Source organism: Bacillus sp. L_1B0_5 (assembly GCF_000836715.1).
In the GTDB taxonomy this organism is placed as follows: domain Bacteria; phylum Bacillota; class Bacilli; order Bacillales; family Bacillaceae_G; genus Bacillus_A; species Bacillus_A thuringiensis_S.
The window spans coordinates 173,014-230,684 of the sequence record NZ_JXIS01000025.1 but is presented as its reverse complement, the minus strand read 5'-3'; the positions used below and the strand labels follow the sequence as shown (position 1 = coordinate 230,684).

Here is a 57,671-nt window from a genome sequence, read left to right as displayed (position 1 = left end):
ATCATTCCTTGGAGCATTAGGTGCGCTTGTACCAATGTTAGCATGGATGGGATTCAGTGTATTCGTTGGATCAATCCAAGCATTTATTTTCGTTATGTTAACGATGGTTTATATGGCTCATAAAGTAAGTCATGACCATTAATATAATTTAAGTAAGAAAAAATTTATTTTTTTATAATACAAAGGAGGACAAATTAAATGAGTTTAGGTGTAATCGCAGCTGCAATTGCAATTGGTTTATCAGCATTAGGTGCAGGTATTGGTAACGGTCTTATCGTATCACGTACAATCGAAGGTGTTGCTCGTCAACCAGAATTAAAAGGCGCACTTCAAACAATTATGTTCATCGGGGTTGCTTTAGTTGAGGCACTTCCAATCATCGGTGTAGTTATTGCATTCATCGTAATGAACAAATAAGGGAGACTCCCCTTACATAGATGGCGAAGAGTGTTTTTCCGAACTTTCTTCGCCATTGCTTTATGAACGAAACGTATGTCTTTTTTTTTCATATGATCAATTTAGATATTTTGAAGGGAGTGAATCCTTGTGCCAACTTTATTATTAGGAGCTGCCATTCCATTTGGAACGATTGCTTATACATTGTTCATTTTCTTAATTCTATTAGTAATGCTACGCAAATTTGCGTGGGGTCCTTTAATGGGAATTATGAAAGAACGTGAAGAGCATGTTACTAATGAAATCGACGCTGCAGAAAGAAGTAACGCTGAAGCGAAGAAGTTAGTAGAAGAACAACGTGAAATGTTAAAACAATCACGTGTTGAAGCACAAGAGTTAATCGAAAGAGCGAAAAAACAAGCTGTAGATCAAAAGGATGTTATTGTTGCTGCTGCGAAAGAAGAAGCAGAATCAATTAAAGCATCTGCTGTACAAGAAATTCAACGCGAAAAAGAGCAAGCGATTGCTGCTTTACAAGAACAAGTCGCTTCTTTATCTGTTCAAATTGCTTCTAAAGTAATTGAAAAAGAATTAAAAGAAGAAGATCAAGTTAAGTTAATTCGCGATTATATTAAAGAAGTAGGAGAAGCGCGATGAGCAATGGGATTGTAGCAAAACGTTATGCTGTCGCTCTTTTTAAAATTGCAAAAGAAAAACACGTATTAGAAATGTTTGAAGAAGAATTACGCCTTGTACAAAACGTTTATGTAAAGAACGGAGAACTACATAGCTTTTTAACGCAACCAAACATTTCAAAAGAGCAGAAGAAAACGTTTCTTGCAAACGTATTCGGATCTGTTTCTGAATCAATTTTAAATACGTTATATATTTTAATTGATAACAAGCGTATTGATATCTTACCTGAAATTGCAGATGAATATGTTGTTCTTGCTAATGAAGAACGTAACGTAGCGGATGCAACTGTATATTCTATTCGTCTTCTATCTGAAGAAGAGAAGCTTAACATTGCAGAAGCATTTGCAAAGAGAACGGGAAAAGATGCAATTCGCGTGAAAAATGTTGTAGATGAAGATTTACTAGGCGGAATTAAAGTACGCATTGGAAATCGCATTTATGATGGAAGTTTACAAGGAAAATTAGCACGTATTCAGCGTGAATTAATGAAGAATAGATAGGGGTGAAGCACATGAGCATCAGAGCTGAAGAAATTAGCGCACTGATAAAGCAACAAATCGAGAACTATCAGTCTGAAATCGAAGTTAGTGATGTTGGTACAGTTATCCAAGTTGGTGACGGTATTGCGCGTGCTCATGGTCTTGATAACGTTATGGCTGGTGAGCTTGTAGAGTTCTCTAACGGCGTTATGGGACTAGCACAAAACTTAGAGGAAAACAACGTAGGTATTATCATTTTAGGACCTTACACAGAAATCCGTGAAGGTGACGAAGTTCGTCGTACTGGTCGCATCATGCAAGTACCAGTAGGAAAAGAACTAATTGGTCGTGTTGTAAACCCATTAGGTCAACCAGTTGATGGTTTAGGCCCAATCAATACAACAAACACTCGTCCAATCGAAAGTCCAGCACCAGGTGTAATGGATCGTAAATCTGTTCATGAGCCACTTCAAACAGGTATTAAAGCGATCGACGCTCTTGTACCAATTGGCCGTGGTCAACGTGAGTTAATCATCGGTGACCGTCAAACTGGTAAAACAGCAGTTGCACTTGATACAATCATTAACCAAAAAGATGAAGATATGATTTGTATCTATGTAGCTATCGGACAAAAAGAATCAACTGTACGTAACGTAGTAGAAACACTACGTAAGCACGGTGCATTAGAGTACACAATCGTTGTAACTGCATCTGCTTCTCAACCAGCTCCATTATTATACTTAGCTCCTTATGCTGGTGTAACAATGGGTGAAGAGTTCATGTACAATGGTAAACACGTATTAGTAGTATATGATGACTTATCAAAACAAGCAGCGGCTTACCGTGAGCTGTCATTACTATTACGTCGTCCTCCAGGTCGTGAAGCTTATCCAGGGGATGTATTCTACTTACATTCTCGCTTATTAGAGCGTGCAGCAAAATTAAGTGATGCAAGAGGCGGCGGTTCTTTAACTGCACTACCTTTCATCGAAACACAAGCAGGGGACGTATCAGCATACATCCCAACAAACGTAATTTCTATTACGGATGGACAAATCTTCTTACAATCTGACCTATTCTTCTCTGGCGTACGTCCAGCGATCGATGCGGGTACTTCTGTATCTCGTGTAGGTGGATCTGCTCAGATTAAAGCAATGAGTAAAGTATCAGGTACACTTCGTCTTGACCTTGCATCTTACCGTGAGTTAGAAGCGTTCGCTCAGTTCGGTTCTGACCTTGATAAAGCAACTCAAGCGAAATTAAACCGTGGTGCTCGTACTGTTGAGGTATTAAAACAAGGATTACACAAACCGTTACGTGTAGAGAAACAAGTTATCATTCTTTACGCTTTAACACGTGGATTCCTAGATGATATCCCAGTAGTAGATATCACTCGTTTCGAAGAAGAATTCCATGCTTGGTTAGATTCTAATGCAACTGACTTATTAGAAGAAATCCGCACAACTAAGAAACTTGCGGATGACGACAAATTTGCAGCAGCAATTAATGGATTTAAAAAAGTATTCGTAGCTTCTGAATAATAATAAAAGTGAAGCCGACTGTTTAGCCTCATCGGCTAAGAGGCAGAACTAGATTAATAAAAGCGGAAGCGGCTCGTACAAGCCGCCGACGCTAGATAATATATAAGGCATCTCAGACTCTGAGATTGCTGACGGTTATGTAAAGGAAAAGAGTAGGTGCACCTATTCTTTTCCTTCAATCATGAGCAAGAATATCTTGCAACGTAGATTAGGAAGAGGATTCTTACTAATCGTGCCAACTTCCGGAAAAAAGGTGGTGAAAACCTGTGGCATCTTTACGCGATATAAAAGCGAAGATTACCTCGACAAAGAAAACGAGTCAAATTACGAAGGCGATGGAGATGGTATCTGCATCTAAGTTAAACCGTGCAGAGCAAAATGCTAAATCTTTCGTTCCGTATATGGAAAAGATTCAAGAAGTAGTAGCGAGCATTGCGCAAGGAAGTAAAGGAATTAATCATCCAATGCTAAATGCGCGTCCTGTAAAGCGTACAGGATACATCGTTATTACATCTGATCGCGGACTAGCAGGTGGTTATAACAGTAACGTATTACGTACAGTAAGTAACGTAATTCGTGAACGTCATAATATGGATTCAAATCAATATTCAATTATTGTACTTGGACGACTAGGACGTGATTATTTAAAACGTCGCGGCTTTAACATCATTGATGAAGTAGTTGGATTATCTGACCACCCATCATTTACTGACATTAAAGATCTTGCTTCTCGAGCAATTGCGATGTTCGCAGATGGTGCTTATGATGAGCTGTATATTTACTACAACCATTACGTAAGTAAAATTTCACAAGAAGTAACGGAAAATAAAATTTTACCGCTTACTGATGTGGCGTCTGACAAACCGACGACAGCTTATGAATTCGAACCTTCTGAAGAAGAAATTTTAAAAGTATTATTGCCACAATACGCAGAAAGCTTAGTGTACGGTGCATTACTAGATGGTAAAGCAAGTGAGCACGCAGCGCGTATGACAGCAATGAAGAGTGCTACAGACAACGCAATGGAAGTTATCGATTCACTTACACTTTCATTCAACCGTGCGCGTCAGGCAGCGATTACGCAAGAAATTACGGAAATCGTTGGTGGAGCAGCAGCGTTAGAATAGTATTAAAAAGCGTAAGCGGTTCGTTCAGAATGAGAGGGGGATGGAGCTTTTGACGTAGAGGCGATTTGTGCCTCATAGGAAAAAGCGAAGCCACCGAACATTCTAGCCGCTGGAACTAGATTCAATAAAAAGTGGAAGCGGCTCTTTCAAAAGAGTCGCGTAAGCTAAACTAATAAAAAATTAAAAGCCGACTTCTCTTAGAAAGCTGGCTAATTAAAAGAAAGCTAGGAGGGAACCCGATGAATAAAGGGCGCGTTACGCAAATCATGGGTCCGGTTGTAGACGTTAAGTTTGATGGCGGAAAGCTACCAGAAATCTACAACGCCCTTACGGTAAAACAAAGCAACGAAAACGGAGCAAGCATTAACTTAACATTTGAAGTTGCACTTCATTTAGGTGATGATACAGTTCGTACAGTTGCGATGTCTTCCACAGATGGACTTGTTCGTGGCACAGAAGTAGAAGATACTGGTAAAGCAATCTCTGTACCAGTTGGTGATGCAACACTTGGTCGTGTATTCAACGTATTAGGTGATGCAATTGACTTAGATGGTGAACTTCCTGCGGATGTACACCGTGATCCAATTCACCGTCAAGCACCTGCATTCGAAGAATTATCTACTAAAGTAGAAATTCTTGAAACTGGTATTAAAGTAGTAGATTTACTTGCTCCTTACATTAAGGGTGGTAAAATCGGTCTATTCGGTGGTGCCGGCGTAGGTAAAACAGTATTAATTCAGGAATTAATTAACAACATCGCACAAGAGCACGGTGGTATCTCAGTATTCGCTGGTGTAGGTGAGCGTACTCGTGAGGGTAATGACTTATACCACGAAATGAGCGATTCGGGCGTAATCAAGAAAACTGCGATGGTATTCGGACAAATGAATGAGCCACCTGGAGCACGTCAACGTGTTGCATTAACAGGTTTAACAATGGCTGAGCATTTCCGTGATGAGCAAGGACAAGACGTACTTCTGTTCATCGATAACATCTTCCGTTTCACGCAAGCGGGTTCTGAAGTATCTGCCCTTCTTGGTCGTATGCCATCTGCGGTAGGTTACCAACCAACACTTGCAACAGAAATGGGTCAATTACAAGAGCGTATTACATCTACAAATAAAGGGTCTATCACGTCTATCCAAGCGGTATATGTACCAGCCGATGACTATACTGACCCAGCACCAGCTACAACGTTCGCTCACTTAGATGCAACAACAAACTTAGAGCGTCGTTTAACGCAAATGGGTATTTACCCAGCCGTAGATCCATTAGCATCTACATCTCGTGCACTTTCTCCAGAAATCGTAGGAGAAGAACATTATGAAGTAGCTCGTCAAGTACAGCAAACTTTACAACGTTATAAAGAGCTTCAAGATATCATCGCTATCTTAGGTATGGATGAGTTATCTGAAGAAGATAAGTTAGTTGTACATCGTGCTCGTCGTATTCAATTCTTCTTATCTCAAAACTTCCACGTAGCTGAGCAGTTTACAGGTCAAAAAGGTTCTTACGTACCTGTAAAAAATACAGTTAGTGGTTTCAAAGAAATTCTAGAAGGAAAATATGATGACCTTCCAGAAGATGCATTCCGCCTTGTTGGTAGCATTGAAGAAGTTATTGAAAACGCGAAGAAAATGATGGCGTAAGGCCTTAGGAGGGACGAAGTATGAAGACATTTCCAGTCAGTATTGTAACTCCTGATGGACCGGTTTACGAAAAAGAAGTAGAAATGGTAAGTGTAAAAGCAGAGAGTGGGGAAATGGGGATCTTACCAGGTCACATTCCAACTGTTGCACCATTAAAAATTAGTGCAGTTCGTCTGAAAAATGGTGGACACACTGATTATGTAGCAGTAAGTGGTGGCTTTATCGAAGTTCGTCCAGATAAAGTAACTGTATTATCATCATCTGCTGAAGAAGCAAACCATATCGATATCCATCGTGCAAATGAAGCGAAGCGTCGCGCTGAGCAACGTATGCAAGATAAACAAGCACATGTTGACTTTAGACGTGCAGAAATGGCATTACAACGTGCTGTGAACCGTTTAAATGTTTCTGATATGAAGTAAAAAAATCCGTAAGGGCCTTGCCTTTACGGATTTTTTTTGTGTATTTTATGGATAATTTTACAAAACTGGTATAATTATATTGATGCTTGTATAAGTAGAAGTGTACAACAATTTATATTTTATGAAGGGGATGAATCAATGATCGGTGAAATGAAACGAGAAGCATTGTACTCTTTAAAGGGAAAATGGGGACTAGGTGTTGGATCAACGATTTTATATTTTATTTTAAGCTATGTCGTTTCGATGGCTGCAATGCTTATACTTTTAATTCCAGGAATTATTATATTTTTCTTAGTTGTTAGCTTAGCTGGGTCAGTTGAGGCGGAAACGATGTCAATTGGAGCAGCTATTACATTTGGGATTTTCTATTGCATAATGATTATTTTGAGTAATGCATCTTATGGTATTACCTCATACGGTTACACGAATGTGTTTCTACAAATTAGTAAACGAGAAGATGCTAAAGTAGATTACTTGTTTGAAGGATTCCGTGGTTTTAAAAGAATGATGAAAACAATGTGGGCAATGCTTGCGATTTTATTATATACAGGTACATGGATTCCGATGTTGTTAACAGGTTTATTCATATTCTTAGGTGAAGAAGGAAATTTGTCGTTTACAATTGCTTTCTTCGTACTATTAGCAATTTCAATTGTTGGTATGATTGTGATGTATTTTTCTTATGCACTGACGTACTATGTGATGATTGAAAATCCAGAATATAGTGTTTCGCAGGCGATGAAGGAAAGTAAGAATCTTATGAAGGGTCATAAGTTAGATTTGTTTCTTTTATGGCTGAGCTTCATAGGATGGGCTGTTTTAGCGCTTCTTACTTTTGGAATAGGATTTCTTTGGCTTAGTCCGTATATGAGTACAACGACCGCACACTTTTATCGCTACATTTCAAAAGGTGAATTTCAATAGGAACATGCTATACTAATAGAATTATTGTGTATAGGAGGCGAGGCTACGCATGATTAGTGATTTAAAAGGAGAAGCACTAGATTCATTAGAAGGGAAATGGGGATTAGCTGTTGGAGCTACACTGCTCATTTCAATTCTTATCACAGCTTTTGATTTTAGTGTTGATTGGGGATTTTCTTTAATTTTTGGTTGGCAAAAAACAAATGGTTCAATTTCAATGAATATTCTTACATTTTTTGTTACTGGACCGTTAACTTTAGGTGGATATTACCTTGGTTTAAATATCCTTCGTGAAAATCAAGCTAGTATCGGTAATGTATTCATTTGGTTTTCAGAGGGAAAGAGATTTCTAAAATCATTTTTATTATATTTATTAGTAAATCTTTATCTTTTCTTATGGACGTTATTGTTCATTATTCCAGGTATTATTAAATCATTTTCTTATGCGATGACATACTTTATTATAAACGATCATCCTGAGTATTCACTGAACCAAGCTATTACAGAAAGTCGTCGTATGATGGATGGACATAAGATGGAGTATTTCATTTTATGTTTAAGTTTTATCGGTTGGTTTATATTAAGTTGTATTACGTTAGGGATTGGATTCTTATGGTTAATTCCATATTTCTATACGACATCTGCAGCTTTTTACGAAGAGATCGCAGAAGAATATTATGAGAAAAATATTTAGCGCTATAAAACCCCCAGTATGAATTATTTGTTCATACTGGGGTTTTTTTGTAGAAACTTTATAAATTGATTGCTAGTAAGTGGTTTACTGAAATAGTAACCTTGCATATATTTACAGTTATGTTTTTGCAGAAACTTAAGTTGTTTTTCGGTTTCAATCCCTTCGGCAACGACTGAAAGATTTAAAGTATTTGCGAGGGAAAGGATTGTAGAAACGATGGCTCGTTCTTCAGGACGATGATCGGCTAATTGTGTGAATTCTCTCGGTACTTTTAATGTGTCGATTGGAAAAATTGATAAATAAGCAAGAGAAGAATACCCAGTACCGAAGTCGTCAATGGAAGTTTGGATACCGTATTCTTTTAATTGCTTCAGTCTTAATAACGTTTCTTTCTCGTCAATCATTGCAATTCTTTCTGTTAATTCAAGGGTTACATATTTTGGATCGACTTGCATGTCGTTTAATATTTGTGAAATGTTTTCGATTAATTGATCTTGCCGGAACTCTTTTGCGGATAAATTAACACTTATTTTTAAATTTTGGTATCCAAAAGTATGCCATATTTTTAATTGGAGACAAGCTTCTTGTAATACCCAATGTCCAAGTGGGACTACTTGTGGCGTCTCTTCTACAATTGGAATAAACTCACATGGTGAAATGTCACCTAATAGCGGGTGTTTCCAACGTATTAAAGCTTCAGCACCGATAATTTTATTTGTTGTCGTATCAATTTGTGGTTGATAGACGAGATAAAATTCTTTGTTTACTAAAGCGATTGGTAAATCTTTTTCAATTCGAGCTTTTCGTTCTATTTTTTTATATAGTTCTTTCGTGTAAAGAGAGCTACCGTTTTTCCCTTTATTCTTTGCTTCGTACATGGCCATATCAGCATGCTGCAAAATGGATAGTGGATCTTCACCTGCTTCAGGATATATTGCAATTCCGATACTCGGTGAGATTTGTAAATGTTGATTTTCGATTTCAAATGGCTCATTCATGGCCGCTACAATCATATCAGCTATTTTTTGGACATCTGGCTTTTTTTTGTAATTCTCGATAAGGATTGTGAACTCATCTCCAGCTAGCCGCGCGAGTTTCATATTTGATGTTGATATTCTTTCGAGCCTTTTTGCTACTGCGATAAGCAATAGGTCTCCTACTCGATGACCGAGGGTATCATTAATAACTTTAAAACGGTCTAGGTCGAGAAACATAACAGCGAAAGGCTTTTTCGATATTTTTGCTCGTGCAATTGCCTGTTCTAAATGTTGATGAAATGCACGACGATTTGCAAGCTCTGTTAAAGTATCATGGTATGCTAGGAAATTAATTTGTTCTTGTTGTTGTTTGCTTTCCGTAATATCTTTAATCATTAAATAAACCCCAGAAATTTTCTCCTTTAAAAAGATCGGTACGGCGGTAACGTGCAAGTAGTAAATATCTCTGTTTTTATGGTACGCCCTTATTTCTAAAGAGATAGAATATCCCTTTTTTACACGATGAAAGGCGTTAATCATTTCTTCTAAATCTTCTTCGTATATGAGTGAATAGTAAGGCTGGTTTAATAATTCATTCGTTTGATAACCAAGTAAAGTAGTACCAGCGTTATTTACTTTGAGAAAATTACCGTACAAATCTAATGTGAAGATTGGATCTGGATGATGCTCGTATAAAGATTTAAACATTTGTTGATTATGATAGAGTTCATTTTTCTGTTCTACTAAATCTTCTGTACGTAGTTTAATTTGTTTCTCGAGTTCTGAGTTGAATTGCATTTGAGCTAGCAATAATATTTTATTTTGTTTTCGAACTAAACTATGACGTATGAGAACGAAAGAGAAAGTTATTATAAGTCCGATTACTATAATAGGTGCAAAAACGTATTCAACTAATATAAAAACAATAAGCATTACTACCGAAATATACGGTAATGATAATCGGATTGATTCACCAATTTTAGGCGTTAGTAGTACTTGTTCTTGTTTTTCAGGCTCTTTTGTATGGAGAATACAGGCGATTGCTACTAGCACTAAGGTTACTTGATAGAAAGGGGTAACTGTAAACATAGAATACTCTGGTGTGAAGTATTTTATATAAGCATAAATTGCATCTGTAGTAGCATATAAAATTAAAGCACTGCCAAGAAGTGCACCGACCTTTTTAGGTAATAAGGATAGTGGTTTGAATAAAAGATTGATTCCTATTAAGAGAAAGAGTAAATCAGCCATTGGATAGGTAAGTTGAACAAATATGTCGATATAGGATGTTGTAAAGATGTGAATGGTTCGTTCAATAAGTAAGTAGTAACTTAAAGTAAATTGGGCTGTAACGATAATACAAATATCACATAGCATAAAAAGTTTTTCTAATAAATCTCGGTTATAAATGATTTCGTATAGAAAGGCAAATGCAAAACTAACTAAAAAAAGTAAGTAAAAAAAATCAGACGGATCAACGAACGTATAGAAGTCCTTTACAATTAAACGCTGATAGGCAACGACTATATCACCGATAAAATAAGAGAGAGCTCCAACAGATAATATGATCCAAAATAAACGAGGTAGCCCTTCTTTCATGTTTGAAAAGTAAAGTATATAACTACAAGCGATAATATCAATTAATAAGGTACTCATTCCGATTAATAGCTGAAAAGGAAATGAGTATTCATATAGAAAAGGCATCGCTACGTAGTGAATCGTTATAGACAGCAATACAATGCTTATAAGAATACTTACATGTGTTTGTTTTTTCATTTATATCACCTACGGTTTCTTGAAAAGCATATATAAGTTTTATATTTATTTTGCACAGTTATAGCGAGTTGTAAAAATAGATTTTAATAATTCTTGTTTCTGTCTCCCAACATATCGACATAGGAATTTGAAGTTTGCTATAATGATTAGAATAGTTGTATTATTTAGAAAAATTTAAAAATAATAATTACTGCAACTAGGACATATTGTTTACTATGTGAACTTGTTCTTAATTTAGGGGGGAGGGTTTCACAATGGCAAGTGTATATGAAAATAGTTATATGATCGTTTTGATTTTCTTGCTATTAGGTATATTGCTGCCGGTAGTGGCTCTTACATTAGGAAGGATGCTGCGCCCAAATAAACCAAGTGCAGCAAAGGCGACGACGTATGAGAGTGGAATTGAGCCTTTTCACGATGCAAATATTAGGTTTCATGCTCGTTATTATATTTTCGCTTTATTGTTTGTGATCTTTGATGTAGAAACTTTATTTTTATATCCTTGGGCTGTTGCGTATGACAAGCTAGGTTTATTTGCATTAATCGAAATGCTCATCTTTGTTGTAATGTTGCTAGTTGGATTAGCGTATGCTTGGAAAAAGAAGGTGTTACAATGGTTATAAATTTTGAGGAATTACATCCAAATGAGCGAGCAGAATTAGAACGAAATATCTTTTTTTCTACATTGGAACAGTTGAAAGGATGGGCGAGGAGCAATTCTTTATGGCCGATGACATTCGGACTGGCGTGCTGTGCAATTGAAATGATGGGAGTAGGCTCATCACATTATGATTTAGATCGATTTGGGTCATTTTTTCGAACTTCACCAAGGCAATCGGACGTCATGATTGTATCGGGAACAGTAACGAAGAAGATGGCTCCTATTGTTCGGCGTTTATATGATCAAATGCCCGAACCGAAATGGGTTATTGCGATGGGATCTTGTGCGACAGCAGGTGGTCCGTATGTAAATTCATACGCTGTTGTGAAAGGTGTAGACCAAATCGTACCAGTTGATGTGTATATTCCTGGTTGTCCCCCAAATCCGGCTGCTTTAATTTATGGAATTAATAAATTAAAAGAAAAAATTCGTTACGAAGCAAAGACCGGGAAGCAGGTGACGAATAAATGAGTAATCCAAACAAAGATTTAGAGGATCTGAAAAAAGAAGCAGCTAGGCGTGCAAAAGAAGAAGCGAGAAAACGCCTTTTAGCGAAACATGAGGCGGAAATAAGTGAGCTTGAGGCAGAAGATCAAGAAAAAGAGAAAGCGCTACCAAAAAATAATGATACTACTATAGAAGAAGCAAAACGACGTGCAGCAGCGTTAGCGAAGCAGAAAAGAGAAGGAACAGAAGAAGTAACGGAAGAAGAAAAAGCGAAAGCCAAGGCGAAGGCGGCAGCAGCTGCAAAAGCAAAAGCGGCAGCGTTAGCAAAGCAGAAAAGAGAAGGAACAGAAGAAGTAACGGAAGAAGAAAAAGCGAAAGCGAAGGCGAAGGCAGCAGCAGCTGCAAAAGCAAAAGCGGCGGCGTTAGCGAAGCAGAAAAGAGAAGGAACAGAAGAAGTAACGGAAGAAGAAAAAGCGAAAGCGAAGGCGAAGGCAGCAGCGGCAGCAAAAGCAAAAGCGGCGGCGTTAGCAAAGCAAAAAAGAGAAGGAACAGAAGAAGTAACGGAAGAAGAAAAAGCGAAGGCGAAGGCGGTGGCAGCAGCAAAGGCAAAAGCGGCAGCATTAGCGAAGCAGAAAGCCTCGCAAGGTGATGGGGATTCGGGAGATGAAAAGGCAAAGGCAATTGCAGCGGCAAAAGCGAAAGCAGCAGCTGCTGCAAGAGCGAAGACAAAGGGAGCTGAAGGTAAGGAAGAGGATGAGCCGAAGCAGGAAGAACCGTCAGTAAATCAGCCGTATTTAAATCAGTATGTTGAGGCTATTAGGGAGAAGGTAGGAGAAGGGGCATTAGTAGATTCCTACATTAATAAACTGTCAAAGGATGTGCCAACTCTTGTGGTGGATCCTGCAAAATATTATGAAGTGATGGAGTCACTGCGATTCCATGAGGGACTTGCTTTTGATTATATGTCAGAGCTACATGCGACGGATTTTGTGACACATATGGAAGTGTATGTTCATTTGTTTTCATATGGTAAGAAACAATCGGTAGCGGTGAAGGTAAAGCTAGACCGGGAAGCGCCGCAAGTCGAATCTGTGACAGCGCTTTGGAAAGGGGCTGACTGGCCGGAGCGAGAAGCGTACGATTTGCTCGGTATTGTATTTAAAGGGCATCCGAATTTAACGCGTATTTTAATGCCAGATGATTGGGTAGGATATCCACTTAGAAAAGACTATGAACCGTATGATGTGGAGGTGTAGCTATGATCCGCACGGAAGAGATGCTTTTGAATGTAGGACCTCAGCATCCGAGTACACATGGTGTGTTCAGGCTCGTAATTAAGATTGACGGGGAAATTATTAAAGAAGCTACACCGGTTATTGGGTATTTGCATCGCGGGACGGAAAAGATCGCTGAGAGCTTACAGTATACGCAAATTATCCCTTATACAGATCGAATGGACTATTTATCAGCCATGACGAATAATTACGTCATTTGCCATGCTGTAGAGACGATGATGGGGCTTGAAATTCCGGAGCGTGCCGAATACTTGCGAGTACTTGCGATGGAGCTAGGAAGAATTGCGAGCCATCTCGTTTGGTGGGGGACGAATCTTCTTGATATAGGAGCGGTAAGCCCGTTTTTGTACGCGTTTCGTGAACGAGAGATGATTATAAATTTATTAAATGAATTATGCGGGGCACGGCTTACTTTTAACTATATGAGAGTTGGCGGTGTGAAGTGGGATGCACCAGATGGTTGGATTGAAAAGGTGGAAGAGTTTGTTCCGTATATGAGAGAGCAATTGGCAGGTTATCATGATCTTGTTAGCGGTAATGAGATTTTCTTAAATCGTGTGAAAGGCGTTGGTATATATAGCCCGGAAGAAGCGATTTCGTATTCTTTAAGCGGAGCAAATTTGCGGTGCACCGGGGTAAACTGGGATCTTCGCAAAGATGAGCCGTATTCGATTTATGATCGTTTTGATTTTGATATTCCTGTTGGAAACGTGGGAGATGCTTGGGATCGCTACGTTTGCCGAATGCAAGAAATCGAGGAGTCTTTAAAGATTGTTGAGCAAGCGGTTCAGCAGTTCCCGAAAGAGGGAGCTGTGCTGGCAAAAGTACCGAAAATTATTAAGGCACCTAAGGGAGAAGCGTTCGTACGTATCGAATCGCCGCGCGGAGAGATTGGTTGTTATATCGCTAGTGACGGAAAGAAAGAGCCGTACCGTTTGAAGTTTCGTAGGCCATCTTTTTATAACTTGCAAATTTTACCGAAGTTATTAAAAGGTGAAAATATCGCTAATTTAATTACGATTTTAGGTGGAGTTGATATTGTACTTGGGGAGGTTGATGGCTAATGATTGAGACGCTCTTACAATCACCTTCAGGCTGGACGAATTTCTTCATTTTTTTCGGATTAGCGGTACTTCTACTATTTGCAGTCCTTGGCTTCGTTACATATGGAATTTTGGCAGAACGGAAAGTGATGGGGTTTATGCAAGGGCGGATTGGACCAAATCAGGTTGGAGGCCGATTCGGTTTACTGCAAACGGTAGCTGATGTTTTAAAACTATTATTGAAAGAAGATAGTATTCCGAAAGCAGCAGATAAACCGCTGTTTATATTAGCGCCTGTCATTGCATTTGCACCAGCATTTATGGTGCTTGCAGTTATCCCGTTCACTGATAAATTTCAATTTGCAGATATTGGAGTCGGGCTACTTTATTATATTGCTGTTTCCGGTATTACGACGATAGGTGTCGTAACTGGGGGATGGGCATCGAATAATAAGTACTCCCTTTTAGGAGGGATGCGTGCGGCGGCGCAAATGATTTCTTATGAAATTCCGCTCGTAATGAGCGTAATTGGTATCGTTTTGCTAGCTGGTAGCCTGAATTTAAATGAGATTGTAGCGGCGCAGGAGAAGGTTTGGTACATTTTCGTACAGCCAATTGGCTTCGTCGTTTTCTTAATCGCAGCAGTTGCAGAGTTAAATAGGACGCCATTTGATTTGCCGGAAGCGGAGTCAGAACTTGTTTCTGGATATCATACGGAATACTCAGGTTTTCGCTGGGCGTTTTTCATGCTTTCAGAGTACGTATATTTCTTCGGGATGGCATCGTTAATTACAGTGCTCTTTTTAGGCGGATGGAATCCAGTCATGTTTCTTGGATTTATCCCAGGTGCCGTATGGTTTGCTTTGAAATTTAGTAGTGTAGTCTTTCTATTAATTTGGTTCCGCGTTACGTTCCCGCGTATAAGAGGTGACCAGTTAATGGAGTTTGGATGGAAAGTATTATTGCCGATTGCACTTGCAAATATTTTCTTAACGGCATTGATTAAGGAGTTATTCTTCTAATCTATGAGGGGGGTGCCAGTAAGAGATGAAAGGACTATTTAAAGGATTAAAATATACATTAAGTAATTTGAGCAAGAAGAAGGTAACGTATGATTATCCAAATCAACCGTTGCCGTTGCCAGACCGTTTTCGGGGGATTCAAAAATTTTATCCGGAGAAATGTATTGTTTGTAATCAATGCTCTAACATTTGTCCGACAGACTGTATTCAGTTAACAGGAAAGAAACATCCGGATCCTACGAAAAAAGGGAAAATTATCGACACGTATGATATTAATTTTGAAATTTGTATTCTTTGTGATTTATGTACAGAAGTTTGCCCGACAGAGGCAATTGTCATGACAAATAACTTTGAACTCGCGGAATATTCACGTGATGACTTATTTAAAAATTTGCAGTGGCTTGACGAAAACGACGAAAACGTCAGGAAGGAGAATAAGGCATGAATGGCGAGTTTGTAGCATTCTTTATACTATCCTTGTCTGCAATTATCGGCGGTGTTCTTATGTTGAACTTAACGAAAGTTATGCACATGATGCTAGCTCTCGTTCTGACATTTCTCAGCATTTCAGGTTTGTATTTTCTTTTATCAGCCGAATTTATAGGCGTTGCACAAATTTTACTTTACTCTGGTGCAATCACAATTATTATGATTTTCGGCATTATGTTAACGAAACATAACGCGGAAAGTGAATCGCGTCTTACTCTTCGAAAATGGATTATCTTCTTTGCGGTTGTAGCATTTGGAGCGGTTATGTATTTCGCTGTTAATAATGTTGATTTTGCAAATGAAAGCACACAAGGAAGTTTACCTCTCCATGAAAACAACACACTTCAAATCGGTACGCTTCTCTATTCAAAATATATTATTCCATTTGAACTAACGTCAGTTATTTTACTTGTAGCACTCGTTGGCGCGATTATACTTGCGAAAAAGGACGAGAAAGAGGAGGATTCCAATGAGTAGCGTTCCGGCTTCTGCATATTTAACACTTGCGATTATTTTGTTTTGCATCGGTCTATTTGGAGCTTTAACAAAGCGGAATACAGTAATCGTATTAGTTTGTATCGAATTAATGCTGAATGCTGCCAATTTAAACTTAGTGGCGTTTAGTAAATTAGGCCTATTTCCGAATTTAACAGGTCAAATTTTCTCACTGTTTACGATGGCTGTAGCGGCAGCGGAAGCGGCGGTAGGACTCGCTATTTTAATTGCTTTATATCGCAATCGTACGACAGTTCAGGTGGATGAAATGGATACGCTCAAAGGATAGCATTGTGACCGAAAAAGGGGGAAGGAAACAATGATCGATTATGCATGGCTCATACCGCTTTTCCCACTCGTTTCGTTTTTGTTACTTATTATATTCGGGAAGAAAATTAGAGAAGGAAGCAGCGTACTTAGTATTTTTTTCGTCTTTCTCTCCTTTATACTTGCGGTACTTGTGTTAATAGAAAGGTTTTCAGAAGCAAGCGTGAAGCATAAGTGGGTGTGGCTTAGAGCTGGAGATGTGGATATATCATTCGGCTTTGAAGTGACTGCATTAGGAGCTTTAATGTTATTTATCGTTACGCTTGTGAGTCTACTTGTACATGTGTATTCGAAAGGTTATATGAAAGGTGATGAACGATTACCAACCTTTTACGCATATTTAGGACTCTTTACATTTGCGATGTTAGGGCTTGTTATATCAACGAATTTATTACAGCTTTATATATTTTGGGAATTAGTTGGCCTTGGCTCATTTTTACTTATCGGTTTTTATTTCTTTAAAGAAGAAGCGAAGGCTGCTGCAAAAAAGGCTTTTATTATGACCCGTATTGGGGATGTTGGTTTATTTATCGGGATGATTTTAATTTTTTGGTACGCAGGTAGTTTTGAATATGACGCAATATTTAGGGCGATTTATACAGGGGATTTACCTCCTTACATGATTACGATAACGGCGATATTAATTTTTATCGGGGCGATGGGGAAATCAGGTCAGTTCCCGCTTCATACGTGGTTGCCAGATGCAATGGAGGGGCCAACGCCCGTTTCGGCACTTATTCACGCGGCGACGATGGTCGCAGCTGGCGTATATTTAGTAGCGACGATGTTCCCTCTATTTTCAGCAAGTACAGTGGCGATGCAGACCGTGGCAATCGTTGGAGCTTTCACTGCAATCTTTGCGGCCTCTATCGGTCTCGTGCAAACAGATATAAAGAGAGTACTTGCTTATTCTACAGTTAGCCAGCTCGGGTATATGATGCTCGCGTTAGGTTCTGCCGGTTATGTAGCTGGTGTCTTTCATTTAACGACACACGCCTTTTTTAAAGCACTACTATTCTTGGCAGCAGGAAGTGTAATTCATGCAGTGCATACGCAAAACATTAATAAAATGGGCGGTTTACAGAAGAAGATGAAAGTAACAGGTACGCTATTTTTGATAGGTACACTTGCAATTAGTGGGGTTCCACTCCTTTCTGGGTTCTTTAGTAAAGATGAAATTTTGGCTGCGACTTGGATGAATGGTAATTATTTTTTATTCGTATTAGCAGTAATTGCGGCATTCTTAACGGCATTTTACATGTTTCGTCTATACTTCCTTGTCTTTACTGGGGAAGCGAAGACGAAGGAAGATGTGCATGAGTCGCCCCGCGTTATGACGTATCCAATGATTGTTCTCGGTGTTCTTGCGGTAGTGGCAGGATATATAAATACACCATGGTTTGGTACGTTTCTCGGAGATTGGTTGACGAAAGATGTAGGGTTTAAGGTTGAAGAAGCGCATGGGCCAGTTTGGATTATGATTGTTGCGACGCTCGTTTCATTTGCGGGAATCGCTCTTGCATATTTCATATATGGCAAGAAATCAATTTCTAGAGATTGGGCTGGGGGTACGGGAACCTCGCTTTATAATCTTTTGAAAGAAAAATATTATGTGGATGAACTATACAATATGACGGTGATCCCTATTACGAAAGGAATCGCTCATGTGCTTCGCTTATTTGAAGTGTATGTAGTCGAGGGAATTGCAGTTTTAATTGGAAACGTAGTTAAAGGCACAAGTAATCTTGGATCGAAACTTCAAAACGGGAATGTACAAGTGTACGGTACCGTAACGGCGGTTTCGCTCGCTGTACTCGTTATTATTTTGCTCTATACAGGAGGGGATTTACGATGAATGATTTGTTGTTAACGTTCTTCATTTTTTCCCCGCTTTTAGGAATTTTATTGCTTGTATTAACACCTAAAAAGGAATTGCGTACAGTGCGGGCGCTTGGCTTATTTGGGACGGCACTTCCATTTGGAATCGCTATCGTCCTCGCTTGTACATATGCTTCTGGAAAGAGTTTGTCACTATTTGATGAAAAGGTGAAATGGATTAAGTTCGGAGATTTTACAGCGGTGGATAAAAGGTGGTTTTCTATTTATTACGAGCTCGGTATTGATGGTTTGTCGCTTGTTATGATGGTGCTGACGGCTCTTCTAGCGATGCTCGCAGCAATTGCAGCCTTTTCTATTAAAAGAAATTTAAAAGCATTTTATATGCTGTTACTCATGCTAGAAATAGGGATGCTCGGCGTCTTTGCTGCTCAAAATCTAATGTTGTTTTTTATCTTCTTTGAAATTACGTTGCCACCAATGTTCTTATTGATTGGGAAGTGGGGAAAATTGTCGAGCGAAAAGGCTGCGTATAGTTATTTAATATATAACGGTATTGGCTCAGCTATTTTGCTCATTGTTTTCTCAATTTTGTTCGCGAAAACAGGTACAACAAATATTGTGGAGCTGAAAGAGATATTAAGAAGCGTAAGTGCAGGGGGAGAACTCGTCATCCCAAGTAGCTTGCAACTTGGTGTATTTATTTCCATAATGATTGCCTTTGCAATTAAACTACCTGTTTTTCCGTTGCACCGCTGGATGGTCAATGTACACATAGAAGCGCATCCAGCTGTAGTTATGCTTCATGCGGGTGTTTTGCTAAAGGTTGGAGCGTACGGTATTATTCGCTTCGGAAAAGGGCTATTCCCGGAATATTTTCACGATGTTGCAACGTTAATTGCGATATTAGGTGTAATTAATTTATTATATGGTGCCTTTTTAGCACTCATCCAAACGGACTTTAGGAAAGTACTGGCTTACTCTAGTATTTCGCATATGGGAATTGTGTTAATGGGACTTGCGTCACTTAATGCACCGGGTACACAAGGGGCGTTATTCCAGGTTGTATCGCACGGTTTAATTGCAGCCTTGCTGTTTTTCTTACTCGGTGTTATAGAACAACGTTTCGGAACATCAGACATTACAGCGCTTGGTGGACTCGCAAAAAGTGTCCCAGTACTTAGCGGCTTCTTCTTAGCAGGAGGAATGGCATCGCTTGGATTACCAGGGATGTCCGGGTTTGTTAGCGAATTTCTTGCCTTTCTCGGTTTATTTCAAGGGGAGCCCGTCATTGCTGCCATCGGTGTGATTGGCATCATTTTAACCGCTGTATACGTATTAAGAGCGACACTTCAAGTGACATTTGGAAAGAAAGAGTGGGAAGCAAAATCTGATATACATGGATGGGAGTATGTCCCTGTCTTACTACTTATCTTTTGTATTATTGCAATTGGAGTTATGCCAGAGATACTAGGGGATCCGCTTCAAAATACATTGAAAACATTGGGGGTGAAGTAGGATGGATATGAATACGTTACTTAGCTTATCGTGGCATCTAATGGTGCCAGAATTTATTATTCTCGGCGCCGCCATCCTTCTTTCCATATGTGATTTGTTTTTTAAGCTGAATCATAGATATGTAGCTCTTGGTGCGATCGCTGCCATCGTATTAGCACTTGTGTCATTAATTACGCTATATAGCGAACCAGCTGGAGATATTTTAAACGGATCGTTTGTGTTAGATGGATTTTCAAAAGGGTTTAAAACGTTGTTATTAGGCGCCTCAGCTCTCATTTTATGCATCGCAATGAGCGATGATAAGAAGAATCCGATTGAAGATAAGGGCGAATATTATTACTTATTTTTAATGGCACTTCTTGGTGCGATGTTCATGGCTTCTAGTGTTGACTTTATCACCCTTTTCGTTGGTTTAGAGTTACTTTCACTTTCTTCTTATATTTTAGTAGGAATACGAAAAAAGAGCCGTGCATCAAATGAAGCGGCAATGAAATATGTCATTAGCGGAGGAATTGGAACGGCGATCACGCTCTTCGGAATGAGTTATTTATACGGTATTACAGGTTCAACTAACATTGTAGATATGCAAAAGGTACTCACCGGGGAGCTCGCTAGTGGTATTCAGTTATTGCTAGCTCTCGCATTTCTTTTATTGCTAGTCGGTCTCTCATTTAAAATTGCCACAGTGCCGTTTCATATGTGGGCACCTGATGTGTATGAAGGAGCGACTACACCTGTTACTGCCTTTCTTGGAACGATTTCTAAAATTGCGGGGTTCCTACTCATTATTCGTTTGTTCCTTATGGTTTTTGCAAGTGTATTAATACAAGGAGATATGCAATCTTTATATGGGCATATGAGTATATATATTGCGGTGCTAGCAAGTATTACGATGATTGTTGGGAATGTAGTCGCGTTAAAACAATACAACATAAAACGTTTATTTGCTTATTCAGGTATTGCGCATGCTGGGTATTTGCTCGTTCCACTTGTGGCATTATCACCATTTACGCTGGATGGCATGTGGTTTTATATGCTGGCATACATGCTTATGAATATAGGCGCGTTTGCCATTATCCACGGCTTAATCTTACAAAACGATAAGGAAAATATAACGATTTTCACCGGATTATATAAGAGATCACCATTTGCAGCGATCATGATGACAATCTTTATTTTATCGCTGGCTGGGATACCAGGGACGGCTGGCTTCATTGGAAAGATTAACATCTTTTTAGGCGCGCTTCATGTAGAGCCAGCACATTACGTACTAGCTTCGATTATGATGGGTACGACAGTTGTTTCATTCGTATATTATTTCCGTATTTTACAACAAATGTTTTTCCGCACCGGAGAGACAGAAGAGAGGATACGGTTACCGTTAAATATAAAGGTTGTTATGAGTCTTTGTGCAATTTCGATTGTAATACTAGGGATTATGCCGATGATTGGGTACAATTTCTTTTATGAATATTTTCCATTAATGAAAGATTTCTTCTTCTTAGGGAACGTGGTACAATAGTGAAAATAAAAGGTGTGGAGTCAGTACTCTGCGCTTTTTATTTTGTGTTAACTTGTAATGTAGATATACGTTTTTTGAAAGAAAATCACGATGTAAAATGTAAGATGTCTATGTGCATTTGAAAAAGTGTGGCTCCTACTTATTATGGTATCGTTTTTATATTCTTTCATAAGTAGTAGCTGAGTAAAAAGGGGTCGATTTTTTGGCACAACTTTTAGGGCAACAAGCACTGATTGCCATTGTTTCGCATTTATTGTTTATTACCATTACGTGGTGGGCTTTGCAAGGCATTCACATTGAGCGTTTAATGAAGTCCGGAAAAGTGTTGCAGACGCGAGTATTACTCATCTTAATTACAATTGCAATTGGGACATCTGTAAGTAACTTTTTCCTTGATTATTTAGGCTATTCGAAGAGTTTAACGTATTTAGTAAAGTAAGTGTATAGAACCTCAAATCTCCGTTAACAATGGGGATAGGAGGGGATGAAATTGAAGCTTAAAGCCATTCTTATTGTTGCACTTAGTGTTGTTTTATTTTTGGTTGGATATAGAGAGATGAAACCGATAAGCGATGAACAGAAAATGGAGAGCATGATCAAGGCTTTAGAGAAAAATGATGCTAAAGTAGAAAAATGGTCATGGTTAGCTAGAGAAACAAAAACAATTTCTAATATACATACGTTTCAAAAGTTGTTAAACGATGTGAAGGACAAGGCAAATATTCAAAAGTGGGAAGTAGAGCAATCTCCAGATGGATATAAAGCTACATCCTATAAAAAGTTTGCTTCTCATGAAGAACGAGTAGTAGTAACTTGGAGTAAAGAAAATACTAAAGAAAACACTTTCATTATCTTTGAAGTAAGTGGGGCGAAATGGGACCCGAAGTATGTTCAAAAAGTGAATAAAATTTTTAGTGAAAAACCTATAATTTACACTTGTGTTCAAGGTGTACTGAATGATAAGATTGAAGGTGTTTTGCAAAATAAAACCAATCAGGTTTTGAAAGATCTTTCAGCAAGAGCGATCGAACAAGTAGAAGAAAGAGCATTTGTGTCAGTCTCCGCATACAATAAAAAGTGGGATGACGCTCTTTCAACAAATAGAGAGAAAATAAATGTGCAAATAGCAATACGTTCTACAGACAACAAAGATACAATTGTGGTTGGCACACCGATCATAACTTCTGAGTATTGAGTGAATAGATACTGAAAAAAGGACACGGAGGGGAATAATTTGGAAAAGATCATCGTCCGTGGCGGAAAGCGGTTAAACGGCACAGTGCGTGTTGAGGGCGCAAAAAATGCTGTATTACCTATAATCGCTGCAGCCCTATTAGCGAGTGATGGAAAGAATGTACTATCTGAAGTACCAGTTTTGTCTGATGTATACACAATTAATGAGGTATTACGTCATTTAAATGCTGAAGTCGTATTTGAAAATAATCAAGTAACAATCGATTCTTCTAAAGAACTAAACATTGAAGCACCATTTGAATATGTACGTAAAATGCGTGCATCTGTTCAAGTAATGGGACCATTATTAGCACGTAACGGTCGTGCTCGTATTGCACTTCCTGGTGGATGTGCAATCGGTTCACGTCCAATTGACCAACATTTAAAAGGCTTCGAAGCAATGGGAGCAAAAGTACAGGTTGGTAACGGTTTTGTTGAGGCATATGTTGAGGGAGAACTAAAAGGAGCTAAAATCTACTTAGACTTCCCAAGCGTAGGCGCGACAGAAAACATTATGTCTGCAGCTACATTAGCAAAAGGGACAACAATTCTTGAAAACGCAGCGAAAGAACCAGAAATCGTTGACTTAGCTAACTTCTTAAATGCGATGGGAGCGAAAGTACGCGGAGCTGGAACTGGAACGATTCGTATCGAAGGCGTTGATAAATTATATGGTGCAAACCACTCTATTATTCCTGACCGTATTGAAGCGGGAACATTCATGGTTGCAGCAGCAATTACTGGTGGAGACATCTTAATTGAAAATGCTGTACCTGAACATTTACGCTCAATTACAGCGAAAATGGAAGAAATGGGTGTTAAAATTATTGAGGAAAACGAAGGTGTACGTGTTATCGGCCCAGATAAGTTAAAAGCGGTTGATATTAAAACTATGCCTCACCCAGGTTTCCCAACAGACATGCAATCACAAATGATGGCATTATTACTACAAGCTGATGGAACAAGCATGATTACAGAAACGGTATTCGAAAACCGCTTTATGCACGTTGAAGAATTCCGTCGTATGAATGCTGATATTAAAATTGAAGGTCGTTCTGTTATTATGAACGGTCCAAACAGCTTACAAGGTGCTGAAGTAGGCGCAACTGATTTACGTGCTGCAGCTGCATTAATCTTAGCTGGTTTAGTATCAGAAGGTTATACTCGTGTAACTGAGTTAAAACATCTTGACCGTGGTTATGTAGATTTCCATAAGAAATTAGCTGCATTAGGTGCAACTATTGAACGTGTAAACGAAAAAGTAGAAGAAGTGAAAGAACAAGAAGTTTCTGATCTTCACGCTTAATTGAAATAGTCTCTATGTCTTTTGACATAGGGGCTCTTTTTTTGGGTTATTACTGTTATAGTCAATAAATTCTATACTTATGCACGTACCAGTAAAAATATTTAGAAAATTTCCGTTTTATGCTCTTCCCTTTAAGTATGTTCTAAAAGAAAGAGTTGTTCCATAAGAATGAATGGAGTAAAGCTTTTATATTGGGGGAAAATAGGATGAAATTTTCAAAGCCACTTTTTATTACAGTAGCGCTCTTAATAGCGCTCGTTATCATTGTACCTGCAGCCCTTGTTATCCCATTTGAGAAAGCAAAAGTAGGGGAAGAAACGGCCTCTAAAACTCCTCCAGCGATAGAAAGTATACCAGCTCCAGGAAAAGTAGATACAGCTGTTCAAGTTGCTGTATATCGTGAGAAACAAAAGAAGGTAGAATCATTACCTATGGAGGAGTATGTGACCGGTGTAGTAGCTTCTGAGATGAATGCCAGTTTTGAAATAGAGGCGCTAAAGGCGCAGGCATTAGCAGCGAGAACATTCGTGGTGCAACGTATGCTGAGCGGAGGAAAGAAAAACAATGCGGACGTGACAGATACGGTGAAAGATCAAGTGTACAAAAGTAAAGAAGAATTGAAGAAACAATGGGGTAATAACTACGAAAATAATTTAAAGAAAATCGAAGAAGCCGTTTCGAAAACCGCAGGACAAGTTTTAACGTATGATGGAAAACCAATCTCAGCATCCTTTTTTTCAACGAGTAATGGCCGAACAGAAAATGCAGCTGACTATTGGGGAAATGATTATCCGTACTTGAAAAGTGTAGATAGTCCGTGGGATCAAGCCTCTCCAAAGTTTACGAGCGAGCAAACATTTACAGTAGCTGATTTTCAAAAACGTCTCGGTGTGAAAGTGCTAGCAGACGGGAAGGTTGGAAACATTAAAGACCTTACGGAAGGAAAGCGCGTAAAGGATGTAGCTTTTCAAGGAAAAACATTAACAGGAAAAGAAGTTCGTGAAAAGTTAGATTTACGTTCTTCTGATTTCACGTGGAAACAACAAGGAGATAAAATCATCATTACAACGAAAGGATTCGGTCACGGCGTTGGTATGAGTCAATACGGGGCGAACGGCATGGCAGCAGAAGGCAAGAAATATACAGATATCGTCGCCCATTACTATAAAGGCGTTGAAATAAAGACGATGAATGATTATGAAGGAAAATTGATGGTGAAGAAATAGATGTCAGGACTCCCTGGCATCTATTTTTTTGCTTGAAATATCATAATTTTCCATTAATTGTTTGGTATAATAGGATAAAAAGTATTTGGGGGAGACGGAATGGCGCTACTGGAGTTGAAACAATTAGGGAAGACGAACCAGTTACCGGCAATTGAGCTAAAGGTTGAAAAAGGACAATGTATTGTTTTGCAATGTAATAACCATACAGCCAAAGTGTTGCACCGTATTATGATTGGTGAGGAAGAAGCTTCAACTGGCAATGTGCTATTTGAAGGTAAAGCGATTGGAAAGAAAAATTATTCTCGCATCGGCTTTTGTTTTTTGAAAGATGAGGCATATGATCGTTTGAAGGTGAAGGAATACTTTAAGTTTTTACTAGGTCTTTATGAATCGAATATGAGTACGGAAGAAATTGTACAATATGTCGGTCTTTTAGATAAGTTAAACGTTAAGATAGAAAAACTATCATTTTCAGAGAAGCGTCGTCTTCATATTGGACGAATTATGATTCATAATCCGGATTTAGTCATTTTGGAAGAGCCAGAGCAAAATGTAGATACAGAGAGTACGGTTATTATTCGAAAAGCAATCATGAAAATGAAAGAACAAGGAAAGGCAATCTTTATTACGTCATCATTTCTATCGGATGCCCTTTCGTTAACAGAGGATGTATACATATTAAACAACGATGGTGTGAAAAAGATAGAAATTGAGCAAGAGGAAGTGGAAGAAGTCGATGAAGAAAAAGTCATTCAAATGATTCCGCAAATGAAGTTAGAAAGAATACCAGCGAAAGTGAACGATAAAATCATTTTACTTGATCCGATGGAAATCCATTTCATTGAAACGCAAAACGGAGTAACACATATTCACGTTCGTGAAGGGGATTTCGTATGCGCCTTAACATTAAGTGAACTAGAAGCAAGATTAACAGGTTTTGGTTTCTTTAGATGTCATCGCTCGTACCTTGTAAATTTACAAAGAGTACGAGAAGTGATTACTTGGACTCGTAACAGTTTTAGTTTAATTTTAGACGACGAAAGAAAAAGTTCAATTCCACTTTCAAAAGGACGAATGGATGAATTAAAAGGCGTGATTGGGCTATAAAAAGTGCTCCAATAAGCTCAACATGCGATTCATTCACCGGTAAAAATACTCCTTTTACCGGTATTTTACTGCGTAATCCCTTTGTTTTTCATATGATTGAGTCAAGAAAAGCGAAACAAACAAACGAAAAGCGCTAAAGCGACTTTCATCTATAAAGAAGAAAAACAAAGGGGATGACGAAATGACATTGGCAATTGAAATGAAAGATGTAATGAAAAGTTTCAACGGAAAAACAGCACTTCGAAATGTAAATATTGAGGTGAAGCAAGGAGAGATTTTCGGATTCCTCGGACCGAGTGGATCTGGTAAGACGACAACGGTAAAAATTTTAACTTCTCAATTGCTTCATAGTGTTGGAACGGTAAGAGTATTAGGGAAAGATATTACAGGACCAAGTAGCATCGATTACAAACGAATTGGTATTTTAACAGATAACAGCGGCTTATATGAAAGGCTTAGCATTTATGATAACTTATTATTATTTTGTGACTTATACGATTGTAAAAAAGAACGAATCAATGAAGTACTAGCACAAGTAAATTTATTAGATGATAAAAAAACACCAGTAAAGAAACTATCAAAGGGAATGAAGCAACGCGTCACACTAGCAAGAGCAATCCTTCATAAACCAGATATCCTCTTCTTAGACGAACCAACATCTGCACTCGATCCAGTAAACGTACAAAACATTCATAAAATCTTAAAAGACTTAAATGAAGAAGGAACGACGATTTTCTTAACGACTCACAACATGGATGAAGCAGAAACGCTTTGTAACCGTATTGCCTTCCTTTGTGGCGGAGAAATTGTAGCACTTGATACGCCAGAGAATCTGCGCTTGCAATACGCTAAGGATCAAATAGAGGTCGTATTAAAAGATAAACAAAAAGAAGTAGTGCAAAAAGATGAATTGGGCGCAAAACGTATTTCAGAATGGATGAAAAAGGGCGAACTGTTATCTATTCATTCACACGAACCAACGCTAGGCGATATCTTTATTGAAGTTACTGGGAGGGGATTATAATGACATTTTCAATGAGAAGATTTTCAGCTATTTTTCGGAAAGAAGTCCAAGATTTTAAGACAAATTCACAAGTATTATTAATGGCATTTTTACCAATTATACTTTCATTTTTGTTTAGCAGATTTGGAGTGGGAAAGGAAATGTTAGGCACTACTACTATAATGGCCTTCCTATTTGTCGCAGGGTTTGTTCAATCTATGGTAATTGCAGAAGAAAAAGAAAAACATACACTGCGTGTGTTAATGTTATCCCCAGCATCTTCTGTTGAAGTTCTTCTTGGAAAGAGTTTATTAACATCGGGTCTGACGATGGTCATTTGTATTGCAAATTTATTCATTTTAGATCAGTTAAATATTAATCTTCCATTGGTAGGATTGATATTCTTATGTGGAACAATTTTGTTTATCGTGCTTGGAACAATGATTGGATTACTTGCATCTTCTGTACCACAAACATCATTAATTGGTATGCCTATTTTAATGACGATGTATTTAGCTGTACAATTTGAGCCGATGGTTGAAAATAAAGTAATTAAGACACTAATTGAGTATCTTCCAACATCTCATATTGTAAAAGCACTTAACAGCTTAGTAGGTGGGGCGGGATTTAGTAGTATCAGTGGGCATGTATTAAATGTTGTAGTTTGGCTTATTATATCGCTCGTTGTATGTTTAATCGTATATAAAAAGAAACAATTAGACTAAAAACTGAGCTGAAACGCTCAGTCTTTTCTTTTTTCTATCATTTCCTCGGAAATTTTACATTTCTTATACATATTTTTACAAAATTTGTCGAAAAGTAATTAGTTATGCGTTGTATAGGATACGTGAATATTGTTCAAAATGATTGCTGAGGTGATGATGGAATGCGAGGAAGAAATAATAAAAAGTCGCAAAAGGTAGTACATTTATTTCAAAAAAGATGGGTGTTTCCGGCACTATACATTGCTTGTGCAGCGGTAATCTTAATGGTTGCGCTATGGTTCCAAGGAGCTAATCCGAAGAAGACTCCAAACCACGATCAAGCAACACCGTATACACAATCGGAAGATCCAGCAGTACCAGTAACGAAATCTTCAGAAGTAGTGAAAATGCCAGCAGCCGCGAGTGTGGAAGTAGTCGTACAGAAGAAATTCTATGAAGATGCAGCAACTGAGGCGGAACAAGAAAAAGCACTTGTCTTTTATAACAACACATATTCCCCGAACAAAGGAATTGACATTGCTGCGAAGAATGGAAAAGAATTTAATGTTGCCGCTGCTTTAAGTGGTACAGTAACGAAAGCTGAAAAAGATTCACTTCTTGGTTATGTTGTAACAGTTGATAGTGGAAATGGTGTAGCGGTATCTTATCAAAGCTTAGGCAGTGTGAAAGTAGAAAAAGGTGCAAGAGTTGCACAAGGTGAAGTATTAGGAACATCCGGTCTAAGTGCAATGAATAAAGAGGCAGGCTCTCACGTTCACTTTGAAGTACGTAAAGACAATGTGGCTGTAAACCCTGAACGTTACTTAAATAAATCAGTAACAGAAATTAAAGCTGATGCAGGTGCTGCAAAGGCTACGAATGCTTCTGGTAAAAAAGCTGATGACAAATCTCAAAAAGAAGAGAAGTCAACGAGCACGAAACCAGAAAATAAAACAGAAGACAAGTCTCAAAAAGAAGAGAAATCAACAAGCGGTTCAACTAGTGACAAAAAAGAAGAACCGAAGAAAGAAGAAAAATCAACAAACGGTTCTACAGAATCATCTAACGATTCTTCTTCACAAGAATAATAAAGTGAAAAAATCAGTTCTCATCAAGAGAATTGATTTTTTTATTTTTATCCCGCATTAACGGGCAGTAAGACCCCTACTTCAAAATTCAGTGAAAGCTAAGAAGTTAGGTCGGGGATCAACTGCCCGTAAAAGCCCGATTGGTGAAAGCTAATAATCAGTGGGAAATGGCACCCACTGATTAAAGTTTCACTTTATATAAAAATACTCAATTTCGAGAAAAAAGTTGCAATAACAAGGAAAAATGACGAGATTCTCGAATATATATTACAAAAGGGAGGGGATACTGTGTCATTTTTGTTTGTTCTGTCGACTGCTATTATTTTATTGTTTGTTTTATTCACTTTATATTATTATATTGCCGGTAAGAAAGAGGTTCCCCACCATCAGTTGTTAGAAGAAGAATTGGAACGAGAAGAATGACGCCTTTTATACAAGGTGTCATTTTTTTTGGCCATAATAGTCAGTTTTAACGTATTTCTCACAAAAAAACGTAATTTTTCTTAACTTAGTCCGCAAAAATAGTGAACATGTAGCATATATCAGTAGTGCGGGCAATACAATGGTATAAACCAAAGCAAAGAGAGTGTTTGAGGTGAGAAATCGTGAATCATTTCATTATAAATCCAAGAATGTTTAACGCTTACAAACAGCACTCACACTTACTTCTTAGTCGTATGCAGCGAGGCTCATTTCACCCTTCTCACATCCAAATTAGGGAGGCGAGTGGTGTGCACGATTACATCAAAGAGAGAACTATCAAGATTGGTAAGTATATCGTGGAGACAAGAAAGACAGTGCGTGTCATTGCAAAGGAATTTGGGGTATCAAAGAGTACAGTCCATAAAGATTTAACAGAACGTCTACCAGAGATTAATCCAGAGCTCGCAAATGAAGTAAAAGAAATTCTTGATTATCATAAGTCTATTCGTCATTTAAGAGGTGGAGAAGCAACAAAACAAAAGTATAGAAAAGAAGATGTAGAGAAGCCTGTACGTCAATAATGTTACAGTAGCAAACATTCCGTTCACATTCGGTAATATTTTTCAGAAGAATTCTTTTTGCGAATATTACGTTTCTGTTAAATTTATGATAAAATCAGAAATTAGGTGAAAAGAATTCGGGTGTAACCTGATTTTGAATATCGAGGAGGAAAAAACGGGAATGTTTGCGCGAGATATCGGAATTGACCTAGGTACGGCTAACGTATTAATTCATGTTAAAGGTAAGGGTATTGTATTAAATGAGCCATCTGTTGTGGCCATTGATCGTAATAGTGGTAAAGTATTAGCAGTCGGTGAAGAAGCGAGAAGTATGGTGGGACGTACGCCTGGTAATATTGTAGCAATTCGTCCACTTAAAGATGGTGTAATCGCAGATTTCGAAATTACAGAAGCAATGTTAAAGTATTTCATTAACAAATTGGACGTAAAGAGCTTCTTTTCAAAACCTCGTATTTTAATTTGTTGTCCAACAAATATTACATCAGTAGAACAAAAAGCAATTCGTGAAGCTGCTGAACGTTCAGGTGGTAAAACAGTATTTTTAGAAGAAGAACCAAAAGTAGCCGCAGTTGGTGCTGGTATGGAAATCTTCCAACCAAGCGGTAACATGGTTGTTGATATTGGTGGAGGTACAACAGATATCGCTGTACTATCTATGGGTGATATTGTTACCTCTTCCTCTATCAAAATGGCTGGCGATAAGTTTGATATGGAGATCTTAAACTATATTAAACGTAAGTATAAGCTATTAATCGGAGAACGTACTTCAGAAGATATTAAAATTAAAGTTGGTACAGTATTCCCAGGTGCACGTAGCGAAGAACTTGAAATTCGCGGACGTGACATGGTAACAGGCTTACCACGTACAATTACAGTATGCTCTGAAGAAATTACAGAAGCATTAAAAGAAAATGCAGCTGTTATTGTACAAGCTGCAAAAGGCGTATTAGAGCGCACACCACCAGAATTATCTGCAGATATCATCGACCGCGGTGTTATTCTAACAGGCGGTGGAGCTTTACTACACGGTATCGACATGCTTCTAGCAGAAGAGCTAAAAGTACCAGTATTAATTGCTGAAAACCCAATGCACTGCGTTGCGGTTGGTACAGGTATTATGTTAGAGAATATCGACAGATTACCAAAGCGTGCTTTGAGATAATTTGAAAGAACTAAGGCTAATGCCTTAGTTCTTTTTTTCGTTTTTATATTTTTTTATTTTGTTTTTTTGCGAAAATGGAAGGAAAATAGAGAAATATGAAGGAAACAGGTAAAATATTCATATATATGGTTAAATTTAATATTTCCTTAATTGAAAACGTTTATAATATAATGAGTCGAATACGACATTAAGGCAAATAATGTTTCAATACATATTGCCTTTCCCTAATTTGGGCATACACTCCTTTCCACCTCCGTGTCAGTTGCAAAAATGTGCAACTATTTTAATGGAATAGAGTGTGTGCATTTTTTTTTAGGAAGTTGTGCTAAATATAAAATGTTACTTTGTAATGACAAACAATAAACAAAATGGGATAATAGCAATATGTCCAAGTGGTAAGACCAATATTACAAAAGGGGCGATTGTTACATGCTAAATATAGAACAAATTAAAGAAATCATTCCTCACCGCTATCCATTTTTACTTGTTGATAAAATATTAGAAGTAGATGAAGGCAAAAGAGCGGTTGGGATTAAAAATGTATCCGCAAACGAAGAATTCTTTAACGGACACTTCCCTGACTATGCAGTTATGCCTGGTGTACTTATTGTAGAAGCATTAGCACAAGTCGGAGCAGTTGCAGTATTAAAGAAAGAAGAAAACCGCGGAAGACTTGCTTTCTTTGCAGGTATCGACAATTGCCGTTTCAAAAAACAAGTGCGCCCAGGTGATCAGCTTCGTCTAGAAGTAGAAATGACACGCGTACGCGGCCCGATTGGAAAAGGTAAAGCAATCGCAACAGTAGATGGTGAAGTTGCATGTGAGGCAGAAATTACATTTGCGATTGGTGATAAAGTGAAACTTTAATCAGAGGGGGAGTTTTCCATCCACCGCTGATTATTAGTTGAACCAATCGGGCATTTATGGGCAGTTAATCCTCACCTAACTTCTTTGATTTATCTGAATTTTTTGGTAAGGGTTTTACTACCCGTTGATGCGGGGTAAAAAAGAATAGATAGTACTAAAAAATCTCCTTGTAAAAAGACAAGGAGATTTTTTTAATTTCTGCTATATAACGATGAAACGATAATATACAAACTAATCAGAAAATACCTTGTAAATAGATGGTAATTACCATATACTTACTTTATTATTTATCTAGAAAACAGGATAAGTGATAAAGATAATAAAGAAATAAGGTCATTGTCATATTGTTAAGGTACTTAAATAAGACAAAGTAGAATGTTATTGATTATGATGAAATGTGGGGAAATCAGCAAGAATATTAATTAGACGTATGAAATCGAGCATAAGAGAGAGAAAAGGGAAATGTCGCATTTCACAAAAGGAGATTATGAATATGTTCGGGAGAAAGAAAAGAAAACCATTACGACAATTAATTACACATAAAGAGCCTAAATCGCGTATTACAGAACAATACCGTAACATTCGTACAAACATTGAGTTTACATCTGTAGATAATCATGTTCGTTCTATTATTGTTACTTCAGCCGATCCAGGTGATGGGAAAACAACAACAATCGCAAACTTAGCAGTTGTTTTCGGACAACAAGGAAAGAAAGTTTTATTAATTGGAGCTGACTTGCGTAAGCCGACGATACAAAACTTATTTGCCATTCATAGTTCAAATGGGTTAACGAACTTATTATCAGGACAAGCAAAACTTATGCAATGCATTCAAAAAACAGATATAGAGAACGTATACTTAATGGCAGCAGGTCCAATCCCGCCAAACCCAGCAGAACTATTAGGGAGCCGGGCGATGGACGAGGCGTTGCTAGAAGCATATAACATGTTTGATATTATATTAATTGACACACCACCTGTCCTTGCGGTTACAGATGCACAAATACTTGCGAATAAATGTGATGGAATCGTACTCGTTGTACGAAGTGAAAAGACGGAAAAAGATAAAATCGTAAAAGCGAAACAAATACTAGATAAGGCATCTGGAAAAATACTTGGAGTCGTTTTAAACGATAAAAGAGAAGAAAAAGAGCAGTATGGTTATTACTAAAATATAAAAAGCCAACAAAATTTTTGTTGGCTTTTTTGTTTTCTGAAAATTATTTATCAAGTTATACATTGTAAAAAGCATGATATGATAAAATTTTGGGGAAATGATTGGAATGTGTTGTCATATTTAAGATTATTTTGTAAGATTAAACTTGTTTCCTGTGAACAAATATAGAACTGAATTATTAAAAATAAAAAATGTAAGATTTATATGTTATAATTTTTCCTATGTGTAAATTTTAGAAAGTTGGAGGAACCTATGGAAGAAACAATTAATCTAAAAGAGTTATTTCATATCTTAAAAAAACGTTTAGCAATGATCCTCGTAATCGCATTTGGTGCAGCTATTGTAAGTGCTATCATTAGCTTTTTCTTCATGACACCAATCTATCAATCTTCGACGCAAATTCTTGTTAATCAGAAGAAGCAAGAAGGGGCAATGTTCCAAGCTGGTGAAATTCAAACGAATATTCAATTAACGAATACATATAAGGTTATTATTAAAAGTCCAGTAATCTTAGAACAAGTGAATGAAAAATTAAATCTAAATATGACAGCGCAAGAGTTAACAAAAAAAGTTAATGTTACGAATGAAAAGGAGTCACAAGTAATTGCTGTAACAGCTGAGGATAAAGACCCTAAAATAGCTCGTGATATTGCGAATGCAACTGCAGATGTATTTAAAGGTGAAGTTGCAAAAATTATGAACGTTGATAACGTCACTGTAATATCTAAAGCAGAAGTAGCTGAAAATCAATCTCCGATTAAACCAGCGCCTATGCTTAATGTAGCAATTGCTTTCATTGTTGGTTTAATGGCGTCAGTTGGTCTTGCATTCTTACTAGAATACTTAGATAACACGGTGAAAAAAGAAGAAGATGTAGAAAACTTACTTGGCTTACCAGTATTAGGGATTGTAGCTCGTATGGATGAAGAAACAATGAACGTGAAATCACACGCTCCATCATCAAGAAAAGTGAGGGGACAAACAATTGGCTCTTAATTTATTTAAAAAGAAAAAAAATCATCGTCAACGCCGTCAATTAATTGCTCATCAACAACCGAAATCACCAATTTCAGAACAATATCGTAATATTCGAACGAATATTGAATTTGCAGCTGTTGATACGAATTTACATTCATTAATGGTCACATCTGCAAACCCAAGTGAAGGAAAAACGACAACGACAGCGAATATGGCAGTTGTTTTTGCTCAACAAGGAAAAAAGGTATTATTAATCGATGCAGATATGCGTAAACCAGCAATGCATCAAATGTTCCAAGTAGATAACATTTTTGGACTCACGAACGTACTAACACAGAGTGAACGTTTAGAAAAATGTGTGCAAACAACATTAGTTGATAATCTACATTTTTTAGCTTGTGGTCCAATCCCACCAAACCCGGCCGAATTGTTAGGTTCGAGATCAATGAAAGAGCTTCTTGGACAAGCATACAGTATGTACGATCTAGTTATTTTTGATATGCCGCCAATTTTAGCTGTAACAGATGCGCAAATTATGGCAAATATATGTGATGCTTCTATTCTTGTTGTTCGTAGTGAATCAACAGAGAAAGAAACAGCAGTAAAAGCAAAAGGATTATTGGATTCTGCAAAAGGTAAATTGTTAGGTGTCGTTCTAAACGACCGTGAACGTGAAAACGGCTTATATTATTATTACGGTGCAAACTAGTTTTAAAGTGAGATATGGTAAAAACATATCTCCTTTTTTCCCTTGAATATGAGCGATATCTCATATTCAAGGGAAAAAAGATCTTTATGGGAGAGAGGGAGGATGAAACAAATGATAGATTTACATTGTCACATTTTACCTGGTATCGATGACGGTGCGCAGACAGTAACAGATAGTTTAGCAATGGCGCAAAAAGCTGTAGCAGAAGGAATACATACAATTGTCGCAACGCCGCACCATCAAAATGGTAAATATGTAAATGAACGTACCTCAATTATTCATCACGTAAAACAACTAAATGATGAACTACAACAACATAATATCCCACTTACTATTTTACCGGGACAAGAAGTCAGGTTATATGGTGATTTATTAGAAGACTATGAAGCTGGTAAAATTGTTACCTTAAACGAAACAAATAAATACATATTCATTGAATTTCCATCGAATCACGTACCTCGTTATGCTGAACAATTATTATACGAATTACGTGTAAAGGGAATGATTCCAATTATAGTTCATCCAGAACGTAATGCCGAGTTAATCGAGCGGCCAGATAAGTTATATAACCTTGTAAATAAAGGGGCATTAACGCAAGTAACGGCAGGTAGTTTATTGGGGAAATTTGGTAAAAAAATTAAAAAGTTTTCATTTCAACTTGTAGAACATAATTTAACACATATGGTCGCTTCAGATGCACATAATACAATGTCAAGAGGATTTCATTTAGCGGAAAGCTATGAACTAATTGAGAAAGAATTTGGAACGAGTGTTATGAGTGATTTAAAAGAGAATCCGTACTTATTAATTAGCGGTAAAGCAATTTATAAAGAAGATCCAGAACAAATTCGACGTAAAAAATTGTTCGGTATTTTTTAAATAAAGAATTGGTGATGTCTCCTAACCGTTATCAACGGGGGCACTCGGTCGTGCTGTGGGTAGAAATTTTTATTTCGAACCTACCTTAGACGCTTGTCGTCGGGAGTATGACGTGAGGATGGGTTAGATGCCCATAATTTATGTATGTTAGAAACTCTACTTATGGAGTTGTAAAGACGACCCTATAAGTAGGGTTTTTGTTATTGTTACATATGGATATAATAATATGTTTGGGGGTACTAGATTTGAAAAAAGTAAGAAAAGCAATTATTCCAGCTGCGGGACTGGGGACAAGATTTTTACCAGCGACGAAGGCCATGCCGAAAGAAATGTTACCGATCGTCGATAAACCGACAATTCAATACATAGTAGAAGAAGCGATAGAATCAGGAATTGAAGATATTATTATTGTTACTGGAAAAGGTAAACGTGCCATTGAAGATCATTTTGATCATTCCTTTGAATTAGAGCAAAGCTTACTAGAAAAAGGGAAGCATGAGATGTTAGAAAAAGTGCAAGCTTCTTCAAAAATTAATATTCATTACATAAGACAAAAAGAACCAAAAGGTTTAGGACACGCAGTATGGTGTGCGCGTAAGTTTATTGGAAATGAACCATTTGCAGTATTACTTGGTGATGATATTGTACAAGCTGAAACACCTTGTTTACGTCAATTAATGGATCAATATGAAGGTACACAATCATCCGTTATTGGTGTACAAACAGTACCAGAAAACGAAACACATCGTTACGGTATTATTGATCCAGTTGAACAAAAGAATCGTCGTTATCAAGTACGTCAATTTGTTGAAAAACCAGCACAAGGAACAGCACCATCTAATTTAGCGATTATGGGACGTTACGTATTAACTCCAGAAATCTTTATGTTCCTTGAAAACCAGCAAACAGGTGCGGGTGGAGAAATCCAATTGACAGATGCAATTCAACGATTAAATGAAGTTCAACGTGTATTTGCTTATGACTTTGAAGGTACACGTTACGATGTTGGGGAGAAGTTTGGATTTATTAAGACGACGATTGAAATAGCACTTCAAAATGAAGAATTAAAAGTTGATTTAATGGAATATATGAAAGAACTTGTAAAAAAAGAAAAGGTACATTCATAAGAGAATGTCCTTTTTTATTATGAGTAAGATAAGAATTATATAAAGAAGGGAACAGATATATTGAGTTATCGAAAACGGCTCTCATTATTAATTTTATTAGATTCATTTATCGTATTAACTGCCGTGTACTTAAGTTATTGGTTCATACATCCAAATGTATTAAGTAAAATTCCTGCGACAGTAATTATTAGTTCTATTACATTATTGTGTAGTCATCATATTTTTGCTGCTATTTATAAGCTTTATAACAAGGCATGGGAATATGCAAGCATTGGAGAATTAAAGCAAATATTTAAAGCAATTACACTTTCTATTATCGTAACAGCAATTGTTCAACAAATTATAAATCATGATATTTATGTTCGAATTTTGGCTATCGCATGGATGTTACATTTATTATTAATAGGTGGTTCTCGCTTTGTATGGCGTATGTTCCGTGATACGTATATTGCTAAAGCTACTGATAAAAAGCGAACATTGATTATTGGTGCTGGTTCAGCAGGAACAATGGTAGTCCGTCAATTACAGCATAATAAAGAAGCAGATTTATATCCAATTGCGTTTGTTGATGATGATAGAAATAAACAAAAATTGGAGATTTATAATGTGCCGGTTGTTGGCACAACAAATCACATTCAAGAAATTGTAGAAGATAATGACATAGAACATATTATTATCGCAATTCCTTCATTAAATAGAGGTCAAATAAACGAGATTTTTGAGAAGTGTAGAAAAACGAAGGCGAAAACACAAATTGTACCGATGCTTGAAGATCTTTTAGATGGAAAACTCTCTGTTAATGAATTCCGTGATGTACAAGTGGAAGATTTATTAGGTAGAGAACCAATAAAGCTAGATGATGCAGGAATTGGAGAGAAGATTACAGGTAAAACAATTTTAGTAACAGGTGCTGGTGGATCAATTGGATCAGAAATATGTCGTCAAGTGATGAAATATAAACCAGCTAAAATTGTTCTTTTAGGACATGGTGAAAACAGCATTTATAATATCGAAATGGAAATGAGAGTTACATATAAAGATACAGTTGAAATTACAACAGAAATTGCTGATGTACAAGATCGACATAAGATCTTTGAAATAATGAAAAAGCATCAGCCATATATCGTATATCATGCTGCGGCACATAAGCATGTTCCTTTAATGGAACGTAACCCTGAAGAAGCTGTGAAAAATAATATCTTCGGAACAAAAAATGTTGCTGAAGCGGCAGATACATTTAAAGTGAATACGTTTGTAATGGTTTCTACAGATAAAGCTGTAAATCCGACAAATGTAATGGGAGCTACAAAAAGATTTGCAGAAATGCTTGTGCAGCATATGGCATCGGTTAGTACTGGTACACGTTTTGTTGCGGTTAGATTTGGTAATGTTCTTGGAAGTAGGGGAAGTGTAATTCCTCTGTTTAAGAAACAAATTCAAAAGGGTGGACCGGTAACCGTTACTCACCCTGATATGATTCGTTACTTTATGACAATACCAGAAGCTTCAAGATTAGTTATTCAGGCGGGCACACTGGCTAGGGGCGGAGAATTGTTCGTGCTAGATATGGGGGCCCCAGTAAAGATTGTGGATTTAGCTAAAAATTTAATTACCCTTTCAGGTTTTTCTATTGAAGAAATCGGAATTGAATTTACGGGATTAAGACCAGGTGAAAAAATGTATGAAGAGTTATTAAATGAAGGTGAAATTCATCCAGAGCAAATTTTCCCTAAAATTCATATAGGAAAGGCTGTTTTAATTGATCAAGGGATTTTAAGGCAGTTTATGAATGACTTTGAAGGAATTAGTAAAGAAGAAATAAGAGAACGACTATTAGATATTGCAAATAATAAAGTGAATCTTAAAAATTAATTCAAGGGAAGGAAGTTTTAAAAATGGGAGACAGAATATTTCTTTCATCACCACATATGAGTGATGAAGGTTATGAAATGCATTATGTGAAGGAAGCTTTCGATACAAATTGGATTGCACCACTTGGGGAAAATGTAAATGGATTTGAAAGAGAATTAGCTATGAAAGTAGGATCTAACGCAGCGGCAGCACTATCTTCTGGAACAGCATCAATTCATATGGCATTAAAAGCAGCTGGAGTAGGAGAAGGTGATGTTGTTTTTTGTCAAACACTTACATTTTCAGCTACAGCAAATCCTATTATTTATCAAAATGCTACTCCTGTTTTCATAGATAGTGATTATGAAACTTGGAATATGTGTCCTAAAGCATTAGAAGAGGCTTTTACAAAGTATCCAAATGTAAAGGCAGTTATAGTAGTTCATCTTTATGGTCTTTCGGCAGATATGGATAAGATTATTGAGCTTTGTAAAAAATACGATGTTACTTTAATTGAAGATGCAGCTGAATCTTTGGGTACTTATTATAAAGGTAAACATACGGGTAGTTTTGGAGATTATGGTATCTTTTCTTTTAATGGTAATAAAATTATTACTACTTCTGGTGGTGGTATGCTCGTTTCTAATGATGAAGAAAGAGTTTCAAAAGTAAGATTTTGGGCTACTCAAAGCAGGGACCAAGCAAGACATTATCAACATAGTGAATTAGGTTTTAACTATCGTATGAGTAATGTAGTTGCTGGAATTGGAAGAGGGCAACTTAGAGTATTAGATCAAAGGGTTCAGAAGAAAAGAGACATATTCAATTTTTATAAGAGAGAATTAGAAAATCTTGAAGGAATTGAATTTATGCCTAGTAATGAGTGGAATGAACCAAACTATTGGTTAAGCTCTATGACGCTAAATGGTAAGATCCGTCCAATAGATGTGATGGAAGCACTTGAAAAAGAAAATATTGAATCTAGACCGGTTTGGAAGCCAATGCATATGCAGCCGTTCTTTGAGAAATATGATTTTGTTGGTACAGATGTATCAGAAAAACTTTTTGAGAATGGCATATGTTTACCAAGCGATACGAAGATGACAGAAGCAGATTTAGAAAAAGTGGTGAAAATTATTAAAGGGTTGTGGATAGCATAATGAGGAGTTCTAAAATTGGCATCTATGGTAGGTTTATAAAAAGGCCGATGGATTTTATACTGTCTTTAATTGCTATTATAATGCTTAGTCCAGTATTCCTTATAGTGGCTTTTCTTGTGAAAACAAGATTGGGTAGTCCGGTATTATTTAAACAAGAGAGACCAGGATTAAATGGAACTATTTTTAAAATGTATAAATTTAGAACAATGACAGATGAAAAAAATGAAAACGGTGAGTTACTACCTGATAGCGTAAGGCTTACTAAGTTCGGTAAATTTTTACGTTCGACATCACTTGATGAATTACCAGGGCTTTTTAACATTTTTAAAGGTGATATGTCAATTATAGGACCAAGGCCTTTATTAGTTCAATATTTACCTTTATATAATGAGCACCAAAAAAGACGTCATGAAGTTCGACCAGGATTATCAGGATTAGCCCAGGTTAATGGTCGGAATGCTATTAGTTGGGAAGAAAAGTTTAATTATGATGTAGAGTATGTTGAGAACGTAAGTTTCATTACAGATTGGAAAATAATTATTTTAACGATTAAAAAAGTTTTTATAAGAGAAGGAATTAATTCAGAAACAGCTGCTACAATGGAATATTTTGAAGGTAGTAAAGTGAGGGAAAATGATGAGAGAAATTAATATTTTAATTTTAAGTGCGGGAAGACGTGTAGAATTAGTGCAACATTTTCAAAAAGCAATAAAAGATTTAAATGTTAAAGGTAATGTTGTAGCAGGTGACTGTTCTAATACGGCACCAGCCTTATATTTTGCAGATAGAACTTGTAAATTACCACGAATTAGTGAACCAAATTATATTAAAGCGATTATAGATATCTGTAATCGAGAAAATATTTCGTTAATTGTTCCGACGATTGATACAGATTTATTGCTACTTGCAGAAAACAAGGAATTGATTGAGGAAAAAGCGCAAGCCAAGGTATTGATATCTGATTCTAATGTTATTAAAATTTGTCGGGATAAAATTAATACACAAAGATTCTTAGAAGAAGAAGGTTTTGGAATTCCAAAAATGTATACAGATGAGGAATTGATTAGTGGGGAGAATATACAGTTTCCCTTATTTATCAAACCTAAGTCTGGAAGTTCAAGTGTTAATACATTTAAAGTAAACAATTTAGCTGAATTAAAGACATATAAAAGCTTTATTAATGATCCTCTGATTCAAGATTTTATGGAAGGAGAAGAATTTACGGTTGATGTATTTTTAGATTTTCAAGGGAATGTAGTTACAGTAGTCCCAAGATTAAGGATGGCTACACGTAGTGGTGAAATTTCAAAAGGTAAAATCGTGAAAGATAGAGAGATTATTAATGATGTGACTAAATTAATGAAGACGCTCAAACCAATTGGACATATAACTGTCCAACTTATGAAGACAAAGAAGGGGATTGAGTACATTGAAATCAATCCAAGATTCGGTGGGGGAGCTCCAATGAGTATTCAAAGTGGTGCTGATTCATGCGGAAATCTTCTACGCTTATTAATGGGTGAGAAATTAAATTATAGTGAAGATTATCGGGAAAATCTTACATTTATTAGATTTGATAGTAGTATATGTTTAGATGAAAATATGGAGCTAGTAAAATGATTAAAGCAGTTATATTTGATTTAGATGATACCCTTATTTCCGAGAGAAGATATATCGAAAGCGGTTATAAACATATTTCAAAATTACTAAGTGAAAAGCTTCAAAAGGATGAACAAAAACTATATCAATTATTAATGGATTTATTCAATGAAAACACTAGAAACGTATTTAATAGAGTGTTTGATACATTTGGGATTAGTTATACCCAAAATGAGATGATGGAGCTAGTGGAAGAGTATCGTAATCATACACCAATAATACAGTTTTTTGAGGATGTATTACCGTGTTTAAAAAACTTAAGGTCAAAAGGAATAAATGTAGGGATTATTACAGATGGTTATGCTAATGGACAGCGACAAAAATTAAAAGCATTAAAAGCATTTAATTACTTTGATGAAATTATTGTTACTGATGAGTTAGGCAGACAATATTGGAAGCCACATAGTAAGGCATTTGAAATAATGAAAGAGAAATTGGATGCTAAATTTGATGAGATGCTTTACATCGGTGATAACCCAGAAAAAGATTTTTATATTAGTAATATTCATCCTATACAAACAGTAAGGATATATCGCAATGGAGTTTATGAAAACAGAGAATATTTAAGTAATATTAAAGAAAATCATTCGATATATAGTTTAGATGAGTTAGATGCGATAGTGAAACAATAGATATAATTATAAATCAAAATATTTAATTTAAATAATTTTAGCTTATCATAGATTACATTGTGTTAGGGAGAATAAAATGAAAAAGATATTAATACTTGCCAATAATGATGTTGGTCTATATAAATTTAGAAAAGAACTTATAGCACAGATGGTGAAGGATAATGAAGTATATATATCGTTACCTTATGGTAAATTTGTCCCAAAACTTATGGAGTTAGGATGTAAATTTATTGATACACCAATTAGTAGAAGAGGAACTAATCCAATAACTGATTTTAAATTATTAATGAGCTATAAAAAAATTATTAAAGAGATAAAACCCCAAGTAGTTTTAACATATACAATAAAACCTAATATTTATGGTGGATTAGCGTGTAGATTAAGTAAAACTCCTTATTTGTCTAATATTACGGGGCTAGGTACTGCGGTAGAAAATAGAGGATTATTACAAAAAATCACTTTATTTTTATATCGGACTGCTTTGAAGAAAGTTAATTGTGTTTTTTTTCAGAATGAAGAGAATAAAGAGTTATTTAGGGATGAAGGATTGATTAATGGGGAGTATAGGTTAATACCGGGATCTGGTGTTAATTTAGATTATTATTCTGTATTAGACTATCCGTCAGACAATCTGATTAATTTTGTATTTATTGCAAGAGTAATGAAGGAAAAAGGTATTGATCAATATTTAGATGCAGCTGAATATATTAGAGGGAAGTATCCTAAAACAGTTTTTCATATATTAGGTTTTTGTGAAGACGCTTATGATAGCAAATTGAAAGAATTACAAGGTAGAGGTATTATTCAGTATCATGGGATGCAAAATGATATTAGGAAATTTCATGAAATTTCACATTGTACAATTCATCCTACATATTACCCTGAGGGAATGTCAAACGTTTTACTTGAGAGTGCTGCTTCTGGTAGACCTATTATTACTACTAATAGAAGTGGATGTCGTGAAATAGTCGATGATGAAATAAATGGTTATGTTGTGAAGCAACAAGATAGTCAAGATCTTATTGAAAAGATAGAAAAATTTATAGCGCTGGATTATGAAAAGAAAAAGAAAATGGGATTGGAAGGAAGAAAGAAAGTAGAAAAGGAATTTGACAGGCAAATAGTAATAGATGCATATTTTAATGAATTACAAAAAATTAAGACTATATTATAAAAAGATACTATTTTTGAGGAGCTTTTATATTTATGATAGAACAGTCAGAAAAATTAAGTCCTGTATTTTCTGTTATAGTAATTGCAAAAAATGAAGAGAAAAATATAGAAAGATGTTTAAAATCTATAGCAGGTGTATTTAGTGAGTTAAATTATTCAAATGAAATAATCTTAGTTGATTCAAAATCAAGTGATTGTACTATAAAAATAGCGAGTGACTTGGAAATAAATAATTTAAAGATCATAAAAATATCTGAATCGACTATATATAACGCAGCATTAGGCAGAAATATAGGAAGTAAAAGAGCTGTAGGGAAGTATTTGTTATTTTTAGATGGGGATATGAAACTCTATAAGGATTTTTTAGAAACAGGTCTAAAGGAACTTAATGAAAAAGCATGTGCAGGTTTAATTGGCATAAGGGATGACCTTATTTTAAATGAAAAATTGAAAACCAGCCAAGTAATAAAGAATAAATATAACATAAAAACATTAAAGGTAGCGCAGCACTTTGGAGGAGCATTATTAATAAAAAAAGATGCTTTTGACGAAGTTGGTGGATATAGAAATTATATTAATGCATTTGAGGAACCAGAATTATATGTAAGATTAAAGAGTAAGGGATATAAAATTTATGAGGTTCCGGAAAAAATGATTGATCATTTCGATAAACCAGTGGGGAAAATAGGAAAGCTAAAATCAATATTATTCTCAAAAAGGGGATTTGGACTAGGACAGGCTATACAATCTAGCATAGAAGAAGGTAACTTAAAGTACACGTATGGGCATAAACCAATAGCTCAAGTTTTAGTACCGATTACGTTTGATTTTTTCTCGGTTATATTTATGATCCTTTCGTTATTAAATGCTCACCTTGTTTTAGTGTGCATTTTTTTTCAAATTATGTCTTTAATAGTCTGTATATGTTTTTTTGATTTTAAAAAATTTATAGTTAGTAAGTTACTTTTTTTCCCAACTATAATAGGGACTATATATCGAACAAAAATTGAATATAACATTGAGAATATCAAATGATTATGTATTCATTGCTTATAATTAATTTAGATTACTTATTAATAGTTAACGGTTAGATACAATTTTTACATTGAAGTATGTTTTAATGTGAAAATTGTATCATAGCTTTCTGCTTGTGCAGGATAAATAAAGGAAGTAAATATGTTATTTCAGTGCAGTAACAATATATAAGATTTTTCTAAGTGAGGTTTAATTAAATGAAAATATTATTTATAGCTGGCCAAGCTATTAAATCAAATTCATCGGTTACCATGATGAATGTAGCCTATATACAAGGATTAGTAGAATTAGGTAATTATGTTAAGGTGATTACTTCTAAATTACCCGAGAATCATATAGCTCAAGATAATGGTTTTGAGTTACCTAAGGAAGTAGAGATTGAAGAGTACAGTATTAGTCCAACTTTTGATGCGTTGAGTAATAAAAAAGCTAAGAATCATAAATTTAAAAGTGTAAAAAATTTATTAAGAAAAATATATAATAATTTCTCTATATACGGAACTCAAAAAGCTTGGGTAAACAACGTTGAGCGTTTTTCTGATGAAGAGTATTATGATCTAATAATTTCATCTTCGGATCCGAAACATTCTCATTTGTTCGCTAAATATTTAATTGAAAAAGAGAAAGTTAGATATGGGAAATGGGTGCAACTGTGGGGAGATCCAATGTACCTTGATATAACAAGAAAAAGAAATTTATTAAATCATAGATTATATAAAGAAGAGGAAAATTTAATAAGCTCTGCAGATAAAATTATATATGTATCTCCCTTCACTGCGGAGAAGCAAAAGGAACTATTTCCTCAACAAAAAAATAAAATTGATTATATCTTAATACCATATTTCTCTATTGATAATCACTTATCTAATAATATAGAAAGGAATAAAATGACCTTTGGATATTTTGGAGATTATCACTCAGAGGTGAGAAATTTAGATCCTTTGTATGATGCAGCATTAGAGACAGGAGTAAATATGGTGGTTCGTGGAAATTCAGATAATCCTGCGAAATCCATTAATAAAATTAATATAGGCAGTAGGATACCAATTAAAGAGCTTAATGAAATTGAGAAAAATACTGATGTATTTGTACATCTTTGTAATTTAACTGGTACTCAGATTCCTGCAAAAGTATACTATTATTCAGGTACGACAAAGCCAATATTATTTATATTAGACGGGGATTCAGCAAAAATAAAGGAGTTTTATTCTAAATACAATAGATATGTTTTCTGTGAAAATAATAAAGAAGATATTATTAAAGCAATAAATAAAATTAGAAATAATGATTACCCTAAAGAAATGATGAGAGTAGTAGATGAGCTTTCCCCTGCCTTTATTGTGAAAGATTTGTTATCAAAAGTAGAAGCGATGTCAAATTGATGAGTAGTAATGTAAAGATTAGTATAATAATTCCAGTTTATAATGTTGAAAATTATGTAGGGCGATGCATAGAATCTATATGTAATCAGACACTTAAAGAAATTGAAGTAATAGTAGTAAATGATGGTTCAACCGATAGATCTTTAGAGATAGTGGATAGCTATAGGGATTTAGATAGTAGGGTTATATGTGTAAATCAAAAAAATTTAGGGGTTAGTGCAGCACGGAATCAAGGGATAAATATTGCCACTGGAGAATATGTAACTTTTGTTGATGGTGATGATTATATAGAAGAAACTATGCTTGAAGAGATGTATCGAATGGCTGAAGAAGAACGGAGTAATCTAATTTTTTGTAACTTAAGTAATCAACAAAAAGTAAAGAGAATTGAAACAGTTCATTATGAAACATCAGAGAAGTGTATTGAAAATATGATTGATGGAGAAATGCCTAGAACAGCGTGTGGAATATTATTTTCTTTAAAGTTGATTAAGGAAAACGATGTTATTTTTGATACAGATATGCCCTACGGTGAAGATTTTTTATTTACAATTAAATCACTGCTGTTAACAAATGAAAAAATCGGAGTTTTATCTAAAGAATTCTATAAGGTAGAAGAAAGGGCAGGTTCTGCTACAAGGTGTTATAATGCTAACCGATTTAGGGAAATCTTATTATTAAATCAGAGAATACAAGTATTATTAGAATCAGCTGGACTATTTGACAAATTGAAAGAATTTCTTATGAAATATTATCTTCAAAACATTTTAAGTTCAGTTACTAATATAGTTATGTCAGAAGAAGCATTCTCAATAAAGTTAACAAGATTAAGGGAAGTAAAAGAAAATAATCATACAAAAAATGTACTAAATCTCTATAGTAATATTGGAGTAAATAGGAAAACCAGTTTTAAAGTATTTTTATTAAAACATACAAATGCTTATTTTCTTTGGTTTTTTTATACATTTTATAGAAAAAATAAGGGCTGATTAAATGACAAATCAACATTACTCTTTAGGAAAACTTATAAGTTATATCTCAGCTATTACTGTCTGTCTTTTTCCTATATTCTCACCTTATGAAGTAGCTGGGCCAATTTCAATTGGAACAATTATTCTTTTAATTGGTGCCACTTTTTGTTTAATTATAGGTGGTAGAATAGTTGTTAATATTCCTTTTATAATTTTATTAGGAACTCATTCATTACTGTCTATAATAGCTTATTTTCAATTAGTTGAAGTAACTGGGACAGAGATGATTATTTGGAATATAGCAATGGCGATAATTAACAGTCTATTAATTATGCAGCTTGTTCCATTCTATGAAAAAAAAATATTTATCAAAGTTTTAACCACTATGTCAATAGTTGTATCGGTATTTTTGTTCTACCAATTATTCCTAATTTCCATTGGGAATATTCCACATAATGGTATGTTGTTTAAGGACCTGGTTGCAGAAGGGAAGTGGTCTACTTCATATATGAGACCAAATTCCTTTTTTTCAGAACCATCATATTTTGCAATTTATATACTTCCTATTTTAGGATGTATGTTGGCTAATAAGAAATATATAATTGCAATTCTATGTATTAGTGCATTAGTACTTTCTACTTCTACCCTTGGTATTGCCGGTGGTTTAATTATTCTTTTTATATATGGTGTTTGGAATAAGCGATTGAAGATGATTTTCTTTTTAATCACTGCACTACTCATAATAGCCATTATATGTGTTAAATATTTAAATTTAGATTGGTTATTAGAATTTAATGTGAATAAATCAATGAATATTAATGATAGGAGTCAAATAAGATTCGTAGGGTATATTGGCTATTTTGACCTTTTACCAACATTTAATCAAATAATTGGTGTGGGATTTGGTCAACTTTCAAACTATTTTAAAGGATATAATTTAACGAATTATAGTAACGCGTTTATTTTGGTGTTAATTAATTTTGGAATTATTGGATTGACGACCTATTTAATATATATTATTTGGTCTTTTTTAAATAGTAATAAAGAGGGATATATATTCATTATAATACTAGTATTAATTAGCTCAATAGATGCATTTATATATAGTGCAAATTTCTATTATATATTGTATTTTATTTTAATATCTACCAAAAATAAATTTGTTCAAATCAAAATTAAAACATAAAAAATTTATAAAAGTGAATATTTTTTATGTATGAATGAAGAGGGACGTTGTATAGGATGCGACGTCTTTCTCTTTAATTGTATTTATTTTTATGAATTTCGAGAGAAATCATGTCGCTGAGAAATAAATGCATTTGAAGGTTTTGAGCGTTTATTAATGGGGTTAGTTAGGTAGAAAATTTATAGTCTGATTATTGTTATTTAAAAGTATAGAGATTTGTTATGTAAGGGATTAAGTTGCCTTTTAAGAAATATTTTTTAATTATTTTCTAGGAGAGACTTTTGGGAAGAACTAAATTCATTTTTATAAGATAATAAGGTAATCTAAAATATACAAGTGTGAATATTGATTTATTTTTCTGTCATATTATCATCGTGTATATTTGTTTTACGTTCATACTTTGATAAAAAATAGGGAGTGATCATAAGTACTATTCTTTATATCAATTATAATAATACTTAAAGTAGAGGTAATGTATTTTGAAAATTAATCAAAGAAAAGCAGGAGTATTATTATCGTATGCACTAACTGGGACGAACGCATTAGTAGGTTTTATATATATCCCAATTTTACTCTATTTTTTAGGGAAAGGCGAGTATGGTTTATACCAATTAATGGGTTCTTTTTTAGTGTATTTAGGTTTATTTGATTTTGGGTTATCTAATACTGTAACAAGATATTATTCGAAGTATATCGCTTTAAAGGATGAAAAAGCTAAAGAGAATGTGCTTGCTATATCTACAGTTATTTATATTCTATTAACAATGATTCTGGTTGTTGTTGGAATTGTTTTGTACTTTTATTTGGATAAAATTTTCGATAATGCCTTAACACCTTCTGAAATTGCTTCCGCGGAAAAGATTTATATCATAATTTTAATAACAACTGTAATAACAATATCAACATCGGTATTTAATTCGATTATTACTGCTAATGAGCAATTTATGTTTTTAAAAGGTTTATCTATTATACAAACCATTATGCGTCCTATTATTGTCTTTGCTGTGTTTTCTATTGAAGCTAGTGCTTTAATTGTTGTGATAATTCAAGCGCTTATTAATGTTTTGGGAATAGCGTTGAAAATATATTATTCATTAAAAAAACTTGAGGTGAAAATAAAACTTCATTATTGGGATATTCCATTGTTAAAAGAAATGTTCCGGTATTCTTTCTTTATATTTATTACGGCTTTAATGGACCAAATTTTTTGGAGATCTGATCAGGTCATATTAGGAATAATTGTGGGTACATCTTCAGTAGCTGTTTATTCTATTGGCTCACAAATAATAATGAATTATATGACCTTATCAACTGCGATGTCGGGAGTTTTTCTACCCAGCATAACTAAAAAAGTTACGGAAAATGTTTCTAATGATGAGTTGACAGATATTTTTATAAAATTAGGAAGGTTGCAGTATATCATCTTAGGGGCAGTATTAACTGGCTTTATTATGTTTGGAAAAGAATTTATTGATATTTGGGTAGGTGATAGTTTTAGTGAGGCGTATTATATTACACTAATAATCATGGTTCCTTTTACAATAGATTTGATTCAAAATATTGGATTAACTATACTTCAAGCAAAAAATCTCTACTCATTTAGGGCATCTGTATTTTTTGTAATGTCGTTATTAAATATAGTGTTTTCAATTCCTTTAGCAATTTATTATGGAGGAATTGGGACAGCTGTGGCGACAAGTACGTCGTATCTTATAGGAAATGGGTTGATAATGAATATATATTATTATAAGAAAGTAAAGTTAAATATAATCAAATTTTGGAAAGAAATGATAAAAATAAGCATTCCGTTAGTCATTACGTGTATTTTGGGAATATTTATAAATGAAATTAATTTTAACTCGCAGATATTATCATTTTTAATTAAATTAATGTTGTATGTAGTTACTTACATTTTAGTGATGTGGGCTTTAGGTTTGAATAAATATGAGAAAGAGTTAATTCTTGTCCCGTTAAAAAAGTTGAGAAGACAAAAGAATTGAATTTGATTGTAGTTAGGCTGGTTTTATCCAATGGACAAGAATAGTTTTTATTATCTATAGTTAAGCGATGGTAATATAGAAAATCGAAGAGGAAGGTTTATCCATGTATAAAATAGCAGTAGCAGGAACAGGATATGTTGGTCTAGTAGCAGGTGTATGTTTTGCTGAGGTTGGGCACCAAGTAACTTGTGTTGATATTGATGCAGAAAAGGTTGAATTAATGAAATCTGGTGTTTCACCAATTTATGAAGCTGATTTAGAGGAGTTAATGAAAAAAAATTATGCTGCTGGCAGAATTAATTATACAACAGATTACAAGTCAGCATATAAAGATGCAGATGCTATCTTTATTGGAGTCGGGACTCCAGAACAAGTTGATGGTTCTGCAAATCTTTCATATATTGCAACTGTTGCTAAACAAATTGCTGAAAGTGTAGAAAAAGATTGTCTTGTTGTTGTGAAATCAACAGTTCCAATTGGAACAAATGATAAAGTTGAGCAGTTTATTCAGGACTTTTTAGTTAATGATGTGAAAGTAGAAGTTGCATCCAACCCAGAGTTTTTAGCACAAGGTTCTGCTGTTCATGACACGTTATATGCAGAAAGAATTGTTATTGGTACAGAAAGTAAATGGGCAGAAGAAGTATTAATGAATCTTTATAAACCATTTCATTTACCTATTGTTTCAGTAAATAGAAGATCAGCTGAAATGATTAAATATGCATCTAATGATTTCCTCGCTCTTAAAATCTCTTATATGAATGATATTGCAAACCTTTGTGAATTGGTCGGAGCAGATATTCAAGATGTTGCAAAAGGTATGAGCTTTGATGAGCGTATTGGAAGTAAATTCTTAAATGCAGGTATTGGATTTGGTGGATCTTGCTTCCCAAAAGATACTAAAGCATTAGAGTATTTAGCGAGACAAAATGGTTATGAATTAAAAACGGTAAAAGCGGCTATCGATGTAAATAAGGATCAAAAGACTTTATTATACAAAAAGGCGAGTCAAAGGTTAATTACTTTCAGCGGTCTTAAAGTAGCGGTGCTAGGATTGACATTCAAACCGGGTACAGATGACTTAAGGGAAGCTGCATCCCTTGAAAATATTCCTCTATTATTAGAGCAAGGTGCTAATATTTATGCATTTGATCCAGTCGGTGCAAATAATTTTGCGAAAGTGTATCCAGAGGGAAGAAATAAAAATGGAAATATCACATACGTTACAGATATTGAACAGGCTTTAGAAGATGCGAATGTTTGCTTTATCTTCACAGAGTGGGGAGAAGTGAAGGCACTGACTCCAGAGATGTATAAAAAGTTAATGAGAACACCTTTAATTTATGATGGAAGAAACATATATGATGTTCAGGCTATGCAAGAAGCGAGTATAGAGTATCATTCCATTGGTAGAAAATCAACAAGTAGAGACCGTATGAAGGAGCTGACTAACATTGAATTACAAATCTCTAAATAATAGTAAAACATATCTTATTACTGGAGCAGCTGGTTTTGTGGGATACTTCTTATCTAAAAGATTATTAGAACAAGGTTGCCGAGTAATAGGTGTTGATAATATAAACGATTATTATGATGTAAATCTTAAATATGCTCGTTTAGAGCAATTAAAGCCGTATGCAAAATTTACTTTTATCAAAGGTGATATTTCTAATAAAGATATGATTACTCAGATTTTTGAAGAGAACAAACCTAATATTATTGTGAATTTAGCTGCACAAGCTGGTGTGAGATATTCAATTGAAAATCCAGATGTATACATTCAAAGTAATATTATAGGCTTCTATAATATCCTAGAAGCTTGTAGACATTATCCAGTAGATCATCTTGTATATGCGTCATCTAGTTCTGTTTACGGTGCCAATAAAAAGGTGCCATTTGAGGAAACAGATTTTGTAGACAATCCAGTATCACTTTATGCATCTACTAAGAAATCAAATGAGTTAATGGCACATACGTATAGTCACTTGTACAAAATTCCTGCTACTGGACTTCGCTTCTTTACGGTGTATGGCCCAATGGGACGTCCAGATATGGCTTACTTTGGATTTACTGATAAGTATTTTGCTGGTGAATCGATTAAAATTTTTAATAATGGAGATTTTGAAAATGACTTATATCGTGATTTTACCTATATAGATGATATTGTTGAAGGGATCCAACGTCTTCTGGATAATCCTCCTATAGAAGATGTAAAGCATAAGGTATTTAATATTGGTAATAATAATCCTGAAAAGTTAATGGTATTTATTAAAGCATTAGAGAAAGCGCTGAGTAACTCCTTAGGAAGAGTAGTAGAGTTTAAAAAGGAGTTTGAACCTATTAAGCCAGGAGATGTACCCGCTACTTACGCATCAACGGATTTATTGCAGAAGGCTGTTGAATTTAAACCTGAAACATCTATTGAAAAAGGTTTACAAGAATTTGCTAATTGGTATGTAGATTATTATAAAATCAAATAATTAAAAGCCTAGTTTGTAATAAATGATATATTAATTAGAGAATATTAATCCTAGTATAGTAGACTAAATTAGTATTTGTATTATCTGAAAAATAGTTCGGAATAATGGAAAGAAGAGGTCTATAGCAATGAAAAAGAAAGTTCTATTTTGGGTATTAGGAATCATAGGAGTATTAATTATAGGTGGAGGAGTTTATGCTTATAATATATATTCTTCTGTTTCAAAAACATTAGATGAAGTTCATAAACCATTAAAACGCGATCAAGATAATAAACAAGAAGAAAAAATTAACAAATCTGAGCCTGTTTCAATCCTATTACTAGGTGCAGATGAACGTGGTGAAGACAAAGGACGTTCAGATTCTTTAATGATCATCACATTAAACCCTAAAAATAATTCAATGAAAACAGTAAGTATCCCTCGTGATACATATACAGAGATTGTTGGAAAAGGAAAAAGTGATAAAATCAACCATGCTTACGCATTTGGTGGTGTAGATATGTCTGTAGCCACAGTAGAAAAATTCTTAAATATTCCTATTAATTATTATATTGAAGTAAATATGGAAGGATTTAAAGATATTGTTGATGCGGTAGGTGGAGTAGATGTAAATAATGATTTAGAGTTTACACAAAATGGTCACCACTTTGCTAAAGGTAATGTGCATTTAACAGGTGATCAAGCTCTAGCATTCACACGTATGCGTAAAGAAGACCCGCGTGGTGACTTCGGTCGTCAAATGCGTCAACGCCAAGTAATGCAAGCTGTTATTAAGAAAGGCGCAAGTTTCTCTTCTTTATCAAGTTATGGTGATGTGTTAACAGCAATTCAAAAGAATGTGAAGACAAACTTAACGCAGGATCAAATGTTTGATATGCAAAAAAACTATAAAGATTGCTTGAAAAATAGTGAGGATATCCAAATTCCAGGTGACGGGCACAAAGCCGCTGATGGTATTTGGTACTACTATGTTCCAGATGCAGCAAAACAAGATTTAACGAATAAGTTAAGAGCGCATCTTGAAGTGACTAAGTAGTATGTAATAACCCAACTCCTTTGGAAGGAGTTGGGTTTATTTTTGCATGGATTTATATTAGTATTATATATTGTGAGATTAATAGATGAGGTGAATCGATGAATAAGAAAGCAGTACTTGTCCTTGTTATTTTTGTATTGTTTGTTGCTTCGGTTGTGAGTGGTAAACTGTACTGGAATAAGAAGATTGCGAATGCAACAGGACAAACGAGTGAAGTAACGAAAACAAAGGCTGAAGTGAAAGATAGCGGAGCAAAGAAAGAAGAGAAGAAAGAAGAGAAAAAACAAGATGCGAAGTCATCTTTTAACGAAGCATATGCGAAGAACTTGCCAGATGCAGTGAAAGAGAAGTTAAAGAAAGCTGCAGCAGATAAAAAGGCAGTAAATCTTGTTATTGTTGGTGATGAAGCTTCTTCATCTGAAAAAGGTGCTTGGGCAGCTAAGTTAACGACTAATTTAGAAACTGCTTACGGTAAAGGTTTATGGAATGTGACTGTAAAGGAATATAAGGGTGAAAGCACAGAAGAGTTAATCGCAAATAAGCGTGATAAAGAGATTGCGAAAGAGAATCCAGATGTGATTTTATTTGAGCCACCATTTATTACTGATAACGGTAAAACTGGTAATGGGAACTCTGTCGCAAATACACAGAAGTTCGTTCAAGCACTTTCTACTAGTGCAAAGGGTGCTACAGTTATGATTCAACCATCAAATCCAGTTTATGGTGCGAAAAATTATCCGAAAGCGATTGAAGCGTTAAAACAATTTGCGACGCAAAATAATTATACATATATTGATCATTGGGGAGCATGGCCAGATGCATCGACAAAGGCTATCCTACCATATTTAAAAGAAGAGTTTGGTTTCCCAACTGCTAAAGGTCATGAAGTTTGGGCACAATATGTAACGGATTATTTTGTAGCTAAATAATAAAAGGGAAGAGGGTATCGTCGACAAAATATGTTCGACAATACCCTCTCTTTTTTTGTACGATTTTTGCTATACTAAACTGTACTATAATACATGATGGAAGGAGGAAAATAATGAAAATACTTGTGGTTGATGATGAATCGAGTATTCGCAATTTGATTCGGATGCAGTTGGAGATGGAAGGTTATGAAGTATTGGCAGCGGCTGATGGGAGAGAAGCTTTGGAGCGATGGAATGAAGGGCCGGATGTATTGATTTTGGATGTTATGCTTCCGGATACGGATGGGTATGAGTTGCTTCGTTTGTTCCGTGAGAGGGATAGGGATATTCCGGTGCTTATGTTAACGGCAAAGAGTCAGATGAATGATAAGTTGCTTGGATTGCAGCTTGGTGCTGATGATTATGTGACGAAGCCGTTTAATTATGCGGAGCTTATTCTTCGGGTTAAGAATATGGCGCGGCGTGTAAAGAAGACGGAGGCGGCTGTAAGTCATGAAGTAATTGAGGCCGGAGAGATAGTGATTTGTCCTAAGGAAAGAAAGGTACATGTGAGTGGACAAGAGATTCAGTTAACGTACCGAGAGTTTAATTTATGTCAGTTGTTTGTTTCAAATCCGCAGCGTGTGTTTATGAGGGATGAGTTGCTTGAGAAAGTATGGGGATTTGAGTATATCGGAAATACGAGAGCAGTTGATATTATGGTGCAGAGACTTCGAAAGAAGCTTGGGACGAGCGGAGAATATATTAAGACAATTTATGGCGTTGGCTATAAACTGGATTGTTAAGTGGTGATGGTATGTCTTTAAAGCGAAATATGGTGTTTGGAATAGTTGGGCTGTTAATTCCGATTTTTGTTCTTTTATATGCAGTTGTTTATATTACGTTAGAAAAGAATATGTATCATAACGCAGCAGATTCTTTAGAAAAATTAAGTGTAGAAGCACAAATTTATACGATGAATTATTTAGAGAAGGAAGCAGAAGTGGATACGCTTGGTCCTAATTCACTTTTAATTGCGTCGTATTTAGCGAAGCGTATGGATGTCCGTGTACAGATGATTGGGAAGAATGGCGATGTTGTTGCAGATACACAAAAAGGAGCATTGCTTCACCGTAACATCGACATTGAGAGTTCCTTGAAGGGAAAGAAGTCTTATGTCTTTGAGGAGGGGGATCCCGCTCCCATTCTTTTGTTTTCAAGCCCAGTATATTATGGAAACGATGTCATTGGAAGTATTCGTTTTATAAATGAGTTAACGGGTGAGAAGGAAGTTTTAACAAATGTGAGCTGGACGTTCTTAATGACGTCTCTTTGTTTAGTAGCTACTGGTATTTTCTTTGCGATTCGTTTGGCGAAGTCTCTTCATAAACCAATTGATCAGTTGAGACAAATGGCACAGAGGCTCGCGAATGGTGATTATAAGAGTAAGATTGAGTTAAATGAGTACGTGGAAATCGCTCAGCTTTCAGCATCTTTTAACGCGATGGCCGATGGAATTGAGCTGCATATTAAGCAATTGCAGGAGGAGAAAGAGAAGCAGAAAGATTTCCTAGACCGCATTACGCATGAGCTAAAAACACCGCTAACGGCAATTATCGGTTATGTTGATTTAATTCCGAAGTTACAATCGAAAGAAGATGTACAGGAAAGTCTTCATTATGTATCTGTGGAAAGTGAGCGTTTATTATCACTTGTAGAGGAACTGCTTAAGTCTTCGAAATATGGGAAGAGTACGTTTGAAGTGTCTCCTACAGTTGTGAATATAAAGGAATTGGCAGAAGAAGCTGTTTCAATTGTGAAGCCTCGCCTAAATCAATTTGAAATTGAAGTGATAAATGAGTTAACGGATGTACATGTTGTTGCGGATTTTGATAAGACGAAGCAAATTTTCTTAAATGTGCTTGATAATGCAATTAAGTATAGTGATGCTTCGCACATTCGTATGAATGTAATTGTGAATGAGTATGAGGCGAAGGTTTTTGTTCATGATGATGGGATCGGTATAGATGAAGTGGTGCTTGCAGAGTGGAATGAGTCTCCGAAAGGAAAAGCACTTCCTTCTAGTTACGGGAATGGTTATGGTTTGTATATTTGTCAGGAGATTATGAATAAGCAGGGCGGAAGCATGCGTATTGAGAGTAGTGAAGAAATAGGTACTACAATATTCATTACATTTTTGCTTCCGAGAAGAATGGAAGACATAAAAAACTTGAAAGCGGTTAAATGATACATTTATGAAACAATTATGCGGTATTTTCGAAACAACGTTTTTTTATCTTGGAGGTAGGCAGAAATGAAAAGGCTATCATTTCAAATTCTTATGTTTGTCATTTGTATGATTGTTTCTCTTGTTTTGTTTTATGTTATGGAGAAGCAAATATATAATCGAATCAACATTGTAAATGATAAACAAGCCGTTTTACAAAGGGTGAATGAATCTCTTCCAATTGAAGTGAAAGTAAGACATGAAAAGTGGGGAGAAATTGTTGTAACGGATGAAGTTCGTTTGCATACGATTGTTTCATTCTTTGACCGAATTCGAATAGAGCCAGGTGACGTTAAGAGCAAAGAACAAGTATTTACTGGAGAAGTAACGTACTTGAATGGACATAAGCGTACTTTTGCAGTAGGTGACTTGTTCCAGTATGGGGAAAATGTATACGGAAAGAATGGCATGGATCCGATGATTTCAGCACTTCAAACGTATTTATTAAGCCTGTATTACACACCAGAGCGTATTAGTGATTTCTTTGCTTCAGCAAAGGATGTCGTAGTACGTCAAGGCGATGTGGTACGTACTATCAATCTTACGCACATACTTGATTCTATTCGATACGCAAAGCAAATTACAGATTACGGAGAAATTCAGAAGTTATTACAATCGCAGAATGAACCGATTGCTTATATTACAGCTTATAAAACAGGTAAGCGTGTAAAGAATGATCGTGAAGATATTCTTACGATTTCTGTGTATCCATCGTACTTTGTGGTGCAATATCTCGGTGATAATAACGGTAATGTCATGTATATGAAAGGCTCTCTAGCAGAGTTATTCGTAAAGGAGAATGCGTCATGAGAAAGATAGCCTTTTTCTTCTTTTTGCTAGTAATTGGAGGAGCGATGTCTAGTTGCTCTCGAGATACAACCTCTATTAAATATAGTAAAAATGGTCTCCCTATTTTGGATGATCGTCATATTGTTGCGTATGTAGCGGCTCGTGAGGAAGTTGGTGAAGCGTTACTTTCATCATTTTGTAAACCGCGCGGATGTA

Annotated in this window: 58 protein-coding genes (2 of these 58 only partly in view); 57 read left to right on the top strand and 1 reads right to left on the bottom strand. The window is 35.6% G+C overall.

Going from position 1 to position 57,671, the window contains the following annotated elements; genetic code table 11:
* The 10 genes from atpB to RT27_RS09045 form a co-directional block, all read left to right on the top strand.
* Positions 1-142, top strand: the end of a protein-coding gene (gene atpB, locus RT27_RS09090; RefSeq protein WP_000399870.1) for a F0F1 ATP synthase subunit A. It extends 578 nt beyond the left edge of the window; only the last 142 of its 720 coding nucleotides appear in the window; its start codon lies beyond the left edge, outside the window; its stop codon occupies positions 140-142.
* A gap of 56 nt (positions 143-198) precedes the next feature.
* On the top strand, positions 199-417 hold the full coding sequence (atpE, locus tag RT27_RS09085; RefSeq protein WP_000052064.1) for a F0F1 ATP synthase subunit C: 219 nt from the start codon (positions 199-201) through the stop codon (positions 415-417).
* A 129-nt stretch (positions 418-546) separates the two neighbouring features.
* A complete protein-coding gene (atpF, locus tag RT27_RS09080) occupies positions 547-1,053 on the top strand; it encodes a F0F1 ATP synthase subunit B (protein ID WP_001142615.1) in 507 nt (168 codons plus the stop codon).
* Positions 1,050-1,592, top strand: a complete 543-nt coding sequence (gene atpH / locus RT27_RS09075; protein WP_000064682.1) for a F0F1 ATP synthase subunit delta — start codon at positions 1,050-1,052, stop codon at positions 1,590-1,592. Before atpF ends, atpH begins: the two co-directional genes overlap by 4 nt.
* Before the next feature lie 11 nt (positions 1,593-1,603).
* Entirely contained in the window at positions 1,604-3,112 is a 1,509-nt protein-coding gene (gene atpA / locus RT27_RS09070) for a F0F1 ATP synthase subunit alpha (RefSeq protein WP_000027521.1), read from the top strand.
* A gap of 266 nt (positions 3,113-3,378) precedes the next feature.
* Positions 3,379-4,239 (top strand): F0F1 ATP synthase subunit gamma, encoded by an 861-nt coding sequence (gene atpG / locus RT27_RS09065; RefSeq protein WP_000157703.1) that lies wholly within the window; start codon positions 3,379-3,381, stop codon positions 4,237-4,239.
* 239 nt (positions 4,240-4,478) lie between these two features.
* On the top strand, positions 4,479-5,888 hold the full coding sequence (gene atpD / locus RT27_RS09060) for a F0F1 ATP synthase subunit beta (RefSeq protein WP_002123794.1): 1,410 nt from the start codon (positions 4,479-4,481) through the stop codon (positions 5,886-5,888).
* A 20-nt stretch (positions 5,889-5,908) separates the two neighbouring features.
* A complete protein-coding gene (gene atpC / locus RT27_RS09055; RefSeq protein ID WP_000847215.1) occupies positions 5,909-6,310 on the top strand; it encodes a F0F1 ATP synthase subunit epsilon in 402 nt (133 codons plus the stop codon).
* A 36-nt stretch (positions 6,311-6,346) separates the two neighbouring features.
* Positions 6,347-7,234, top strand: coding sequence for a DUF975 family protein (locus RT27_RS09050; RefSeq protein WP_105434383.1), 888 nt, complete (start codon positions 6,347-6,349; stop codon positions 7,232-7,234).
* Positions 7,235-7,283: 49 nt separating this feature from the next.
* Positions 7,284-7,928, top strand: coding sequence for a DUF975 family protein (locus RT27_RS09045; protein WP_016079654.1), 645 nt, complete (start codon positions 7,284-7,286; stop codon positions 7,926-7,928).
* Between the two features lie 23 nt (positions 7,929-7,951).
* Here the strand turns inward: RT27_RS09045 and RT27_RS09040 are convergent, their stop codons facing one another.
* Positions 7,952-10,681: an EAL domain-containing protein gene (locus RT27_RS09040; RefSeq protein ID WP_043935885.1), complete on the bottom strand. Its 2,730-nt coding sequence runs from the start codon at positions 10,679-10,681 to the stop codon at positions 7,952-7,954.
* Positions 10,682-10,935: 254 nt separating this feature from the next.
* On the opposite strand from RT27_RS09040, the gene nuoA reads away from it, so the two are divergent.
* From nuoA to RT27_RS08805, 47 genes are all read left to right on the top strand, one after another.
* Positions 10,936-11,304, top strand: a complete 369-nt coding sequence (nuoA, locus tag RT27_RS09035; protein WP_000179273.1) for an NADH-quinone oxidoreductase subunit NuoA — start codon at positions 10,936-10,938, stop codon at positions 11,302-11,304.
* Positions 11,295-11,813 (top strand): NADH-quinone oxidoreductase subunit NuoB, encoded by a 519-nt coding sequence (gene nuoB / locus RT27_RS09030; RefSeq protein ID WP_000236331.1) that lies wholly within the window; start codon positions 11,295-11,297, stop codon positions 11,811-11,813. The genes nuoA and nuoB overlap by 10 nt, the downstream gene beginning before the upstream one ends.
* A complete protein-coding gene (locus tag RT27_RS09025) occupies positions 11,810-13,045 on the top strand; it encodes an NADH-quinone oxidoreductase subunit C (protein WP_043935882.1) in 1,236 nt (411 codons plus the stop codon). The genes nuoB and RT27_RS09025 overlap by 4 nt, the downstream gene beginning before the upstream one ends.
* A gap of 2 nt (positions 13,046-13,047) precedes the next feature.
* Positions 13,048-14,148 (top strand): NADH-quinone oxidoreductase subunit NuoD, encoded by a 1,101-nt coding sequence (gene nuoD, locus RT27_RS09020; RefSeq protein ID WP_029443660.1) that lies wholly within the window; start codon positions 13,048-13,050, stop codon positions 14,146-14,148.
* A complete protein-coding gene (gene nuoH / locus RT27_RS09015; protein ID WP_043935881.1) occupies positions 14,148-15,149 on the top strand; it encodes an NADH-quinone oxidoreductase subunit NuoH in 1,002 nt (333 codons plus the stop codon). Before nuoD ends, nuoH begins: the two co-directional genes overlap by 1 nt.
* 25 nt (positions 15,150-15,174) lie before the next feature.
* On the top strand, positions 15,175-15,594 hold the full coding sequence (gene nuoI, locus RT27_RS09010) for an NADH-quinone oxidoreductase subunit NuoI (RefSeq protein WP_000677191.1): 420 nt from the start codon (positions 15,175-15,177) through the stop codon (positions 15,592-15,594).
* Positions 15,591-16,115 carry an NADH-quinone oxidoreductase subunit J gene (locus RT27_RS09005; RefSeq protein WP_043935879.1) on the top strand — a complete coding sequence of 175 codons (525 nt, stop codon included), beginning with the start codon at positions 15,591-15,593 and terminating at the stop codon, positions 16,113-16,115. Before nuoI ends, RT27_RS09005 begins: the two co-directional genes overlap by 4 nt.
* Positions 16,108-16,422 (top strand): NADH-quinone oxidoreductase subunit NuoK, encoded by a 315-nt coding sequence (gene nuoK / locus RT27_RS09000; protein ID WP_000100079.1) that lies wholly within the window; start codon positions 16,108-16,110, stop codon positions 16,420-16,422. The genes RT27_RS09005 and nuoK overlap by 8 nt, the downstream gene beginning before the upstream one ends.
* A gap of 30 nt (positions 16,423-16,452) precedes the next feature.
* Positions 16,453-18,315, top strand: coding sequence for an NADH-quinone oxidoreductase subunit L (gene nuoL, locus RT27_RS08995; protein ID WP_043935878.1), 1,863 nt, complete (start codon positions 16,453-16,455; stop codon positions 18,313-18,315).
* Entirely contained in the window at positions 18,312-19,814 is a 1,503-nt protein-coding gene (locus tag RT27_RS08990) for an NADH-quinone oxidoreductase subunit M (RefSeq protein WP_043935877.1), read from the top strand. The genes nuoL and RT27_RS08990 overlap by 4 nt, the downstream gene beginning before the upstream one ends.
* 7 nt (positions 19,815-19,821) lie before the next feature.
* The gene (gene nuoN / locus RT27_RS08985) at positions 19,822-21,336 is read left to right on the top strand and encodes an NADH-quinone oxidoreductase subunit NuoN (RefSeq protein ID WP_043935898.1); all 1,515 of its coding nucleotides are present in this window, start codon (positions 19,822-19,824) and stop codon (positions 21,334-21,336) included.
* Positions 21,337-21,538: 202 nt separating this feature from the next.
* The gene (locus tag RT27_RS08980) at positions 21,539-21,775 is read left to right on the top strand and encodes a DUF1146 family protein (protein ID WP_000057889.1); all 237 of its coding nucleotides are present in this window, start codon (positions 21,539-21,541) and stop codon (positions 21,773-21,775) included.
* 45 nt (positions 21,776-21,820) lie between these two features.
* Complete coding sequence (locus RT27_RS08975; RefSeq protein ID WP_003272396.1) at positions 21,821-22,531, top strand: YwmB family TATA-box binding protein; 711 nt, start codon at positions 21,821-21,823, stop codon at positions 22,529-22,531.
* A gap of 39 nt (positions 22,532-22,570) precedes the next feature.
* A complete protein-coding gene (murA, locus tag RT27_RS08970; RefSeq protein WP_000411275.1) occupies positions 22,571-23,875 on the top strand; it encodes a UDP-N-acetylglucosamine 1-carboxyvinyltransferase in 1,305 nt (434 codons plus the stop codon).
* Positions 23,876-24,081: 206 nt separating this feature from the next.
* Positions 24,082-25,101 carry a stage II sporulation protein D gene (gene spoIID, locus RT27_RS08965; protein ID WP_043935876.1) on the top strand — a complete coding sequence of 340 codons (1,020 nt, stop codon included), beginning with the start codon at positions 24,082-24,084 and terminating at the stop codon, positions 25,099-25,101.
* 99 nt (positions 25,102-25,200) lie between these two features.
* Positions 25,201-26,208, top strand: coding sequence for a LytTR family transcriptional regulator DNA-binding domain-containing protein (locus RT27_RS08960; protein ID WP_043935875.1), 1,008 nt, complete (start codon positions 25,201-25,203; stop codon positions 26,206-26,208).
* Between the two features lie 181 nt (positions 26,209-26,389).
* On the top strand, positions 26,390-27,232 hold the full coding sequence (locus RT27_RS08955) for an ABC transporter ATP-binding protein (protein WP_043935874.1): 843 nt from the start codon (positions 26,390-26,392) through the stop codon (positions 27,230-27,232).
* Positions 27,232-27,936, top strand: a complete 705-nt coding sequence (locus RT27_RS08950; RefSeq protein ID WP_043935873.1) for an ABC transporter permease — start codon at positions 27,232-27,234, stop codon at positions 27,934-27,936. Before RT27_RS08955 ends, RT27_RS08950 begins: the two co-directional genes overlap by 1 nt.
* Before the next feature lie 161 nt (positions 27,937-28,097).
* Positions 28,098-29,003: a M23 family metallopeptidase gene (locus tag RT27_RS08945; RefSeq protein ID WP_043935872.1), complete on the top strand. Its 906-nt coding sequence runs from the start codon at positions 28,098-28,100 to the stop codon at positions 29,001-29,003.
* A gap of 288 nt (positions 29,004-29,291) precedes the next feature.
* Complete coding sequence (locus RT27_RS08940; RefSeq protein WP_000008903.1) at positions 29,292-29,426, top strand: hypothetical protein; 135 nt, start codon at positions 29,292-29,294, stop codon at positions 29,424-29,426.
* A gap of 308 nt (positions 29,427-29,734) precedes the next feature.
* A complete protein-coding gene (spoIIID, locus tag RT27_RS08935; RefSeq protein WP_000544012.1) occupies positions 29,735-30,007 on the top strand; it encodes a sporulation transcriptional regulator SpoIIID in 273 nt (90 codons plus the stop codon).
* A 160-nt stretch (positions 30,008-30,167) separates the two neighbouring features.
* A complete protein-coding gene (locus tag RT27_RS08930) occupies positions 30,168-31,169 on the top strand; it encodes a rod shape-determining protein (protein ID WP_000457978.1) in 1,002 nt (333 codons plus the stop codon).
* A 429-nt stretch (positions 31,170-31,598) separates the two neighbouring features.
* Positions 31,599-32,036 (top strand): 3-hydroxyacyl-ACP dehydratase FabZ, encoded by a 438-nt coding sequence (gene fabZ, locus RT27_RS08925; protein WP_043935871.1) that lies wholly within the window; start codon positions 31,599-31,601, stop codon positions 32,034-32,036.
* Positions 32,037-32,529: 493 nt separating this feature from the next.
* Entirely contained in the window at positions 32,530-33,207 is a 678-nt protein-coding gene (locus RT27_RS08920; protein ID WP_000467944.1) for a CpsD/CapB family tyrosine-protein kinase, read from the top strand.
* Between the two features lie 258 nt (positions 33,208-33,465).
* Entirely contained in the window at positions 33,466-34,209 is a 744-nt protein-coding gene (locus RT27_RS08915) for a Wzz/FepE/Etk N-terminal domain-containing protein (RefSeq protein ID WP_043935870.1), read from the top strand.
* Positions 34,199-34,900 (top strand): CpsD/CapB family tyrosine-protein kinase, encoded by a 702-nt coding sequence (locus tag RT27_RS08910; protein ID WP_043935869.1) that lies wholly within the window; start codon positions 34,199-34,201, stop codon positions 34,898-34,900. The genes RT27_RS08915 and RT27_RS08910 overlap by 11 nt, the downstream gene beginning before the upstream one ends.
* A gap of 111 nt (positions 34,901-35,011) precedes the next feature.
* Positions 35,012-35,779, top strand: coding sequence for a CpsB/CapC family capsule biosynthesis tyrosine phosphatase (locus tag RT27_RS08905; protein WP_043935897.1), 768 nt, complete (start codon positions 35,012-35,014; stop codon positions 35,777-35,779).
* Between the two features lie 245 nt (positions 35,780-36,024).
* Positions 36,025-36,906 carry a UTP--glucose-1-phosphate uridylyltransferase BpsC gene (gene bpsC, locus RT27_RS08900; RefSeq protein ID WP_043935868.1) on the top strand — a complete coding sequence of 294 codons (882 nt, stop codon included), beginning with the start codon at positions 36,025-36,027 and terminating at the stop codon, positions 36,904-36,906.
* 60 nt (positions 36,907-36,966) lie between these two features.
* Positions 36,967-38,778, top strand: coding sequence for a nucleoside-diphosphate sugar epimerase/dehydratase (locus RT27_RS08895; protein ID WP_043935867.1), 1,812 nt, complete (start codon positions 36,967-36,969; stop codon positions 38,776-38,778).
* Positions 38,779-38,801: 23 nt separating this feature from the next.
* Entirely contained in the window at positions 38,802-39,917 is a 1,116-nt protein-coding gene (locus RT27_RS08890; protein ID WP_043935866.1) for a DegT/DnrJ/EryC1/StrS family aminotransferase, read from the top strand.
* The gene (locus tag RT27_RS08885; protein WP_043935865.1) at positions 39,917-40,567 is read left to right on the top strand and encodes a sugar transferase; all 651 of its coding nucleotides are present in this window, start codon (positions 39,917-39,919) and stop codon (positions 40,565-40,567) included. Before RT27_RS08890 ends, RT27_RS08885 begins: the two co-directional genes overlap by 1 nt.
* The gene (locus RT27_RS08880; RefSeq protein WP_043935864.1) at positions 40,554-41,537 is read left to right on the top strand and encodes an ATP-grasp domain-containing protein; all 984 of its coding nucleotides are present in this window, start codon (positions 40,554-40,556) and stop codon (positions 41,535-41,537) included. Before RT27_RS08885 ends, RT27_RS08880 begins: the two co-directional genes overlap by 14 nt.
* Positions 41,534-42,208 (top strand): HAD-IA family hydrolase, encoded by a 675-nt coding sequence (locus RT27_RS08875; protein WP_052497678.1) that lies wholly within the window; start codon positions 41,534-41,536, stop codon positions 42,206-42,208. Before RT27_RS08880 ends, RT27_RS08875 begins: the two co-directional genes overlap by 4 nt.
* Positions 42,209-42,284: 76 nt before the next feature.
* A complete protein-coding gene (locus RT27_RS08870; protein WP_043935863.1) occupies positions 42,285-43,382 on the top strand; it encodes a glycosyltransferase family 4 protein in 1,098 nt (365 codons plus the stop codon).
* A gap of 32 nt (positions 43,383-43,414) precedes the next feature.
* Positions 43,415-44,416, top strand: coding sequence for a glycosyltransferase (locus tag RT27_RS08865; RefSeq protein ID WP_043935862.1), 1,002 nt, complete (start codon positions 43,415-43,417; stop codon positions 44,414-44,416).
* 197 nt (positions 44,417-44,613) lie between these two features.
* Positions 44,614-45,798, top strand: coding sequence for a hypothetical protein (locus RT27_RS08860; protein WP_043935861.1), 1,185 nt, complete (start codon positions 44,614-44,616; stop codon positions 45,796-45,798).
* The gene (locus RT27_RS08855) at positions 45,798-46,787 is read left to right on the top strand and encodes a glycosyltransferase (RefSeq protein ID WP_043935860.1); all 990 of its coding nucleotides are present in this window, start codon (positions 45,798-45,800) and stop codon (positions 46,785-46,787) included. Before RT27_RS08860 ends, RT27_RS08855 begins: the two co-directional genes overlap by 1 nt.
* Before the next feature lie 4 nt (positions 46,788-46,791).
* On the top strand, positions 46,792-47,955 hold the full coding sequence (locus tag RT27_RS08850) for a hypothetical protein (RefSeq protein WP_043935859.1): 1,164 nt from the start codon (positions 46,792-46,794) through the stop codon (positions 47,953-47,955).
* A 479-nt stretch (positions 47,956-48,434) separates the two neighbouring features.
* Positions 48,435-49,955 carry an oligosaccharide flippase family protein gene (locus RT27_RS08845; RefSeq protein ID WP_052497679.1) on the top strand — a complete coding sequence of 507 codons (1,521 nt, stop codon included), beginning with the start codon at positions 48,435-48,437 and terminating at the stop codon, positions 49,953-49,955.
* 103 nt (positions 49,956-50,058) lie between these two features.
* On the top strand, positions 50,059-51,432 hold the full coding sequence (locus tag RT27_RS08840; protein WP_043935857.1) for a UDP-glucose/GDP-mannose dehydrogenase family protein: 1,374 nt from the start codon (positions 50,059-50,061) through the stop codon (positions 51,430-51,432).
* Complete coding sequence (locus RT27_RS08835; RefSeq protein WP_043935856.1) at positions 51,410-52,435, top strand: GDP-mannose 4,6-dehydratase; 1,026 nt, start codon at positions 51,410-51,412, stop codon at positions 52,433-52,435. The genes RT27_RS08840 and RT27_RS08835 overlap by 23 nt, the downstream gene beginning before the upstream one ends.
* 127 nt (positions 52,436-52,562) lie before the next feature.
* Entirely contained in the window at positions 52,563-53,471 is a 909-nt protein-coding gene (locus RT27_RS08830) for a LytR family transcriptional regulator (protein ID WP_043935855.1), read from the top strand.
* Between the two features lie 98 nt (positions 53,472-53,569).
* Positions 53,570-54,400 carry an SGNH/GDSL hydrolase family protein gene (locus tag RT27_RS08825; RefSeq protein WP_043935854.1) on the top strand — a complete coding sequence of 277 codons (831 nt, stop codon included), beginning with the start codon at positions 53,570-53,572 and terminating at the stop codon, positions 54,398-54,400.
* Between the two features lie 113 nt (positions 54,401-54,513).
* The gene (locus tag RT27_RS08820; protein ID WP_000699553.1) at positions 54,514-55,185 is read left to right on the top strand and encodes a response regulator transcription factor; all 672 of its coding nucleotides are present in this window, start codon (positions 54,514-54,516) and stop codon (positions 55,183-55,185) included.
* A gap of 11 nt (positions 55,186-55,196) precedes the next feature.
* Positions 55,197-56,627 (top strand): HAMP domain-containing sensor histidine kinase, encoded by a 1,431-nt coding sequence (locus tag RT27_RS08815; protein ID WP_043935853.1) that lies wholly within the window; start codon positions 55,197-55,199, stop codon positions 56,625-56,627.
* 66 nt (positions 56,628-56,693) lie between these two features.
* Positions 56,694-57,476 carry a DUF3919 family protein gene (locus RT27_RS08810; protein WP_043935852.1) on the top strand — a complete coding sequence of 261 codons (783 nt, stop codon included), beginning with the start codon at positions 56,694-56,696 and terminating at the stop codon, positions 57,474-57,476.
* Positions 57,473-57,671 carry the 5' end (the start) of an ABC transporter substrate-binding protein gene (locus RT27_RS08805; RefSeq protein ID WP_043935850.1) on the top strand. 836 nt of this gene lie beyond the right edge of the window, so the window shows 199 of its 1,035 coding nt (coding positions 1-199); its start codon is at positions 57,473-57,475; the stop codon falls past the right edge of the window. Before RT27_RS08810 ends, RT27_RS08805 begins: the two co-directional genes overlap by 4 nt.

Bases quoted from the DNA above. Each gene is read 5' to 3' on its own strand.
- RT27_RS08860 (WP_043935861.1), top strand. From the start codon at position 44,614: ATGAAAATATTATTTATAGCTGGCCAAGCTATTAAATCAAATTCATCG.
- RT27_RS08955 (WP_043935874.1), top strand. From the start codon at position 26,390: ATGACATTGGCAATTGAAATGAAAGATGTAATGAAAAGTTTCAACGGA.
- RT27_RS08850 (WP_043935859.1), top strand. From the start codon at position 46,792: ATGACAAATCAACATTACTCTTTAGGAAAACTTATAAGTTATATCTCA.
- RT27_RS08885 (WP_043935865.1), top strand. From the start codon at position 39,917: ATGAGGAGTTCTAAAATTGGCATCTATGGTAGGTTTATAAAAAGGCCG.
- atpE (WP_000052064.1), top strand. From the start codon at position 199: ATGAGTTTAGGTGTAATCGCAGCTGCAATTGCAATTGGTTTATCAGCA.
- RT27_RS08840 (WP_043935857.1), top strand. From the start codon at position 50,059: ATGTATAAAATAGCAGTAGCAGGAACAGGATATGTTGGTCTAGTAGCA.
- atpH (WP_000064682.1), top strand. From the start codon at position 1,050: ATGAGCAATGGGATTGTAGCAAAACGTTATGCTGTCGCTCTTTTTAAA.
- RT27_RS08815 (WP_043935853.1), top strand. From the start codon at position 55,197: ATGTCTTTAAAGCGAAATATGGTGTTTGGAATAGTTGGGCTGTTAATT.
- RT27_RS08855 (WP_043935860.1), top strand. From the start codon at position 45,798: ATGAGTAGTAATGTAAAGATTAGTATAATAATTCCAGTTTATAATGTT.
- RT27_RS08915 (WP_043935870.1), top strand. From the start codon at position 33,466: ATGGAAGAAACAATTAATCTAAAAGAGTTATTTCATATCTTAAAAAAA.
- nuoH (WP_043935881.1), top strand. From the start codon at position 14,148: ATGATTGAGACGCTCTTACAATCACCTTCAGGCTGGACGAATTTCTTC.
- RT27_RS08945 (WP_043935872.1), top strand. From the start codon at position 28,098: ATGCGAGGAAGAAATAATAAAAAGTCGCAAAAGGTAGTACATTTATTT.
- RT27_RS09005 (WP_043935879.1), top strand. From the start codon at position 15,591: ATGAATGGCGAGTTTGTAGCATTCTTTATACTATCCTTGTCTGCAATT.
- RT27_RS08865 (WP_043935862.1), top strand. From the start codon at position 43,415: ATGATAGAACAGTCAGAAAAATTAAGTCCTGTATTTTCTGTTATAGTA.
- RT27_RS08875 (WP_052497678.1), top strand. From the start codon at position 41,534: ATGATTAAAGCAGTTATATTTGATTTAGATGATACCCTTATTTCCGAG.
- nuoL (WP_043935878.1), top strand. From the start codon at position 16,453: ATGATCGATTATGCATGGCTCATACCGCTTTTCCCACTCGTTTCGTTT.
- spoIID (WP_043935876.1), top strand. From the start codon at position 24,082: ATGAAATTTTCAAAGCCACTTTTTATTACAGTAGCGCTCTTAATAGCG.
- nuoI (WP_000677191.1), top strand. From the start codon at position 15,175: ATGAAAGGACTATTTAAAGGATTAAAATATACATTAAGTAATTTGAGC.
- RT27_RS08890 (WP_043935866.1), top strand. From the start codon at position 38,802: ATGGGAGACAGAATATTTCTTTCATCACCACATATGAGTGATGAAGGT.
- RT27_RS08880 (WP_043935864.1), top strand. From the start codon at position 40,554: ATGAGAGAAATTAATATTTTAATTTTAAGTGCGGGAAGACGTGTAGAA.
- RT27_RS09040 (WP_043935885.1), bottom strand. From the start codon at position 10,681: ATGAAAAAACAAACACATGTAAGTATTCTTATAAGCATTGTATTGCTG.
- atpA (WP_000027521.1), top strand. From the start codon at position 1,604: ATGAGCATCAGAGCTGAAGAAATTAGCGCACTGATAAAGCAACAAATC.
- atpD (WP_002123794.1), top strand. From the start codon at position 4,479: ATGAATAAAGGGCGCGTTACGCAAATCATGGGTCCGGTTGTAGACGTT.
- RT27_RS08950 (WP_043935873.1), top strand. From the start codon at position 27,232: ATGACATTTTCAATGAGAAGATTTTCAGCTATTTTTCGGAAAGAAGTC.
- nuoK (WP_000100079.1), top strand. From the start codon at position 16,108: ATGAGTAGCGTTCCGGCTTCTGCATATTTAACACTTGCGATTATTTTG.
- RT27_RS08830 (WP_043935855.1), top strand. From the start codon at position 52,563: ATGAAAAAGAAAGTTCTATTTTGGGTATTAGGAATCATAGGAGTATTA.
- atpC (WP_000847215.1), top strand. From the start codon at position 5,909: ATGAAGACATTTCCAGTCAGTATTGTAACTCCTGATGGACCGGTTTAC.
- nuoA (WP_000179273.1), top strand. From the start codon at position 10,936: ATGGCAAGTGTATATGAAAATAGTTATATGATCGTTTTGATTTTCTTG.
- RT27_RS08810 (WP_043935852.1), top strand. From the start codon at position 56,694: ATGAAAAGGCTATCATTTCAAATTCTTATGTTTGTCATTTGTATGATT.
- fabZ (WP_043935871.1), top strand. From the start codon at position 31,599: ATGCTAAATATAGAACAAATTAAAGAAATCATTCCTCACCGCTATCCA.
- RT27_RS08920 (WP_000467944.1), top strand. From the start codon at position 32,530: ATGTTCGGGAGAAAGAAAAGAAAACCATTACGACAATTAATTACACAT.
- RT27_RS09045 (WP_016079654.1), top strand. From the start codon at position 7,284: ATGATTAGTGATTTAAAAGGAGAAGCACTAGATTCATTAGAAGGGAAA.
- RT27_RS08930 (WP_000457978.1), top strand. From the start codon at position 30,168: ATGTTTGCGCGAGATATCGGAATTGACCTAGGTACGGCTAACGTATTA.
- nuoB (WP_000236331.1), top strand. From the start codon at position 11,295: ATGGTTATAAATTTTGAGGAATTACATCCAAATGAGCGAGCAGAATTA.
- RT27_RS08825 (WP_043935854.1), top strand. From the start codon at position 53,570: ATGAATAAGAAAGCAGTACTTGTCCTTGTTATTTTTGTATTGTTTGTT.
- RT27_RS09025 (WP_043935882.1), top strand. From the start codon at position 11,810: ATGAGTAATCCAAACAAAGATTTAGAGGATCTGAAAAAAGAAGCAGCT.
- RT27_RS08975 (WP_003272396.1), top strand. From the start codon at position 21,821: ATGAAATTGAAGCTTAAAGCCATTCTTATTGTTGCACTTAGTGTTGTT.
- RT27_RS08820 (WP_000699553.1), top strand. From the start codon at position 54,514: ATGAAAATACTTGTGGTTGATGATGAATCGAGTATTCGCAATTTGATT.
- nuoN (WP_043935898.1), top strand. From the start codon at position 19,822: ATGAATACGTTACTTAGCTTATCGTGGCATCTAATGGTGCCAGAATTT.
- RT27_RS08990 (WP_043935877.1), top strand. From the start codon at position 18,312: ATGAATGATTTGTTGTTAACGTTCTTCATTTTTTCCCCGCTTTTAGGA.
- RT27_RS08905 (WP_043935897.1), top strand. From the start codon at position 35,012: ATGATAGATTTACATTGTCACATTTTACCTGGTATCGATGACGGTGCG.
- RT27_RS08960 (WP_043935875.1), top strand. From the start codon at position 25,201: ATGGCGCTACTGGAGTTGAAACAATTAGGGAAGACGAACCAGTTACCG.
- nuoD (WP_029443660.1), top strand. From the start codon at position 13,048: ATGATCCGCACGGAAGAGATGCTTTTGAATGTAGGACCTCAGCATCCG.
- RT27_RS08870 (WP_043935863.1), top strand. From the start codon at position 42,285: ATGAAAAAGATATTAATACTTGCCAATAATGATGTTGGTCTATATAAA.